This window comes from Streptomyces sp. NPDC005533 (assembly GCF_042871845.1).
In the GTDB taxonomy this organism is placed as follows: Bacteria; Actinomycetota; Actinomycetes; order Streptomycetales; family Streptomycetaceae; genus Streptomyces.
The window spans coordinates 1-57259 of record NZ_JBIAJH010000030.1 but is presented as its reverse complement, the minus strand read 5'-3'; the positions used below and the strand labels follow the sequence as shown (position 1 = coordinate 57259).

Sequence of the window (57259 nt, the reverse complement as noted above, 5' to 3'; positions counted from 1 at the left end):
CGCCGTGTACTGGGTGACCCCGTGGGTCAGCTCGTGCCCGATGACGTCCACCGACACGGTGAAGTCGAGGAACAGGTCCCCGTCGCCGTCCCCGAAGACCATCTGCTGCCCGTCCCAGAATGCGTTGTTGTAGTCCTCGTCGTAGTGGACGGTCGCGTCCAGCGGCAGCCCGGCATCGTCGATCGAGCGCCGCCCGAAGCCCTTCAGGAACAGCTCGTACGTCGCCCCGAGCCCCGCGTAGGCGCGGTTCACGGTGGCGTCCTTGCTCAGCGGGTCGCCCTCCCCACGGACCTTCTTCCCGGGCAGCCGCGTGCGGTGCTCGGCGTCGTAGAGCGTCCGGTCCGGTGCGTCGGAGACCGGGGCCCCGAGCGTCGGCACGATCCCGCGGACGGCGGTGACCCGGCGCCGGGTGCGCAGCAGGGAGTCGCGTTCGAGGGTGCGCTGGGCGAGTTCGGCGCGCCGGGAGTTCCCGGACAGGGCGGCCTTGTCGAGGAGGTGGGGCGGCACCACGGTGCAGAAGACGGGGTGGCGGGCGTGGGAGGCATCCATGCCCGGCAATGTGGCAGTGGGTCATGGCGGTGTCACTACCTGCGACCATGATTCATTCGCTTGTCTGAAAGCGGGGGCGCCGGATTGACGGTTCACCCTGAACCCGTCGCTTCGAAAGAGGCTTAGCTCACATTTGGTATAAATCGGACACCCGGGTCTTGCATACTGAAACAGGTCCTCGCGTCACCGCGCGGCTCGGCTAGGCTCGGCCCATCATGCGTTTCGGGCTGCTTCTCCTTAGCTGCCGCGGCGAGGGTCTGTAGTCGTAGGCCGGCCCCCTCCCCGCGGAGTTTGGTGTTGCGGTTTATACGACCGCCGTCGGCCGTCCCAGCGAACTACACGCGGACACGCGAGGAGCCCAACGCCATGAGCCAGCAGCCTTTTGTCGGTCGCCCCACGCCCATCACCAACGCGACCCACACCCAGCAGCCCTCCGGGATGCCGATCCACAAGTACGGCTTCTACGAGCAGGTGGAGATCCCGGACCGCACCTGGCCGGACGCCCGCGTCACCAAGGCGCCCCGCTGGCTGTCCACCGACCTGCGTGACGGCAACCAGTCGCTGATCGACCCGATGACCCCCGCCCGCAAGCGCGAGATGTTCGACCTGCTGGTGCGCATGGGCTACAAGGAGATCGAGGTCGGCTTCCCGTCCTCCGGCGAGACCGACTTCGCCTTCGTGCGCTCCATCATCGAAGAGGGCGCGATCCCCGACGACGTGACGATCTCCGTCCTGACCCAGGCCCGCGAGGACCTGATCGAGCGGACCGTGGAGTCCCTGGTCGGCGCCAAGCGCGCCACCGTGCACCTGTACAACGCGACCGCCCCCACCTTCCGCCGCGTGGTCTTCCGCGGCACGAAGGAGCAGATCAAGCAGATCGCCGTCGACGGCACCCGCCTGGTCATGGAGTACGCGGACAAGCTGCTGGGCCCCGAGACCACCTTCGGCTACCAGTACAGCCCGGAGATCTTCACCGACACCGAGCTGGACTTCGCCCTGGAGGTCTGCGAGGCCGTCTGCGACGTCTGGCAGCCGGCCGAGGGCCGCGAGATCATCCTGAACCTGCCCGCGACCGTGGAGCGCTCCACGCCCTCCACCCACGCGGACCGCTTCGAATGGATGGCCCGCAACCTGACCCGCCGCGAGCACATCTGCATCTCCGTACACCCGCACAACGACCGCGGCACCGCCGTCGCCGCCGCCGAGCTGGCCCTGATGGCCGGCGCCGACCGCATCGAGGGCTGCCTGTTCGGGCAGGGCGAGCGCACCGGCAACGTCGACCTGATCACGCTGGGCATGAACCTGTTCTCCCAGGGCATCGACCCGCAGATCGACTTCTCGCAGATCGACGAGATCCGTCGCACCAGCGAGTACTGCAACCAGATGGAGGTCCACCCGCGCCACCCCTACGCGGGCGACCTGGTCTACACCGCCTTCTCCGGCTCCCACCAGGACGCCATCAAGAAGGGCTTCGACGCCATGGAGGCCGACGCGGCCGCCCAGGGCAAGACCGTCGACGACATCGAGTGGGCGGTCCCGTACCTGCCCATCGACCCGAAGGACGTCGGCCGCTCCTACGAGGCCGTCATCCGGGTCAACTCGCAGTCCGGCAAGGGCGGCATCGCGTACGTCCTGAAGAACGACCACAAGCTGGACCTGCCGCGCCGCATGCAGATCGAGTTCTCCCGGATCATCCAGGCCAAGACCGACGCCGAGGGCGGCGAGGTCACGCCCAAGGCGATCTGGTCGATCTTCGAGGACGAGTACCTGCCCAACCCCGAGAACCCGTGGGGCCGCATCCAGCTGCGCTCCGGCTCGACGGCCACCGACAAGGACGGCACGGACACCCTGACCGTCGAGGCGGTCGTGGACGGGGTGGAGACCGTACTGAACGGCACCGGCAACGGTCCGATCTCGGCCTTCTTCGACGCGCTGGCCGGCATCGGCATCGACGCCCGCCTGCTGGACTACACCGAGCACACCATGAGCGAGGGCGCCTCCGCCGTGGCCGCCTCGTACATCGAGTGCGTGATCGACGGTCGCGTCCTGTGGGGCATCGGCATCGACGCCAACACCACCCGCGCCTCCCTGAAGGCGGTCATCTCCGCCGTCAACCGCGCGGGCCGCTGACCCCCCGGCAGCCCTTCGCCCGTACGTGTGCCCCGCCCCTCCTCCCGGAGGCGCGGGGCCGCGTCGTTCCCCGCCTCAGCGGGCCAGGTAGCCGCCGTCCACCGGCAGCACCACGCCCGTCACGAACGAGGCCGCGTCGGAGGCCAGGAAGGCGATGACCCGGGCCACCTCCTCCGGCTCGCCGAGCCGGCCCATCGGGTGCGCACCGGCGATCTCCTCCAGGTACTCCGGGCCGCCCGGCTCGTCCTTCAACGCGATCACCCGCTCCGTACGGATGGTGCCCGGCGCCACCGCGTTGACCCGGATACCGCGCGCGGCCCACTCCACCGCGAGGTGCTTGGTCAGCCCCGACGCCACGAACTTCGCCGGTCCGTACGCCGCCTGGCGCGCCTGCCCGGCCACCCCAGAGATCGAGGACACACAGACCAGCGCCCCGCCGGGCCGAGGCTGCGCCGTCATCGCCTCGATGGCGTACTTGCAGGTCAGGAACATCCCCCGGCCGTCCACCGCCATGACGTGGTCCCAGTCCTCCGGGGTGGTCTCCCGTACGTCCGAAAGGGGGAGCACCCCGGCGTTCGCCACGGCCACGTCGAGGCGTCCGTACGCCCGGACGGCGGCGGCGACCATCGCGTGATTGGCCTCCGGATCGGCGACGTCACCGGCGACCGCGGTGACCTCGTACCCCTCGGCGGCCAGTTCCGTACGCAGGGACTCCACCCCGGGCCGGTCGATATCGGCCGCGGTGACCCGGGCCCCCGAGCGGGCCAGCAGCAGTGCGGTGGCCCGGCCGATCCCGCTCGCGGCGCCGGTCACCAGACACGACTTCTCTTCCATGCGGCCGACCTTAGGGGGAGCGCGGCAGGGGCGCGGGGAGGACAGGGGCGGACGAGGGGGCGCAGATCGGCCAAGTGCGCGCCCCGGCACATGTTGTCTTGTCACACGACTGACGCATCCTCACCGATGTGGCTAACATCACGCCAACCCGGCGATGCTGCCGTGGGGGTCCCTCCCGTGCCCGCAGGGCGACGGGGGAGTTACGGAGGTGCGACGTGCTGCCAGTTCGGGGTGGGGACGGCCGGAAGCTGACGGTCTGGGGCATCCGTACCACCTGGAGCACCGTGGGCGACGGGGAGTTCTTCTGCCCGGCCTGCGGTGGAGACCGCAACTACCGCAGGCGTACCGGGCGACGCCGGTTCACCGTCGTCGGCGTGCCGGTGCTGCCGCGCGGACAGGAGGGGCCCGTCGTCGAGTGCCAGGGCTGCCGCGCCCGCTTCGACACCGACGTCCTGGACCACCTCACCACCACCCGCTTCACGGCGCTGCTGCGCGACGCCGTGCACACCGTCGCGCTGGCCGTGCTGACCGCGGGCGGGACGGCCTCGCGCAGCGCGCTGGAGGCCGCCGTGGGCGCCGTACGGGCCGCCGGCTTCCCGGACTGCACCGAGGAACAGCTGGAGTCCCTCGTGGAGGCGCTCTCCACCGACGAGGGCCGGCTCGGCCTGTACTCCGTCCCGGAGTGCTGCGGGGCCGCGCTGTCGATAGAGCTCCACGAGGCCCTGGAGCCGCTCGCCCCGCACCTGGCGGGTCCGGGCCGCGAGTCGATCCTGCTGCAGGGCGCCCGGATCGCGCTCGCGGACGGCCCGTACATCCCGGCCGAGCGCGAGGTGCTCGCCACCGTCGGCGCGGCGCTGCGGATCGACGCGGACGAGGTGGCGCGGCTGCTGTCGGCGGTACGCGCCCCCTAGGTCGTCCTTCCGGATCCTGCCCGGCCCACTGCGGCGGGCGGCGCATGCGCGCGACGAAACGGCGCAGCGCCGCCCAGCGCCGCGCGGGGCCCCGGCGGCGGCCCCGGCGGCGGTCGCGATCGTGTCGGCGGCGCTCCGGAATTGGCCCCTTCTTCTCTCCCGGGGCGCGCGTGCCCCGGAAAACGTACACGTCACACCGGAATGCGCACGAAATACGGCGAATTCACGTAACGATCCGGCCTCGCGCACGTGAACCGCGCTCCCACTGCGGCCGTGCAAAGGGTGGAGCCGCACCCTCCGCGTTCGGGGGATCACCGCATCCGGTGGCCGGAATCATGCGCTCAGGTTTGCGCCACGGAATGGGGTGAACCCTGCCCCCGCTGGTCGCCGCGGGTGGTATTCGCAGTCGCGCAGCAGGAACGGACATCTCGGCGAAACCTGCCCTTACTCCGCCGCTGCGCTGGGCGCCATGGGAGAACCCTCCAAAGTGGAGATCGCCAAGCCTCAACACTTTGTGGAAGTCGACGATATCTGTGAGCGGCCCCACAGGCGTTCAATTCCGGTCACACGGGGAGACGCGGCCGGTAACACAGGCGGGCTTCGATTCACGTGAACGCACTGACAACCCTGGCGGAAAACGGGATAGCGACCCACTCCGGCCAGGGATAACCAGAGATTCCTCTCAGTTACCTACCTTTTGAAGGGCAAGGCAGAGATGGCACGTGTCGCCGCCCGGCTTTCCGAAAACGGAAAGCAGAGCACGCACCCGGTCGACGAGGTGCTCCCCCTCCCCAAGCTCGCGCTGTACGGCTTCCAGCACGTACTCGCCTTCTACGCCGGTGCGGTGATCGTCCCGATCATCGTCGGCAACGCGCTGAAGCTGAGCCCTGAACAGCTGGTCTACCTGATCAACGCGGACCTCTTCACCTGCGGTATCGCGTCGATCATCCAGGCCTTGGGCATCGGCCGGATCGGTGCCCGACTGCCGCTGATCCAGGGCGTGACCTTCACCGCCGTGTCCCCGATGATCGCCATCGGCCTCGGCGCGGGCGGTGGAACCGCCGCCCTGCTGGTCATCTACGGCGCGGTCATCACCGCCGGCATCGCGACCTTCGCCTTCGCCTGGCTGCCGGCCAAGGCGTTCCGGGCGGTCATGCGGCTGTTCCCGCCGGTCGTCACCGGCACGGTGATCACGGTGCTGGGCATCGTCCTGATCCCGGTCGGTCTCAACGACGCGGCCGGCGGCCTCGGCAGCCCCGACTTCGGTGACCCGAAGAACTTCGCCTACGCCGGCGGCACGATGCTCTTCATCCTCGTCCTGATGAAGATCGGCAAGCCGTTCCTCTCCAGCATCTCGATCCTCCTGGGCCTGGTCGTCGGCACCACCACCGCCTTCCTCCTCGGGGACGCGAAGTTCGGCGACGTGAGCAAGTCCGACTGGGTCGGTGTCAGCACGCCGTTCCACTTCGGCGTCCCGAAGTTCGAGTGGTTCCCGATCGTCCTGATGCTCATCGTCATGCTGATCACCATGGTCGAGACGACCGGTGACACGTACGCCGTCGGCGACATCGTGGGCAAGGAGGTCGACAGCGAGACCGTGGCCCGCGCCCTGCGTGCCGACGGCGCCGCGACCGCCCTCGGCGGTGTCCTCAACTCCTTCCCGTACGTCGCCTTCGCCGAGAACGTCGGCCTGGTGCGGATGACGAAGGTGAAGAGCCGGTTCGTGGTCGTCGCCGCGGGTGTGTTCATGATCATCCTGGGGCTGCTGCCCAAGGCCGCCGCGATCGTCGCGGCCGTCCCGCACGGAGTCCTCGGCGGCGCCGCGACCGTCATGTTCGCCATGGTCGCCCTGGCGGGCATCCAGACCCTGGCCAAGGTGGACCTCAAGGAGGAGAAGAACGCGCTGATCGTCGGCGTCTCCCTCGCCTTCGCCCTGCTCCCTGCGACCGTCCCGGTCTTCTTCACCAAGCACATGGACGCGGACCTGTCCTCGCTCCTCAACAGCGGTGTCACCCTCGGTGCCACGGCCGCCATCGTCCTCAACCTCGTCTTCAACGGCCCGGCCAAGGACGGCGCCCACGACGTCCCGGAGGCGGGGGCCCAGGCCCTCGCCGCTGCCGAGGTCGACACGGCGCCCGGCTCCGCCGTCACCGCCCCCGACACCGCCGCCACCGACGCCACGGCCCCCGACGCCGCCAAGCCCGAGCTGCCCGCCCAGCCGGTGGCCGCACCGGCCGGCGCCGAGAAGGCGGACGACGCGGAGACGTCCTCCGCCGGCTGATCCTCCCAAGGGGTGCTGGCCCCTCGCCCGGACCGACGTCCGGGCGAGGGGCCATCGCTGTCCGCGGGCGGATCCCCGTACGGGACAATGGGCGCATGAGTCTGTTCCGCGACGACGGCATCGTGCTGCGCACCCAGAAGCTGGGTGAGGCGGACCGCATCATCACGCTGCTGACCCGGGGCCACGGCCGGGTGCGGGCCGTCGCCCGCGGGGTCCGGCGTACCAAGTCCAAGTTCGGCGCCGGGCTGGAACCTTTCTCCCACGCCGACGTGCAGTTCTTCGCCCGCGGCAGCGAACTGATCGGCCGCAGCCTGCCGCTCTGCACCCAGACCCAGATCATCGCCCCGTACGGCAACGGCATCGTCACCGACTACGCCCGCTACACCGCCGGCACCGCCATGCTGGAGACCGCCGAGCGGTTCACCGAGAACGAGGGCGAGCCCTCCGTCCAGCAGTACCTGCTGCTCGTCGGCGCCCTGCGCACCCTCTCGCGCGGCGAACACGAACCCCACCTCATCCTCGACGCCTTCCTGCTGCGCTCCCTCGCCGTCAACGGGTACGCCCCCAGCTTCGAGGACTGCGCGAAGTGCGGGATCCACGGCCCCAACCGGCACTTCTCCGTCGCCGCGGGCGGAGTGATATGCGGCGACTGCCGGGTGCCCGGCAGCGTCGTACCCTCGTCTGAGGCCATCGCCCTGCTCAGCGCCCTGCTGACGGGCGACTGGGGGCATGCCGACGCCTGCGAGGCGCGTCACGTGCGGGAGGGCAGCGGGCTGGTCTCCGCCTATCTGCACTGGCATCTGGAGCGCGGGCTACGCTCCCTGCGATACGTCGAGAAATAGGAGCTGGACACATGGCACGACGCGGGATTCTGGGGCGCTCTCGCCGCGAGTACAAGGTTCCCGAGCCGCACCCGTCCGGCGCGGTCCCGCCGAAGATCCCCGGCGAGCTCGTCCCGAACCACGTCGCGGTCGTCATGGACGGCAACGGCCGCTGGGCCAAGGAGCGCGGCCTGCCGCGCACCGAGGGCCACAAGGTCGGCGAGGGCGTCGTGCTCGACGTGCTCAAGGGCTGCCTGGAGATGGGCGTCAAGAACCTCTCCCTGTACGCCTTCTCGACGGAGAACTGGAAGCGCTCGCCCGACGAGGTCCGCTTCCTCATGAACTTCAACCGTGACGTCATCCGCCGCCGCCGCGACGAGATGAACGAGCTGGGCATCCGCATCCGGTGGGTCGGCCGCATGCCGAAGATGTGGAAGTCGGTCGTCCAGGAGCTCCAGGTCGCCCAGGAGCAGACCGTCGACAACGACGCCATGACCCTGTACTTCTGCGTGAACTACGGCGGCCGCGCGGAGATCGCCGACGCGGCGCAGGCCATCGCCCGCGACGTGGCGGCCGGCCGGCTCGACCCGTCGAAGGTCAACGAGAAGACCTTCGCGAAGTACATGTACTACCCGGACATGCCGGACGTGGACCTCTTCCTGCGCCCGAGCGGGGAGCAGCGCACCTCCAACTACCTGCTCTGGCAGAGCGCGTACGCCGAGATGGTCTTCCAGGACGTCCTGTGGCCGGACTTCGACCGCCGCAACCTGTGGGCGGCCTGCCTGGAGTACGCGCAGCGCGACCGCCGCTTCGGCGGCGCCGTCCCGAACCAGCCGGAGCCGGGCACCTCCGCCTGAGCGCCCGCGCGGTCCGCCGGAAGGCGGGCCCCCGGTAGGGTCCGCTGTCATGAACACGAATGACCAGGCGGTTCGGCCGGACGAGCGGACGGTCGAGCTCGTCTACCGGACCACCACGGCGGACATGGCACAGGCGCTGCGCGCCCGGGACGCGCACACGGCCGCGGGGCGGCGCAGGAGATGGGCGTTCCCCGCCGCCGGGACCTTCGGGATCGGCGTCGGCCTGCTGGTGATGGTGAGCGACGGGACCGTGTCCGGAGCGCCGGTGGGCCTGGTGGCCGCCGGCGTGCTGCTGTGGGTGATCGCCCTGTTCGGCCCGCGGCTCCAGGCGCGGGCCTTCCGCGGACTGCTGGAGAAGTCGGGGGAGACCCGGGCCGTCATCGACGGCACGGGCGCCCTGCTGACGGCGGCGTCCTGCGAGTCGCGCATCGGCTGGGCCGCGCAGCCGAGGTACGTGGAGACGGCCGACGCGTTCGTCATGCTGAGCGACGACAAGCAGGCGGTGGCCATGACGGTCCTGCCCAAGCGGGGGATCCGGGAACCGGCCGACGTCGCCGGGCTGCGGGCGATCCTGGACGCGCACCTGCGGCGGCTCTAGGGCCGAGCGGGGCCGGCGTCCTACCCGGGGGCGGCCGGCCCGGTCAGCCCGCGGCGGCGCAGTCGGCGCAGGTGCCGAAGATCTCCACCGTGTGGGCCACGTTCACGTAGCCGTGCTCGGCCGCGATGGACTCCGCCCACTTCTCCACGGCCGGGCCCTCCACCTCGACCGCCTTGCCGCACTTGCGGCAGACCAGGTGGTGGTGGTGATCGCCGGTGGAGCAGCGGCGGTAGACGGACTCGCCGTCGCTGGTGCGCAGGACGTCGACCTCACCGGCGTCCGCGAGCGACTGGAGGGTGCGGTAGACGGTGGTCAGGCCCACGGAATCGCCGCGGTGCTTGAGCATGTCGTGGAGTTCCTGGGCGCTGCGGAACTCGTCCACCTCGTCCAGCGCCGCCGCCACGGCCGCCCGCTGCCGGGTGGATCGCCCTCGTACTGGCGCGGTATTCATCTCGCCAGGCGCAGTCGCCACCGGTTCCTCCTCGTATCGGCCTGCCGCCATTGTGCCAGGCGGGCGAGGACTCTAGACCTTTACGTCGTCCCGTGTGCACACCTCTTCGGCGGTGCTGGCCGCCTTCGCCCGGCGCCTGGCCAGGGGGGCGGACAGGGCCGTCAGCACCATGAAGACGCCGATGGCCAGCAGGACGATCGTCGCGCCCGAGGGCACGTCCAGGTAGTAGGTGGCCGCCGTGCCGGTCAGGGAGACGGTCAGGCTGATGGCCATGGCCAGGCCCAGCGTGGTGGCGAAGCTGCGGGTGAGCCGCTGGGCGGCCGCGACCGGGATCACCAGCATCGCGCTGACCAGCAGCAGGCCGACGATGCGCATGGCGACGGTGACGGTGACCGCCGCGGTCACCGCGATCAGCAGGTTCAGCGCGCGCACGGGCAGGCCGGTGACGCGGGCGAACTCCTCGTCCTGGCAGACGGCGAAGAGCTGGCGGCGCAGGCCGATGGCGACGGCGAGGACGAACGCGGCGAGGATCGCCATCGCGGTCACGTCCTCGGTGGCGACCGTGGTGATCGAGCCGAACATGGAGCCGAGGAGGCTGGCCGTCTGACCGCCCCCGAGGTTGATGATCATGACGCCGCCGGCGAGGCCGCCGTAGAAGAGCATGGCGAGGGCGACGTCCCCGCTGGTCCTGCCGCGGGCGCGGATCAGTTCCATGCCGACGGCGCCGAGGACGGAGACGAGGGTGGCCATCCAGACCGGGCTGGTGTGGAGCACGAGCCCGAGGGCGACGCCGGTCATGGCGACGTGGCCGAGACCGTCGCCCATGAGCGCCTGGCGACGCTGGACGAGGTACGTGCCGATGGCGGGGGCCGTGATGCCGACCAGGGCGGCCGCGATCAGGGCCCGCTGCATGAAGGCGTAGTCGAGGATGTCCATCAGCTCAGCAGTCCCGTCCGCAGGGGCTCGGCGTCGTGCGCCGCGTGGGGGTGTACGTGGTCGTGGCCGGGCAGGGCGTGCTGGCCGACGGCCTCCGGCGGCGGGCCGTCGTGGACGACGCAGCCGTCGCGCAGGACGACGGCGCGGTCGATCAGGGGCTCCAGCGGGCCCAGTTCGTGCAGCACGAGCAGGACGGTGGAACCGGCGGCGACCTGCGCGCGCAGGGCGCCGGCCAGGACCTCCTGGTTGGCGAGGTCCACACCCGCCATCGGCTCGTCCATGATCAGCAGTTCGGGTTCGACGGCGAGTGCCCGGGCTATGAGGACGCGCTGGTGCTGGCCGCCGGAGAGGGCGTCCACCGAGACGTCGGCGTGCCCGTCCATGCCGACCAGGGCCAGGGCGTGCTCGATCGCGGCCCGGTCGGTCTTGCGCAGGAGTCCGAAGCGGGAGCGGGCGAGGCGGCCGGAGGAGACGACCTCCCGGACGGTGGCCGGGACGCCGCCGGCGGCGGTGGTGCGCTGCGGGACGTACCCGATGCGCGACCAGTCGCGGAAGCGCTTGAAGTCCGTGCCGAAGAGGCTGAGGGAGCCGTCGGTCAGCGGGACCTGGCCGACCACGGCGCGGACGGCCGTGGACTTGCCGGAGCCGTTGGCGCCGAGGAGGGCGACGACCTCCCCGCGGTGGACGGTGAGGTCGATCCCGCGCAGCACGGGGCGCGAGCCGAGCGAGGCCGTGGCCCCGCGCAGGGATATGACGGGCTGGTCGTCCGCTGGGCGGGGCGTTGACTGCATGGCTCGCGCCTCCGTTGCTGCTGCTGCCATCACTTGCTACCGAGTGCCTTCTGGAGGTTCTTCAGGTTGGACCGCATGACCTCGAAGTAGTCAGCGCCCTGGGACTTGTCGGTGATTCCCTCGAGCGGGTCGAGGACGTCGGTCTTCAGGCCGGTGTCCGACGCGAGGACCTTGGCGGTCTTCTCGCTCGCCAGGGTCTCGAAGAACACGGTGGAGACGTTCTCCTTCTTCGCGACCTCCTGGAGCTCCTTCATCCGGGCCGGGCTCGGCTCGGACTCGGGGTCCACGCCGGAGATGCCCTCCTGGTCCAGGCCGTAGCGCTCGGCGAGGTACCCGAAGGCGGAGTGGGTGGTGATGAAGGTCCTGGAGGCCGTGTTCCTCAGGCCGTCCTTGAACTCCGTGTCCAGCGCGGTCAGCCTGCCGACCAGCTCGTCGGTGTTCGCCTTGTAGTCCGCCGCGTGGGCGGGGTCGGCCTTCTCCAGGGCGGCGCCGACGCCCTTGGCGATCTCCGCGTACTTGGCGGGGTCGAGCCAGACGTGGGGGTCCGCGCCGGCCTCGCCGTGGCCGTGGTCGTGCCCCTCGCCCTCGGAGTGCCCCTCCTCGGCGCCGTGGTCGTGGCCGGAGGAGGCGTGCGTCTCCAGGCTGGTGAGGGTCGCCGCGTCGACGACGTTCTTCACGCCGGACTGGGCGACGGCCTTGTCGACGGCGGGCTGCAGGCTCTTGAGGTAGAGGACCACGTCGGCCTCGCCGAGCTGCGCGGTCTGCCGCGGGGTGATCTCCAGGTCGTGCGGTTCGACGCCCGGCTTGGTCAGGCCGTGGACCTTCACGTGGTCCTTGCCGATCTGCTCGGCGAGGAACTGCATCGGATAGAACGACGCCGTCACGCCGAGCTTGCCGTCCTTGCCGCCGGTGGCGCCCGCTCCGGAGCAGGCGGTGAGGGCCGTGGCGCCGAGGGCGACGGCTCCGGCGAGGACGGCGGTGGGTATGAGGCGTCGTACGTTCATGACATCCATTTTCATCAAAAATGGAAACGATTGTCAAAAACCCTGGTGGGGAGGCCGGGCGGGCGGCCGTGGAGGAGGATCCGATTTGAAAGGGGGGGTGCGGGCGCCGGTAACCTAAAGACTTCGCCGTTCGTCCTCGTAATGAAGAGAGCACCGTGGCCGCCGACAAGATCGACACCATCGTCAGCCTGAGCAAGCGCCGTGGCTTCGTTTTCCCGTGCAGTGAGATCTACGGCGGCTCCCGGGCTGCCTGGGATTACGGCCCGCTGGGTGTCGAGCTCAAGGAGAACATCAAGCGCCAGTGGTGGAAGGCGATGGTCACCGGGCGTGAGGACGTCGTCGGCATCGACTCGTCCGTGATCCTGGCCCCCGAGGTCTGGGTGGCCTCCGGTCACGTCGCGACCTTCTCGGACCCGCTGACCGAGTGCACCGCCTGTCACAAGCGCCACCGCGCGGACCACCTTGAAGAGGCGTACGAGGCCAAGCACGGCCGCCCGCCGGCCAACGGCCTCGCCGACATCAACTGCCCCCACTGTGGCGTGAAGGGCCAGTTCACCGAGCCGAAGCAGTTCTCCGGCATGCTGGAGACGCACCTCGGCCCCACCCAGGACACCGGCTCCAAGGCGTACCTGCGCCCCGAGACCGCCCAGGGCATCTTCACCAACTTCGCCACCGTGCAGGTCACCTCGCGCAAGAAGCCGCCGTTCGGCATCGCGCAGATGGGCAAGTCCTTCCGCAACGAGATCACTCCCGGCAACTTCATCTTCCGCACGCGCGAGTTCGAGCAGATGGAGATGGAGTTCTTCGTCAAGCCGGGCGAGGACGAGCAGTGGCAGGAGTACTGGATGCAGGAGCGGTGGAACTGGTACCGCGACCTCGGCATCCGCGAGGAGAACATCCGCTGGTACGAGCACCCGAAGGAGAAGCTGTCCCACTACTCGAAGCGCACCGCCGACATCGAGTACCGCTTCAACTTCGGTGGCAACGAGTTCTCCGAGCTCGAAGGCGTCGCCAACCGCACCGACTTCGACCTCAAGGCCCACTCCGCCGCCTCCGGCCAGGACCTCGTGTACTTCGACCAGGAGTCCAAGGAGAAGTACACCCCGTACGTCATCGAGCCGGCGGCCGGTGTCAACCGCGCCATGCTCGCCTTCATGCTCGACGCGTACGTCGAGGACGAGGCCCCGAACGCCAAGGGCGTCATGGAGAAGCGCACCGTGATGCGCCTCGACCCGCGCCTGGCCCCGATCAAGGTCGCCGTCCTGCCGCTGTCCCGCAACGCGCAGCTGTCGCCGAAGGCCAAGGGCCTCGCCGCGGACCTGCGCAAGTTCTGGAACATCGAGTTCGACGACGCGGGCGCCATCGGCCGCCGCTACCGCCGCCAGGACGAGATCGGTACGCCGTTCTGCGTCACCGTCGACTTCGACACCCTGGACGACAACGCGGTGACCGTGCGCGAGCGCGACACCATGAAGCAGGAGCGCGTCTCCCTGGACCAGATCCAGACCTACCTCGGCAGCCGCCTGCTCGGCTGCTAGGCCGCACGAAGACCGGTGGCCCGGTGCGCTCCTCGCGCACCGGGCCACCGGTCTTTTCGTCTTGCGCGGCGGATCAGGCCGGGGAGCCCCCGGCCGCCCCGGCCGCCTCGGCTTCGGCCGCCTGGGCCACGGCGGCGGCGCGGCGCTCGCCCTCCGCCTGGGAGCGCTTGCCGTACAGGGCGGTCCACACGCCCAGCGCGCCGAGCACCGTGTAGATCATGATCGGGCTGAGGACCACCATGGTCTTGGTGCTCAGCGTGTACGCCAGGATGATGCGGACGACGGCCTCGACGACGTAGGCGACGCCCCAGACCAGGGTCATCCGGGTCAGCGAAGTCCGGAAGCCCTCGTACTGCCACAGGCCGTTCCACCAGGCCGTGCTCTCGGGCGTGCCGTCGGTGGCGAACTTGCGGCCGAAGTAGAACATCAGCGGGCGCTTCGCCAGCAGCGTGGACAGGCACAGCAGCCCGAACAGCCCGGTCACGGCGGAGTCCTTGACCAGCAGGGCCCGCGCCGAGGGGTCACCGACGAGCGTGACCGCCGCCGTGATCACTATGAACACCAGGGTGACCATGGCGAATTCGTCGAGCTTGCGGTGCCAGGCCACGACGATGACGCTGTCGAGCACGGGCCACACGCTGCTGAGGAGCAGCGCCGAGAACTCGCTCCAGCCGTGGTCGTCCACGAGCATGTTGTACGTGATGATCGGCGCGACCACGTTGAGGCCGATGGTCAGGATCCAGCCGATGGCGGTCGCGGCCCCCGAGCGGGCGGGAGGTGCGGGTCGTGCTAGGTGGGTGGACAAGGTTCCCCCTGGAACGTGCCTGATGGTGTGCGGTAGGGCGACCGTACGGAGGGGGGAATGGCATGTACAAGACGAGCGCACCCAAAATGATCATCAAGTTCTCCGGACCGACAGGTTCCGGACGGGCCTCGCCGACCCGGGTCAGGCGCGCAGACCCCTGATGATCAGCGTGGTGACCGCCTCGAACTCCGTGAAGATCGTGGGGGAGAGCCAGTCCGCCGCGTACTGCGGGTCGTGGAAGCGGCCGGTGGCGTCGAAGACCGCCCGGGCGGCGGCCGGCACGTCCTCGGCGGCGAGCGTCCCGGCAGCGACGCCCTCCGCGATGATCCGGGCCAGCTGGTCGATCAGCTCGGCCAGATGCGCGTCCACCACGCCGCTGTTCTCGGCGAGCAGCACGGTGTAGGTGGCGAACAGTTCCGGATCCGCGCCCGCCTTGTGGCGCTTGGCCTCGAAGAGAGCCCCGAGCCACGCCTCCAGCTTGGTGGGGGCGCTCCCGGTGGGGGCCGAGGCGATCTCCTCCAGCCGGACCACGCTCTTGGCCAGCCAGCGGTCCGTGACGGCCTCGCGCAGCGCCGCCTTGGACGGGAAGTGGCGGTACACACTGCCGTGGCTGACACCGAGGGCGCGCGCCACGTCCACCACGGTCGCCTTGGTGGGGCCGAAGCGGCGCAGCACCTCCTCGGTGGTCTCGAGGATGCGCTCGGGGGTCAGGGGCTCGGCGGCAGCGGGGGGCATGGGTACGACCGTACCGTCAGCTCAGTGCTCGCTGTCGAGGTGGGCCATCTGGGCCTCCGGGTACCTCTCGCCGGCCGCCGCGCCGGCGGGCACGGCCTCCTCGATGGCCGCCAGGTCCGCGGCGCTGAACCTGATGTCCATGGCACCCAGTGCCTCGGCGAGCCGGTCCCGGCGCCGCGCGCCCACCAGGGGCACGAGGTCCACGCCCTGCCGGGGGCCCTGCGCGAGCACCCAGGCGATCGCGGTCTGGGCGACGCTGACCCCCTTGTCGTCGGCCACCTTGCGCAGGGCCTCGACCAGATCGAGGTTCCGGTCGAGGTTGCCGCCCTGGAAGCGCGGGCTCATCCCGCGGAAGTCCCCCGGGGCCAGGGCGCGGTCGCGGGTGAAGTGGCCGCTGATCAGGCCGCGGGACAGCACTCCGTATGCCGTGATCCCGATCCCGAGCTCGCGGGCGGCCGGCAGGATCTCCTCCTCGATGCCGCGGGATATCAGCGAGTACTCGATCTGGAGGTCGGAGATCGGGGCCACGGCGGCGGCGCGGCGCATGGTGTCCGCGCCGACCTCGGACAGGCCGATGTGGCGCACGTGTCCGGCCTGGACCGCCTCGGCGATGGCCCCCACCGTCTCCTCGATCGGCACGTCCGGGTCCACGCGGGCGATCCGGTAGATGTCGATGTGGTCCCGGTCGAGCCGCTGGAGCGAGTAGGCCAGGAAGTTCCTGACGGCCGCGGGCCGCCCGTCATAGCCGGTGAACCCGCCCTCGACCGTGCGCAGCGCGCCGAACTTGACGCTGGTCAGCGCCCGGTCGCGGGCCGCGGCGGGTGCCGTCCGCAGGGCTTCGTTGATCAGCAGCTCGTTGTGGCCCATGCCGTAGAAGTCGCCGGTGTCGAGCAGCGTGACGCCCGCGTCCAGGGCGGCGTGGATGGTCGCGAGGGACTCCGCGCGGTCGGCCTCGCCGTAGAGGGCGGACATCCCCATGCAGCCCAGCCCCAGCGGGAAGACGGAGGGGCCGGTGCTGCCGAGGGTGGTCGTCTGGGTGGTCTTCTGGGTGATCTCATTCGTCGTCATGCAACGAGAATGGCATGACGGCTGACAGATTTCAACATCTGTCACTCGTCAGTGTCAGGCGGGGATCCGCAGGCCCGGGCCGCCGCCTCGGGAGGCCGTCCCGGGCACGACGAACGCCGCCCTCGACGAGGTCGAAGGCGGCGTGTTCGGCGTTGGAGCAGGAGTTCGAAGGCTGTCGGAGCAGCAGTGGGTACGCCCGCGCGGCTTCCGCGGTCAGCCGCGCGGTGAACCCGCGGTCGCGGACGGACTGACGGGCTCCTCCAGGCTGCGGGCCGTGCGCTCCGCCGTCGCCCGGGCCCAGCTGCCGCTCGTCACCGCCCCCACGACCAGCACCGACAGCCCGCACAGCGTGATGATCCACCAGGCCGGCTGGGCCGCCCCGGAGAAGTCGGAGCCGCCGGCCAGCCCCGCCGCCAGGACCGAGCCGATGACCGCGACGCCCAGCGTGCCGCCGGTCTGGCGGCTGGTCGAGGCGATGGCGGCCGCGACGCCCGCCTGGGAGCGCGGCATGCCGGACACCGCCGTATTGGTGATCGGCGCGTTCACCATGCCGAAGCCGAGCCCGAAGAGCACGTACCCGGTGAACAGCAGCGGGTTGGAGGTCTCGGCCTCGAACAGGGCGAACAGCAGCCCGCTCGACGCCATCGCCACGCCCGCGATCAGCAGGCAGATCCGCGGCCCCCGGCTGCCCACCAGCCGCCCCGCCAGCGGCGCGAAGAGGACGGTCAGGGCCGCCATCGGCAGCATGTAGAGCCCGGCGTGCAGGGCGCTGAGCCCCCGTACGTCCTGGAGGTAGAGCGTGTTCAGGAAGAGGAAGCCGGCCAGACCGGCGAAGGCGCTGATCGCGATCACGGTCGACCCGCTGAAGGGCGCGCTCCGGAAGAACCGCAGGTCGATCAGCGGCTCCTCGCGCCGGGGCTCGTAGACCAGCAGCCCCACGAGCGAGGCCACGGCCACGACCGCGCACCCCATGATCAGCGGCGAGCGCCACCCGGCGGCCGGGGCCTCGATGATCCCGTACGTCAGGCTGCCGAGCAGGGCGATGACCAGCACCTGGCCCACCGGGTCCGGACGCCGGGGCCGGGCGGCCCGGGACTCCGGGATGTGGCGCAGGGTCAGCGCGAGCGCCGCCAGACCGATCGGCAGGTTGATCAGGAAGATCGAGCGCCAGCCGACCGAATCCACCAGCACCCCGCCGATCAGGGGCCCCGCGGCCATGGAGACGCCGCCGACCGCGCCCCACACACCGATGGCCCGGGCCCGCTCGGCCGGATCGGTGAAGGTGTTGGTGATGATCGACATCGCCACCGGGTTGAGCATCGCGCCCCCGACCGCCTGCACCATCCGGAAGACGATGAGCCAGCCGAGGCTGGGGGCGAGCGAGCACAGCAGGGAGCCCAGGCCGAAGGCCAGCAGGCCGGCCACGAACACCTTGCGGCGGCCGATCCGGTCGGCCGTGGAGCCCGCGAGCATCAGCAGCGAGGCCAGGACCAGGGTGTACGCGTCGATGGTCCACTGCAGCCCCGCGACCGAGGCGTCGAGTTCTCGGCGCATGGACGGCAGCGCGACGTTGAGCACGGTGTTGTCGAGGCTGACGATCAGCAGGCTCATGCAGCAGATCGCCAGGACGAGCATGCGCTGCCGGGGACTCGGCTCGATCATGCCGCCGATGCTACGTCCGCCACACCCCCTCGGCATGCGGGACAATGGGCGGATGACCACGCTCCCCCCGCCTCTCGCGATCGGCCCGCACACCGTGCAGCCCCCGGTGGTGCTCGCGCCCATGGCCGGCATCACCAACGCCCCGTTCCGTACCCTCTGCCGCGAGTTCTCGGGCGGCAAGGGGCTGTTCGTGAGCGAGATGATCACGACCCGCGCCCTGGTCGAGCGCAACGAGAAGACCATGCAGCTGATCCACTTCGACGAGACCGAGAAGCCCCGCTCGATTCAGCTGTACGGGGTCGACCCGGCGACGGTCGGCAAGGCCGTCCGGATGATCGTCGAAGAGGACCGCGCCGACCACATCGACCTCAACTTCGGCTGCCCGGTCCCCAAGGTCACCCGCAAGGGTGGCGGCTCGGCCCTCCCGTACAAGCGCCACCTGCTCCGCGCGATCCTCCGCGAGGCCGTCGCGGGCGCCGGCGACCTGCCGGTCACCATGAAGATGCGCAAGGGCATCAACGACGACCACCTCACCTACCTCGACGCCGGCCGGATCGCCGTCGAGGAGGGGGTCACCGCGATAGCCCTGCACGGACGGACCACGGCCCAGCACTACGGCGGCACCGCCGACTGGGACGCCATCGCGCGGCTCAAGGAGCACGTGCCGGAGATCCCCGTGCTCGGCAACGGCGACATCTGGTGCGCCGAGGACGCCCTGCGCATGGTCCGCGAGACCGGCTGCGACGGCGTGGTGGTGGGCCGCGGCTGCCTGGGGCGGCCGTGGCTGTTCAACGACCTGGTGGCGGCCTTCGAGGGCCGTCCTGAGGACTTCCACAAGCCGACCCTGCGCGAGGTCGCGGCCACCATGCACCGGCACGCACAGCTGCTGGGGGAGTGGATCGGCGACGAGGCCCGCGGGGTGATCGACTTCCGTAAGCACGTGGCCTGGTACCTGAAGGGCTTCTCGGTCGGGTCCGAGATGCGCCAGAAGCTCGCGGTCACCTCCTCCCTGGCCGAGCTGGACGCTCATCTGAGCGAGCTGGACCTGGACCAGGCGTGGCCCGAGAGTGCGGACGGCCCGCGCGGTCGGACGTCCGGAAACAACCGAGTTGTCCTGCCGGACGGCTGGCTGAAGGACCCGTACGACTGCGCGGGTGTGAGCGAGGACGCTGAACTGGACACCTCCGGAGGCTGACAAATCGCCCTCCGTGGTGCGTGATATACGCCACGCATGGGAAGGGTTTCGCTCAGATGAGCACTGAAGTCACGGGTAAGACTTTCAAAGGGTGGCACTGGGTGCCACCCTTTGTGCGTTCAACTCTTGAACGCAAATGGATCGATGATCGCTCATCCGAGCGTGATCTAGCCTCAGAGGCCCCCTCTTCCTTCGAGAGGTGAACGCTCTTGGTACTTTCTGATTACCCATGAGTTACTTTCGATCTGCTGGCGCACGGGTGGTTACAGCCGCATGACGACCAAGTGGACGTACCCAGAAGCCTTCGATCTGGGTATGTTCCTGGCCGTCAGGGCAGCCACCGAGCCTCGAGGAGTCGAGACCCGTGTCGGAAAACAAAGATCAGAAGTTCGTCTACGACTTCACCGAGGGAAACCGCGACCTCAAGGACCTTCTCGGCGGCAAGGGAGCCAACCTCGCCGAGATGACCAACCTGGGTCTGCCGGTCCCTCCCGGCTTCACCATCACCACCGAGGCCTGCAAGGTCTACCTCGAGAGCGGCACGGCCCCGGCCGCGCTGCGCGAAGAGGTCAGCGCCCACCTTGCGGCCCTCGAGGCGAAGATGGGCAAGAAGCTCGGACAGTCGGACGACCCGCTGCTGGTCTCCGTCCGATCCGGAGCCAAGTTCTCGATGCCCGGCATGATGGACACCGTCCTGAACATCGGTCTCTCCGACGAGTCCGTGACCGGCCTCGCCTCCCAGGCCGGTGACGAGCGCTTCGCGTGGGACTCGTACCGCCGCCTCATCCAGATGTTCGGCAAGACCGTCCTCGGCGTCGACGGCGAGCTCTTCGAGGACGCCCTCGACGAGGCCAAGGCCGCCAAGAAGGTCACCGTCGACACCGACCTCGACGCCGCCGACCTGAAGAAGCTGGTCAAGCACTTCAAGAAGATCGTGGCGAAGGAAGCCGGCCGCGAGTTCCCGCAGGACGCCCGCGAGCAGATGGACCTCGCCGTCGAGGCCGTCTTCAACTCGTGGAACACCGACCGCGCCAAGCTCTACCGCCGCCAGGAGCGCATCCCGAGCGACCTGGGCACCGCGGTCAACATCTGCTCCATGGTCTTCGGCAACCTGGGCCCCGACTCCGGCACCGGCGTCGCCTTCACCCGCGACCCCGCCAGCGGCCACGCGGGCGTCTACGGCGACTACCTCCAGAACGCCCAGGGCGAGGACGTGGTGGCGGGCATCCGCAACACCGTGCCGCTCGCGGACCTGGAGACCATCGACAAGGCCTCGTACGACCAGCTCATGACGATCATGACGACGCTGGAGACCCACTACAAGGATCTCTGCGACATCGAGTTCACCATCGAGCGCGGCCAGCTGTGGATGCTCCAGACCCGTGTCGGCAAGCGCACCGCCGGCGCCGCCTTCCGCATCGCCACCCAGCTCGTGGACCAGGGCCTGATCGACGAGGCCGAGGCCCTCCAGCGCGTCAGCGGCCACCAGCTCGCGCAGCTGATGTTCCCGCGCTTCGACGAGGGCGCCAAGACGACCCTGCTCGGCCGCGGCATCGCCGCCTCCCCGGGCGCGGCCGTCGGCAAGGCCGTCTTCGACTCGTACACGGCCGTCAAGTGGTCCCGCTCCGGCGAGAAGGTCATCCTGATCCGCCGCGAGACCAACCCGGACGACCTGGACGGCATGATCGCCTCCGAGGGCATCCTGACCTCGCGCGGCGGCAAGACCTCGCACGCCGCCGTCGTCGCCCGCGGCATGGGCAAGACCTGCGTCTGCGGCGCCGAGGAGCTCGACGTCGACACCAAGCGCCGCCGCATGACGGTCGGCGAGACGGTCATCGAAGAGGGCGACGTCGTCTCCATCGACGGCTCCACGGGCAAGGTGTACCTCGGTGAGGTACCCGTCGTACCCTCCCCGGTCGTCGAGTACTTCGAGGGCCGCATGCACGCCGGCGCCGACGACGCCGACGAGCTCGTCGCCGCCGTGCACCGGATCATGGCCTACGCGGACCGCGTCCGCCGCCTGCGGGTGCGCGCCAACGCCGACAACGCCGAGGACGCGGCGCGCGCCCGCCGCTTCGGCGCCCAGGGCATCGGCCTGTGCCGCACCGAGCACATGTTCCTCGGCGAGCGCCGCGAACTGGTGGAGCGACTGATCCTCGCGGACACCGACGGCGAGCGCGAGGAGGCGCTCAACGCCCTCCTGCCGCTGCAGAAGAAGGACTTCGTCGAGCTGTTCGAGGCGATGGACGGCCTGCCCGTCACCGTCCGCCTGCTCGACCCGCCGCTGCACGAGTTCCTGCCCGACATCACCGAGCTGTCGGTGCGCGTCGCCCTCGCCGAGTCCCGCCAGGACGCCAACGAGAACGACCTGCGCCTGCTCCAGGCCGTGCACAAGCTGCACGAGCAGAACCCGATGCTGGGTCTGCGCGGTGTCCGCCTCGGCCTGGTCATCCCCGGCCTGTTCAAGATGCAGGTCCGGGCGATCGCCGAGGCCGCGGCCGAGCGCAAGAACGCCAAGGGCGACCCGCGCGCCGAGATCATGGTCCCGCTCGTGGGCACCGTCCAGGAGCTGGAGATCGTCCGCGAGGAGGCCGACCAGGTCATCGCCGAGGTCGAGGCCGCCACCGGCACCAGCCTCAAGCTGTCCATCGGCACCATGATCGAGCTGCCGCGCGCCGCGCTGACCGCCGCCCAGATCGCCGAGGCCGCGCAGTTCTTCTCGTTCGGTACGAACGACCTGACCCAGACGGTGTGGGGCTTCTCCCGCGACGACGTCGAGGCCAGCTTCTTCACCGCGTACCTGGAGAAGGGCATCTTCGGGGTCTCGCCCTTCGAGACCATCGACAAGGACGGCGTCGGCTCGCTCGTGCGCCACGCGGTCGAGCAGGGCCGGGCCACCCGCCCCGACCTCAAGCTCGGCGTCTGCGGTGAGCACGGCGGCGACCCCGAGTCCGTCCACTTCTTCCACGAGGTCGGCCTCGACTACGTCTCCTGCTCGCCCTTCCGGATTCCGGTGGCGCGCCTGGAGGCCGGTCGTGCGGCCGCCGAGTCGAAGGGCAGCGACAGCCGCTGACCCCCCGGCCCTGCCAAGGGCTCCCATAGACCGCGCCTGCCCCCGGGTTCCCTGACTGCCCGGTGGCGGGCGCGCCTATTTCCGTTGTTCAACAAATCTTTACGCCAGCAGGCGGTGGACGGATCCCCACCCGTCCACCGCCGCTGTCATTCTGCCGGGCACGTCGGCGCTTCCCGGTGCGACCGACCGCCAGGCCCCGCAAAGCCCCCCACGGCCTTCGCGGAGCGTTTCGGTCGCATCGGAGTGTGCCCGGCGGAGTACAGGATTTCGGTTGTCACGCCCCTGCCGAAAGGGGTTTCAACTGTGGCTGAAAGGGCGTGGTGACCACGTGTGACGGCGTGCATACTCATGGGGCGGGGGGATTGCGGTTGCACAGGTGGGGGTTCGGTGCTGCGTATCCATTTCACTGGAGTGGACCTGGCACGCGTACGGATGGCAGGGCGTCCCGATGCGTTGTGGGAAACGATTCTCAGCTTTCACCGCTTAAGAGACCGGCGTGACGCCCGGTTGTTCGGTGAATGGCGTACGGAAACCCGGAGCAGGTTGAATAGTGAAACACGCACGCTCGGTATGCTCATACCGAGTCGTGGTTATTTCCCCGATTTCCTGACCCCTGTGGAGGGGCAGTACGGGTGGGACGTGGGCCTCGACGCGCTGCGCGGGATCCGTCCCGAGCGCATGCGGCGCGAGCTCCAGCTGCTGGCCGCCGGTGCGCCGATGACGCCGCGGCTACGGGAGTTCACGGACGGCGGCGCCAAGCAGCTGCCGCGGCTCCTGGGCGAGCTCCGCGCGTACCACCGGGCCGCCGTGGAGCCGTACTGGACGCACATCCAGGCGCAGATCGAGGCCGAGCGCGCCGCCCGCGGCCGGGCCCTGCTGGACGGGGGCGCGGACGAGCTGCTGGACTCGCTGCCGCCGATGCTGCGCTGGCGGGCGCCGGTGCTGGAGTGCGACTACCCGGTGGACCGGGACGTACGACTGCGGGGGCGCGGGCTGCTGCTCCAGCCGTCCTTCTTCTGCCGGCGCACCGCGGTGACCCTGCACGATCCGGAGCTGCCTCCGGTGCTGGTCTATCCGGCGGCGGCGCAGTTGGCCTCGGCGCCGGCGGGGGGTGAGGCGGCGCGGCCCGTGGAGGAGCAGCGCCAGCGCACCCTGGGCAAGCTGGTGGGGCACACCCGGTCGGTGGTGCTGCGGGCCATAGGGGACGGGGCGACCACCAGTGAGCTGGCGCGCCGGGCCGGGGTCTCGCTGGCGTCCGCGAGCCAGCACGCGTGTGTGATGCGGGAGGCGGGGCTGGTCACCACGTTGCGGCGGGGGAACGCCGTGCTGCACACCGTGACGCCGCTGGGGGCCGCGCTGCTGAAGGGTGGGGCGGTGGCGTCGTGAACGCGGCCGCCGGGCCCCGACGGGGTTCGGCCCGTCGGGGCGGTCGTGCGTTCGGGCGCGGCGCCGTTGCGGGGGCGCTGCCCCCGAGCCCCCGCGCCTCAAACGCCGGCGGGGCTGGAAGATCGGGGCTCCGCCCCGGACCCCGTCGCCTCAAACGCCGGCGGGGCTGGATGGTGCGGCGGGGCTGGAGGGTGTGCCGGGTTGGAGGGTGTGCCGGGTTGGAGGGTGCGGCGGGGCTGGAGGTGTGCGGGGCTGGAGGGTGGGGTCAGACGCGGAAGGGGCCCGTGACCTCGTACGTGATGCCGGCGGAGGAGCTGCCGGTGGTGCCGCGCTGGCTGGAGAAGTAGAGGCGGTTGCCGGCCGGGGAGAAGGCCGGGCCGGTGATCTCCGAGGAGGACTGGCCGGTGATCCGCAGGAAGGGCGCCACCACGTCGTCCGGGGTGATCACGCAGATCTCCATGTTGCCGCCGTCCTCGGCGACGTACAGGTCGCCGAAGGAGGACCCCGTGACGTTGTCGACGCCCGTCAGCGGGGCCGCGCCGCCGGGCACGAGGGAGTCGTCGTAGGCCAGTTCGTACGTGCTGTCGGTGAGGTTGAGCTGCCAGACGCGGTTGTCGCCCTTGGTGGTGAACCAGACGGTGTTGTTGGCGTAGTGGCAGCCCTCGCCGCCGTTGAACTTCTTCGAGCCGGACACCTGGCTGCGGGTCGCGGTCGGGGAGCCGTCCGGGTCGGGGACGTTGGCCCAGGTGAAGGAGCCCGAGGCGGCGGTGCCGGCCTTGAGGACCTGGAGGGTGCCGGAGGAGAGGTCGCCCCAGGTGGTCGGGATGAACCGGTAGAAGCAGCCGCTCGTCTCGTCCTCGGTCAGGTAGATCACCTGGCGCACCGGGTCGGCGGCGGCCGCCTCGTGCTTGAAGCGGCCCATCGCGGGACGCTGCACGGCCGCGTTCACGCCGTACGGGTCGGTCTCGTAGACGAAGCCGCGGTCGACCTCCTCGCAGGACAGCCAGGTGTTCCACGGGGTCTTGCCGCCCGCGCAGTTCTGCCGGGTGTCGGAGAGGATCCGGTAGGCGCCGGTGACGGTGCCGGAGGAGTTGAACTTCACGGCGCTCGTCCCGCCGGAGGGGTTGATCTCCGAGTTGGAGACGTAGATCCAGCCCGAGCCGTCGGCGAAACACGCACCGCCGTCGGGGGCGCTGTGCCACGTGTACGAGGTGCCGCCGACCGGCTGGCCCGAGCGGGCGATCACCCGGCTGCTGAAGCCGCTGGGCAGCATGATGCCGTTGGCGTCCGCCGCGCCGAGGGCCCCGTAGGGTCCGGGGCCGGGCTGGGCGGGCGCCGCGTAGGCGGCCCCGTGCATCAACGTGCCGCCGAAGGCGGCGGCCGACGAGCCGATGACGGCGCCGCGCAGGAAGGTACGACGTTCCACGGTCACTCCTGTGGGAGGAAGGCCCCCGCACCCGGTCGAGCGCGGGGTCGCACGCGTGGAGGAACCTAGGAGGCGCCAGTTGCCGGGGCGCCAACTCCTCATGACGCACGAGCGACCGCTCGACGTTCAATCCTCGGCGCAGGGCGGGATCCGCCGTCCCGAAAACAATTCGCGGGGCAGCGATGAGTTTCTCCCGGCCCCGCGGTCTACCTCTCGAAAACACCGAACGGCACGCACCGCGTGCCGCACCCGAGAGATGAGGGACCCGATGTCCGCCACCATGATCTTCGTCAACCTGCCGGTCAAGGACCTGGAGGCCAGCAAGACCTTCTGGGGCAAGCTGGGCTACACCTTCAACGCCCAGTTCACCGACGAGAACTGCGCCTCGATGGTCATCAGCGACACCATCGTCGCGATGCTACTGACCGAGGACCGCTACAAGGACTTCACCCACAAGGAGATCGCGGACGCGACGAAGACCTCCGAGGTGCTGCTCTGTCTGAGCGCCCCCAGCCGCACCGCCGTCGACGAGCTGGTGGACGGGGCCCTGGCGGCCGGCGCCACCGAGCCCCGCCCCGCCCAGGACCACGGCGTCATGTACGGCCGCGCCTTCGACGACCTCGACGGCCACACCTGGGAGATCATGTGGATGGACCCGGCCGTGATCCAGGACCAGGGCTGACCGTCCACCCGATGATCACGAGGTCGCGGCGGTCCGCACTGGGTAGGTCCGGACCGCCACCTCCTCGTCGTCCAGGCAGCGCCCCGACTCCAGGTCGAAGCGCTGCTTCAGCAGCGGCGAGGCCACGAAGGGCCGGCCCGCCACGGCCCCCACCAGCCCGCGCGAGAGCACGTGCGCCCCGGTGAAGGGGTCCTGGTTGCCGATGGCGTACGGGCGCCCCGCGCGGTCCACGAACACCGCGGCCTGGCTCCCGTCGGGCAGCAGGGCCGCGACCCCGCGCCCGGGGACCAGCGAGGACAGTTCGCACACCGTCAGCCAGCCCTGGGCCACTTGCAGTTCCACGGTCATCGGACGGCACCTCCTATGGTCAGGACGGCCAGGTCGGGCTTGACCTGGTCGCGCTCGGGGACGAACCTCACGGTCGGGTCGGGGGCACCGGGCGCGTTCACGAAGGACACGAACCGGCGCAGCCGCTCCGGGTCCTGGAGCGTCTCGGCCCACTCGTCCCGGTAGTGCGCCACGTGGTCGGCCATCAGGGACTCCAGCTCCGCGCACAGCCCGAGCGAGTCGTGCACGATGACGTCCCGCAGGTGCGCCAGGCCCCCCTCCAGCCGCTCCAGCCAGGTGGACGTCCGCTCCAGCCGGTCGGCGGTGCGGATGTAGAACATCAGGAACCGGTCGATCAGCCGCACCAGTTCCGCGTCCGAGAGGTCCTGGGCCAGGAGGTCGGCGTGGCGCGGGGTGGCCCCGCCGTTGCCGCCGACGTACAGGTTCCAGCCACTCGCCGTGGCGATGACCCCGAAGTCCTTGCTCTGCGCCTCCGCGCACTCGCGGGCGCAGCCGGACACCGCCGACTTCAGTTTGTGCGGGGCGCGCAGCCCGCGGTAGCGCAGCTCCAGGTCGATGGCCATCCGGACGCTGTCCTGGACCCCGTAGCGGCACCAGGTCTGCCCCACACAGGACTTCACCGTCCGCAGGGCCTTCCCGTAGGCGTGCCCGGACTCGAAACCGGCGTCGACGAGCCGGGCCCAGATGCGGGGGAGCTGGTCCACGCTCGCCCCGAAGAGGTCGATCCGCTGACCGCCGGTGATCTTCGTGTAGAGGCCGAAGTCGCGGGCCACCTCGCCGATCACGATCAGCTTGTCGGGGGTGATCTCGCCGCCCGGGATGCGCGGGACGACCGAGTACGAGCCGTTGCGCTGCATGTTCGCCAGGAAGTGGTCGTTGGTGTCCTGGAGGGCGGCCTGCTCGCCGTCCAGGACGTAGCCGCTGGCGCCGAGGGTCGGGGCGAGCGAGGCGATGATCGAACCGACGGTGGGCTTGCAGACCTCGCAGCCGTCGCCGCCCCGCGCCTCGGGGCGGCCGTGCCCGTCCAGGATCTCCTGGTACGAGGTCAGCCGGCGGGTGCGGACGATCTCGTACAGCTCGGAGCGGGTGTACGGGAAGCAGCCGCACAGCCCCTGGTCGGCGGCGGCCGGCAGCAGCTGGCCGATCACCTTGACGCAACTGCCGCAGCCGGTGCCCGCCTTGGTGCACTTCTTGACCTCGGCGAGGCTCGCGCAGGCGGCGATGGCCTTCTTCGTGACGTTGTGGCAGGAGCAGATCACGGCGTGGTCGGGGAGCGAGGACGGGCCGAGCGCGACCGGCGCGCCCACCCCGGCGGGCAGTACCAGCTGTTCGGGGGCGACGGGCGGGACGCTGCCGGTGAGTGGGCGCAGCAGGCCGTAGGAGTCCGCGTCGCCGACCAGCACCCCGCCGAGCAGGACCCCGTCGGGGGAGACGACCAGCTTCTTGTAGACGCCGGAACGGGAGTCCGACCAGACGACGTCGAGGCTGCCGGGGGCGGCGCCGTGGGCGTCGCCGAAGGAGGCCACGTCCACGCCGAGCAGCTTGAGCTTGGTGGAGAGGTCGGCCCCGGTGAACTCCTTCTCCCGGCCCAGCAGGTCCTCGGCGGCCGTCTCGGCCATCTCGTAGCCGGGGGCGACCAGGCCGTAGACCCGGCCGTCCACGGCGAGGGCGCACTCGCCGATGGCGTAGACGTGCGGATCGGAGGTGCGGCAGCGGGCGTCGACCGCGACGCCGCCGCGCTCGCCGACGTCCAGTCCGGCGTCACGGGCCAGCTGGTCGCGGGGGCGGACGCCCGCGGAGAAGACGACGAGGTCGGTGTCGACGGTCGAGCCGTCGGACAGGCGCATGCCGCTGACGCGGCCGTCCTCGCCGGTCACCACCTCCTGCGTGCCGACCCCGGTGTGGACGGTCAGGCCCATCGACTCGATGGTGCGCAGCAGGGCCGCGCCGCCGCCCTCGTCGACCTGGACGGGCATCAGGCGCGGGGCGAACTCGACGATGCGGGTGGTGAGGCCGAGGCCCTGGAGGGCTCCGGCGGCCTCCAGCCCGAGCAGGCCGCCGCCGACGACCGCGCCGCTGGTCCGGGTCCTGGCGTACTCCTCGATCGCGAGCAGGTCCTCGATCGTGCGGTAGACGAAGCAGCCGGGGGCGTCCTTGCCGGGGACGGGCGGCACGAAGGGGTAGCTGCCGGTGGCCAGGACCAGGACGTCGTACGGGAACACCCGCCCGGAGCGGGCGGTGACGGTACGGCCGGCACGGTCGATGTGCTCGGCGGGGTCGTCGAGGTGGAGGGCGATGCCGTGCTCCTCCATGAACCCGGCGGGGGTCATGGACAGGTCCTCGGCGGTGCTGCCGGAGAAGTACGAGGTCAGGTGCACGCGGTCGTAGGCGGGCCGGGGCTCTTCGCAGAGCACGGTGATCCGGTGCGTGGCGGTGACCCCGCGCTCGGCGAGCGCTTCGAGGTAGCGCTGGCCGACCATGCCGTGCCCGATGAGCACGATCGTGGGCAGGGGCTCGGTCATCTCAGTGGCCTCCGTCGTCGGTGAGCAGGTGGAACAGGTCGTGCGGGGACTCGTCGCCCTCCCAGGTGCGGGCGAGGGCGCCCACGGTGGAGAGCTCGCCGAGCAGTACCCCGCCGACGAGCCGGTCGTCGCGCAGGACGACCTTGCGGTAGGTCCGGCGGGTGGCGTCGGCGAGGCGGACCACGTCGTCGCCGGGGCGGGGGGTGGTCTCGCCGAAGGCGGCGAGGTCCAGGGAGCCGTTCTCGGTTCCGCCGAGGGTGAGGCGGGTGAGGGCGCGGGTGCCGGTGTAGCGCGCGGGGGTTCCGGTGAGGACCGCGGCGAGGGCGTCGGCTTGCTCCAGGGCGGCGCCCGCCAGGCCGTACACCTGGCCGGCGTGCTCGGCGCAGTCGCCGATCGCGTGGATGCGGGGGTCGCTGGTGCGCAGGTGGTCGTCGACCACGACGCCGGTGCGGACGTCCAGCCCGGCGGCCCGGGCGAGGCCGACGCGGGGGCGTACGCCGCAGGCGAGGACGACGAGGTCGGCGTCGAGGCGGTAGCCGTCGGCGAGTTCGACCCCGGTGACCTCGCGATGTCCCCGCGGCGCCGCGGACGTGATCAGGCCGCGGACCCGGCATTCGGTGTGGATCTCCACGCCGAGGCCGGTCAGGTGCGCGGCCAGCAGGGCCGAGGCCTCGGTGTCCAGGTGGCGTTCCATCAGGCGCTCGCCCTGCTGGGCGAGGACCACCACCGCCCCCCGCGCGGCGAGCGCGCGGGCCGCGGAGACGCCCAGCAGGCCCCCGCCGATCACCACGGCCCGCGCCCCGGGGCGTACGGCCGCCGAGAGGGCCAGGCAGTCGTCCATCGTGCGGAAGGCGTGGACCCCGTCCGGGAGGTCCCGTCCCTCGGGCTCGAACAGAGCGCGCAGCGGCGGGAGCACCGCGTTCGAGCCCGTGGCCAGCACCAGCGTGTCGTACTCCGCCACCGTGCCGTCGTCGCACCGCACGGTCCGGTCCGCGCGGTCGATCCGTACCGCGCGGACCCCCCGGCGCAGCGCCGGGCCGGGCGTCGGGAGGGCGGTGACCTCCGGTGCGTAGCGGCCGGCGAGGACCTCCGCGAGCAGGACGCGGTTGTAGGGGACGTGCGGTTCCTCGCCGAGGACGGTCACCGCCGCCGCACCGGTCAGGCGCGCGGCCAGTCGCAGTCCCGCGAGGCCGCCGCCGATCACCACCACACGCTGGTCCGAGGTCATGGCACGAGCGTGCGCGGCCGCTGTTTCCCCTCCGCATCGCCCCTGTTACCCGGACGGAACGCCGACCTCAGCGGCGGGGTTAAGGGTCGGTGAGGCCTTCCTCAAGGCCGCCTTAAAGATCATCGGGGCCGCTGCCGGGGCCCTTAGCGTGCTCCGTATGCGAGATGCGGTGGTGCGGGTCAGGGGCGGGATGCTGGGCGGGGCGGGGGTGGTGACCCTGCTCTGGGCGGCGCAGGTGCGGCCCTCGGCCCGGCCCGACGCGCTGTTCGCCACCGCCGCGCACCTGACCGGCCTGCTCGCCGGGTACGGGGTGCTCGTGCTGCTGTTCCTGATGGCCCGGGTGCCCGCCGTCGAGCACGGGGTCGGCGCCGACCGGCTCGCCCGCTGGCACGCCTTCGGCGGCCGGTACGTGCTCCTGCTCTGCTTCGGGCACGCGCTCTTCGCCCTGCTCGGCTACGCCGTGCACGAGGGCGTCGACGTGGTCCGCGCCGTCCGGGAGCTGCTCGGCTACCCCGCGCTCGCCGCCGCCGGGGCCGCGGCCGTCCTCCTGGCCGCGGTCGGCGTGACCTCCGCCCGGGCGGTACGCCGCCGGGTCCCGCACGAGACCTGGCGCGGGGTGCACCTCCTGGTCTACCTCGCGGCCGCCCTCGCCTTCGGCCACCAGCTCGCCGGACCGGATCTCGCCGCGGCCGCCTGGTTCTGGGCGCTCGCGCACACCGTCGTCGCCGTCCTGCTGGTCTGGTACCGCGCGGTGGTCCCTGTACGGCAGGCCCTGCGGCACGCGCTGCGGGTCGCGGACGTCCGCGTGGAGGGGCCCGGGGTGGTCTCCGTCGTCATGTACGGGGAGCGCCTCGCGGAACTGCGGGCGGAGCCGGGCCAGTTCCTGCGCTGGCGGTTCCTCCAGCGGAGGCTGTGGCACACCGCCCTGCCGTTCTCGCTGTCCGCGCCGGTTCGCGGGAACGCCCTGCGGATCACCGTCAAGGGGCTCGGCGGCCACTCCCGCCGGATCCGCCGGCTGCGTCCCGGCACGCGGGTGCTGGCCACCGGGCCGTTCGGCGCGCTCACCGCCGCCCGGCGGACGCGGCCCAAGGTGCTGCTGATCGCGGGCGGAGTCGGGATCACCCCGATGCGGGCCCTGTTCGAGACGCTGCCCGGCGGCCCCGGGGACATCACGCTGCTCTACCGGGCCGGGGCCGAGGAGCACCTCGTCCTGCGCGGCGAGCTGGAGACCATCGCCGCCGAGCGGCAGGCCGGGCTGCACTACCTGCTGGGGCGGTCGGGCGCCGCCTACGATCCGCTGGCGCCGCAGGCGTTGACCGAGCTGGTGCCGGACCTGACCGAGCACGACGTGTACCTGTGCGGGCCGCCGGGGATGGCCGAGGCGACCCGGGCGGCGCTGCTGCGGGCCGGGGTGCCGGCCGGACGCGTCCATTCCGAGTGCTTCGGCTTCTGACCGCTCCGGCTTCCGGGCCGGGGTCTCCCCGCCCGTCCGGCCTTCCCCGAGGAGTCACCGCCCATGCGTCACCCGCTGCACGTCGCCCTGTCCGTACCCGTCGGGGGCCGGGCTCCGGCCGCCGCGGCCCGGCACCGCAAGCCGCGCGGGCCCTCGGTGGTGCGGGCCGGGCTGGCCGCGCTGGCCGCCGTACCGCCGGCGCGGCGCCTGGCCGCGGGGCTGGGGGCGGCCAGTGTGCTGGCCGCGAGCGTGCTCACGGCGGTGCTGGACCCGGCGGCCCCGGTGGCTCCGGACCGGGCGCCGGCCCGGCAAAGCTCAACCTTTGCGCAAGTTTCCGAGGATTGATGGTGCCTGCACCTGACAGCTCCATAGGGTCATGTCGTGCCTGACATATCAACGACCATGATCATTATCCTGTGCGTGGCAGCGGCGGCGGCCGGCTGGATCGACGCCGTGGTGGGCGGCGGCGGCCTGCTGCTCCTGCCCGCACTCCTGCTCGGCCTGCCGAACGCCCACCCCGCCACCGTCCTCGGCACCAACAAGGCCGTGGCCATCGTCGGCACGGCGGGCGCCGCGGTCACCTACGTCCGCAAGGCGCCCGTGGACGTGAAGCTCGCTGTCCGCATCGGCCTGGCCGCGCTCGCCGGCTCGATGGGCGGCGCCGCGCTCGCCGGCGGCATCAGCAAGGACGCCCTCCGCCCGCTGATCATGGGCGTGCTCGTGATCGTCGCCGGCGTCGTGATCTTCAAGCCGGGCTTCGGCACCGCCCCCTCGACCACGCCCGTCAGCCGGCAACGGGTGCTCCTCGCCATCGCGCTCGCCGGCCTCGGCATCGGCTTCTACGACGGCCTCATCGGGCCCGGCACCGGCACCTTCCTGGTGCTCGCGCTCACGGCGCTGCTCCACCTGGACCTCGTCACCGCCTCCGCCACCGCCAAGATCGTCAACTGCTGCACCAACGCGGGAGCGCTCGCGATGTTCGCCTACCAGGGCATGGTGCTCTGGCAGCTCGCCGCGCTCATGGCGGTCTTCAACCTCGCCGGCGGCATGATCGGCGCCCGCATGGCGCTCAAGAAGGGCAGCGGCTTCGTCCGCGGCGTGCTGCTCACCGTCGTGGGCGCGCTGGTGGTCAAGCTCGGCTTCGAGCAGTGGGGCTAGGCTCTTGCGCCCCCGAGGTCAGTACGTCCCGGTGAGGTGCGCGAAGACGACCACGTTGCCGCGGTAACCGGTGCGCGGAGAGAAACCGCCGCCGCAGGTGATCACCCGCAGCTCGGCCCGCGCCGAAGGGCCGTACACCCGGGTGTCCGGGAAGGCCTTCGCGTCGTAGACCTCGACCGCGTGGACCGTGAACACCGCCGTACGGCCGTCCGCGCGCGGGATCTCGATCGTGGCCCCCCGGCGCAGCGCACCCAGGTGGTAGAAGACCCCCGGCCCGGCGGCGTCGTCCACGTGCCCGGCGATGACGGCCGTGCCGGTGGCGCCCGGGGTGGTGCCCTCGCGGTACCAGCCGGCCAGGTCGCGCCGCTCCGGTGGGGGCACTTCGAGGCTGCCGTCCCGCTCCAGACCCAGTCCGGTCAGCGGCGCGTCCACGCGGATGGAGGGGATCCGGATCCTGTCGGGCGGGGAGCCGGGGAGCGGGGCGATGCCCGGGCCCATGATGCCGGCGGCGGTCAGGGCCTCGGCGGGGGAGGGCAGCGGCGGGCCCACCGGCTCCCGGGAACCGCTGGTGACGAGCCAGATGCCGATGCAGGCGGCGAGCGCGACGAGTCCCCCGTGACGGGCGGTCGGGCGGATGCCCCGGGACGGGAGGCGCGCGGTGGATCCGGGGCGGCCGCCGGGCGGGGGCCAGGGCTGCCGGTCGGGGCCCCGGACCCCACCGAATTCGCCACCCATGCGTACCCCCTCGGCTTCCGTTTCGGGGTGACTGGCCGTCGCCCGGCCCCGCGAACGGGGGGACCTCGCGGGGCGGGCGACGGGGGACGGTACCGGTCGGACCGCGGCCGGAGCCGCGGTGGGCGTCCGTCAGCTCCGCGTGCCGCTCGCCCGGCGACGCAGGAGCCAGGTACCGCCGACGGCGGCAGCGGCCAGTACGGCAGCTCCCGCCGCGATCTTGGCGGGGTCGGTGGTGGTGGTCGTGCCACCGCCCACCCCGGTGTGGACGTGGCCTTGCGGGCCGCGTTCGGTGACGACCAGGTCGCCGGTGGCGAACTTGCCGTTCGCGCAGGTCGCGCCGATGCCGTAGGTGCCGGGCCGGGTGCCGTGGGCCACCTGGAACTGCCCCACGACCACCTCCTTGTGGGTGCCCGGGACCAGCTTGAACCGGCCGCCGCCGACCGTGGTGGCATCGCCCTCCGCGTGACTGCCGGACCCGCACGCGGTGGTGTTCACGGTCACGGTGGTTGCGGGGGCGGCGGACTTGGGCCACACCTCCAGCCGGGCGAAGTCCCCGGGCGCGAAGGCCACCATGCCCAGGTCCACGGCGGCGACCGCGCCGGCGACCGGCCCGGTGAACGCGGCGGCGGTCAGCGCGGTCGCGGTCAGCACGTGTGCGGTACGTCGGCGCATGGGAGCTCTCCTGAAGACACGGGGTCGTGCTTCCGAGATAACCCGGCCGGGCCGCCGCCCGCCTGCTGATGTCCCGTCAGGTATGCCCGTACGCGGCCCACGCGCGAGCCCTCTCCGCAGGTCAGGGCCGCTCATACCGCCATCCGGGCCGTCCGCGCGGTCCGCGCCGTCCGGGTGACGCCCACCCGGCGGGAGCGCCACCGGCACGGTCGTCCCCGGCGCCGGACGGCCCCGGGTCACGGGCGCCGGGAGGTGGGGTGACAGCGGTGCGTACGGTGGTGGGGCGCAGGGAAGTCGGGACCTTCGGCCCGGCCGGCGGACGCTGCGCCCCAACCCGAGGGAGGGCCCCGTGACATCGGTCGAACGGCCACAAGACCCGACCGCCCCGCTCCCGTTCTTCGTCTACGGCACCCTGCGTCCCGGCGAGGTCAACCACGCCCTCTTCCTACGCGGCCGCACCGCCTCGGAGGAGCCCGCCACCCTCCCGGACGCGGTGCTCTACGACGGCCCCGGATACCCGTACGCGGTGCACCGGCCCGGCTCGGCCGTCGTCGGCGAGCTGATCACGGCGGCGCCGGGCGCGTACGGGGAGCTGCTGGCCGCGCTGGACGTACTGGAGGAGTACGGGGGCCCGGACCGCCCGGGCAACGTCTACGACAGGATCGCCCGCCGCGCCCTGCGCCCCGACGGCAGCCCGGTCCGGGCCTGGGTCTACCTGGCGGCCCCGCTGCTCGCCCGCGACCTGCGGGAATCGGGGACCGAGATACCGGGCGGCGACTGGTTCGGGCGCCGGGGCCGGGCCGGGACGCAGTAGCGGCGGTCAGAGGCCCTCGGCGCCGCGGTTGCGCAGGCGCTGGCCGTACTGCTGGAGCACCCACAGCTCTTCCTGGACCGCCGCGTGCTGCTCCGGCGGGGCCTGCGGGCTCAGGCGGGTCATGGCGCCCTGGATCTCCAGGACCCGGCGGTCGACGGCGCGCAGGCGGACCTGGACCAGCTGGACCCCGGCGTAGACCTCGTCCACCGTCTTGGTGTGGATGGCCTCCACCGCCAGCTCCGTGACCATCGCGCGGACGGTGTCGTTCGGGGCGGCGTCGCGGACGCGGGCCAGGTAGTCGTCGGTGGCCTGCGCGGCGCCGCCCGCGTCCTGGATGGCCTGGCGGACCGCGGCGTAGGGCGGGGCGGTGAACTCGTCGATCCCGTACGCGTCGAAGGCGGGGGAGACCAGCGCGGGCCGCTGGAGCGCCAGCTTGAGCAGCTCCCGCTCGGTGCGGTGGGCGGGACTGCGCAGGTTCAGTGCGGGTCCGCCACCGACCGGCGACGGCGCGGCGGGGGCCGGCGCCTGGGGGCGGCCCCGGCCCTGCTGCTGGGGCTGGTTGCCGCGCTCGCGCGCCCACCGGGCCAGCTGTGCGACCCGCTTGACGACGAACTGCTCGTCGAGGATGCCCAGCATCCCGGCCAGCTGCACCGCGGACTCGTGCTGGATCGAGAGGTCCTTGATGCTCGCGACGACCGGCGCGGCCTCGGCCAGCGCGGCGGCGCGGCCCGCCGGGTTCTCCAGGTTGTGCCGGGAGACGATGTGCCGCAGCGCGAACTCGAACAGCGGGGTGCGGGATTCCACCAGCCCCGAGACGGCCGCGTCGCCCTGGGCGAGCCGCAGGTCACAGGGGTCCATCCCGCCCGGGGCGATGGTGATGGAGGTCTCGGCGGCGAACTTCTGGTCGTCCTCGAAGGCGCGCAGCGCCGCCTTCTGGCCCGCCGCGTCGCCGTCGAAGGTGAAGATCACCTCGGCGGTCGCGTTGTCCATGAGCAGCCGGCGCAGGATCTTGATGTGGTCCCCGCCGAAAGCGGTGCCGCAGGTGGCGATGGCGGTGGTGACGCCGGCGAGGTGGCAGGCCATGACGTCGGTGTAGCCCTCGACCACGACCGCCCGGGAGGTCTTCGCGATCTCCTTCTTGGCCAGGTCGATGCCGTAGAGCACCTGGGACTTCTTGTAGATCGCGGTCTCGGGGGTGTTCAGGTACTTGGGGCCGTTGTCGTCGTCGCGCAGCTTGCGCGCGCCGAAGCCGACGACCTCGCCGCTGATGTCGCGGATCGGCCACATCAGCCGGCCGCGGAAGCGGTCGATGGGCTTGCCGCTGCGGCTGTCCTGGGCGAGCCCGGAGGTGATCAGTTCCTTGTCGGTGAAGCCCTTGCCGCGCAGGAAGCGGGTCAGGTGGTCCCAGCCGGCCGGACTGTAGCCCACGCTGAAGTGGGCGGCCGCGGCCTGGTCGAAGCCGCGCTCCGCCAGGAACTTGCGGCCGATCTCCGCTTCGGGGCTGCCGAGCTGGTCGACGTAGAACTGGGCGGCGGCCTTGTGGGCCTCGACCAGCCGGATGCGGTCACCGCGGCCGCTGGTGCCGGAGGTGTAGCCGCCCTCCTCGTACCGCAGGGTGATGCCGGCCAGGCCGGCCAGGCGCTCGACCGCCTCCGAGAACGAGAGGTGGTCGATCTTCATGACGAAGTCGAGGGTGTCCCCGCCCGCCTGGCAGCCGAAGCAGTGGTACAGGCCCTTGGCGGGACTGACCTGGAAGGACGGGGACTTCTCGTCGTGGAAGGGGCACAGGCCCTTGAGGTTGCCGCCGCCGGCGTTGCGCAGCTGGAGGTATTCGGAGACGACGGCGTCGATCGGGACCGCGTCCCGTACCGCCTTCACGTCGTCGTCATTGATCCGTCCAGCCACCCGTGAAGTCTACGGCCGGGCGCGGGCAAACCTGTCAGGCACCCTCCGCCGTGACCAGCGACTCAAGCGGAACCGACGGATCCGCGAGGGCCTCCCGGTCCACCGGCGTCTTCGACCTGATCAGGGACTGGATCTGGTCGGTGACGTCCCACACGTTCACGTTCATCCCGGCCAGCACCCGCCCCTCGGAGAGCCAGAAGGCGATGAACTCCCGCTTGCCCGCGTCCCCGCGGATCAGCACCTGGTCGTAGCCCCCCGGAGGCGCGTACCCCGAGTACTCCAGGCCCACGTCGTACTGGTCGGAGAAGAAGTACGGCACCCGGTCGTAGCTGACCTCCCGGCCCAGCATCGCCCGCGCGGCGGCCGGACCGCCGTTCAGCGCGTTGGCCCAGTGCTCGACCCGCAGCCGGGTCCCGAGCACCGGGTGGTGGGCGGCGGCCACGTCCCCGACCGCGTAGACGTCCGGGTCGGAGGTGCGCAGGGAGTCGTCCACGGCGATCCCGCCGCCGTGCTCCCGGTCGACCAGGGCCAGCCCGGAGGTCTCGGCGAGCGCGGTCCGCGGCGCGGCCCCGATCGCGGCGAGCACCGCGTGGGCCGGGTGCTCCTCCCCGTCGTCCGTGCGGGCGGCCAGCACCATGCCGTCCTGACCCACGATCTCGGTCAGCCGCGCCCCGAAGTGGAAGCGCACCCCGTGATCGGTGTGCAGGTCGCTAAAGAGCCGGCCGATCTCCGGGCCGAGCACCGCGTGCAGGGGCGTGGCCTCCGGTTCGACGACGGTGACCTCCGCGCCGTACCCGCGGGCCGCGGCGGCGACCTCCAGGCCGATCCATCCGGCGCCCGCGATGAGCAGGTGGCCGTTGTCCCGGCCGAGACCGGCGAGGACCCCCTTCAGCCGCTCGGCGTGCGCGAGGCGCCGCAGGTGGTGCACCCCGGCGAGCCCCGTGCCGGGGATGTCCAGGCGGCGCGGTTCGGCGCCGGTGGCCAGCAGCAGCTTGTCGTAGTGCAGGGCCGTGCCGTCGCCGAGGACCACCTTCTTGGCGTCCCGGTCGAGCTGCACCGCCGGCTGGCCGAGGTGCAGCTCGATGTCGGAGGCCGCGTACCAGGACGGCTCGTGGACGAAGACGCTGTCGCGGTCCTCCTTGCCCATCAGGTAGCCCTTGGACAGCGGGGGCCGCTCGTACGGGTGGTCGCGCTCGTCGCCGATCAGGATCACCCGCCCCGTGAACCCCTCGGACCTCAGCGTTTCGGCCGCCTTCGCCCCGGCGAGCCCTGCGCCGACAATGACGAACGTCCGGTGTGCGTCGACCACCTGATGCCTCCTCATTACCTCTCCGCCACATGCGACCACATGCGAGCGTCCCGCACTGAGCCTGCCGCGTGAAGGGGGAGTGGCGCGATCGGCTCACCCATCGGCGCGTCGGGTGCGCCGCGTGAGACGTGCGTGCAGGGAACGGGCGGCTGCGTCGGTGAGACACGCGATCTGGTCGATGACCGCCCGTTTCCTGGCCCGGTCGTCCGGCGCGGCGTCGAAGATCGCCCGGAACTGCGGGTCCAGCCCCTCGGGTGCCCGGGCGCTCAGCGCCTCCGCGAGTTCGGCCAGGACGATGCGCTGGTCGGCGCGGATCCGCTCCTGCTCGTCGCGCTGCATGACGTACAGGTCGGCGACCGCCTTGAGCACGGCGCACTCGTTGCGCGCCTCGCGGGGGACCACCAGTTCGGCACCGTAGCGGGTGAGGCGGCCGGAACCGTACGCCTCACGGGTGGCGCCCTCGGCGGCCAGGCAGAAACGGCCGATCAGCTGGCTCGTCGCGTCCTTCAGCCGGGCCTGGGCGACGGCCGAACCGTCGTACCCGTGCGGCCACCACTCCTCCTCCATCAGCCGGTCCAGGGCGGCCCGCAGCTCCTCCGGCTCGGTGTCGGCGGGCACGTACCGGCCGATGGCGACCCGCCAGATCGCGGTGCGCTCGGGCTCGGCGAAGAGGAGGTTGGGATCGAGGTGGCCGGCGTGCAGGCCGTCCTCGAAGTCGTGGACGGAGTACGCGACGTCGTCCGCCCAGTCCATGACCTGCGCCTCGAAGCACTTGCGGTCCGCGGGCGCGCCGCGGCGCAGCCAGGCGAAGACGGGCAGGTCGTCCTCGTACGCCCCGAACTTCACCGAGCCGGGGTCGGTCGGGTGGTCCCCGCGGGCCCACGGGTACTTGGTGGCGGCGTCCAGGCAGGCCCGGGTGAGGTTGAGGCCGACGCTGACGAGCTCGCCGCTCGCCGGGTCGGGCACGAACCGCTTGGGCTCCAGCCGGGTCAGCAGGCGCAGCGACTGGGCGTTGCCCTCGAAGCCCCCGCAGTCCTTGGCGAACTCGTTGAGCGCCTCCTCGCCGTTGTGGCCGAAGGGCGGGTGGCCCATGTCGTGCGACAGGCACGCGGCTTCGACCAGGTCGGGGTCGCAGCCGAGCGCGGCGCCGAGCTCCCGCCCGACCTGGGCGCACTCCAGGGAGTGGGTGAGGCGGGTACGGGGACTCGCGTCCCAGTCGTACGAGCGGGTGCCCGGCGTGACGACCTGGGTCTTCCCGGCGAGGCGGCGCAGCGCGGCGGAGTGCAGCACACGGGCGCGGTCGCGCTGGAAGGCGGTCCGGCCGGGCCGTTTGTCGGGTTCGGCGGCCCAACGCTCGGTGTCCGCTGCGTCGTAGAGGTCGTCGTGGTCGTCTGCCGGGGCCTGCGCGGTGCCTTCCATGGAAGAGACGGTAACCGGAATGACTGACAAACCGGGATCAGGCGGAGACGAGTTCCGGCCGCACGGGTCGGGAGGGGTGGGCGAGGGCCTCGTCGTAGCGGTGCAGCAGCAGGCGGGCCAGGGCCGGGTGATCGCCCAGCGGGGCGGCGGCGAGCGCGGGCGCCGCCGCGGCGCTCTGCGCGGCGAACCGGCCGGGAGCGGCGAAGTACGAGGCCACCGCGATCCGGTGGTGGCCGCGGGCGGCCAGGGCGCGGACCGCCTCGGGGGCGCTCGGCGCGACGGCCGAGGCGTAGGCCGGGACCACCGGGACACCACCGAGGCGCTCGGCGAGCAGGGCCGCGGTGCGGCGGGTGTCGGCCGCCGCGTCGGGGTCGCGGGAACCGGCCGCGGCGAGCACGACCGCGGTGCCGGCGCTCCAGCCGGCCTCCACGAGCCGCTCGTACAGGGCCTCGACGAGCAGCGGGTGCGGGCCCAGCGGGGCGGCGACGCGGGTGCGCAGGTGCGCGGCCCGGCCGGCGGCCGCGGGCAGGTCGCGCTTGACGTGGTACCCGCGGCCGAGCAGCAGCGGGACGAGCACCGCCGCACCGCGCAGCTCCCCGAGGACGGAGTCGAGCAGCGGCTCGTTCAGCTCGATGTGGCCGAGCCGGACGTCGAGCCGGGGACGGAGCTCGCGGACCCGTTCGAGGAGGGCGAGGGCGGTGTGCGGGGCGCGCGGGTCGCGACTGCCGTGGGCCACGGCGACGAGGGTGGGCTGCATGGGCGGACTCCGGGTCGGCGCAGGCCGCTGAGCTGGGTGCCCAGCTGGAGGGTGATGCGGCCGAGGAGTTCGGCCGCGCTGTCGAAGGGGAGGGCGGGAAACTCGGGAGGGTGCACCGGCTCCGTCATGAACCGATCCTGCGCGCCGGACGTTGCCGGTGCGTTGCGCGGGGGTGACGGGTCTTTGCCGGGTGCTCACAGGGCCGTCCGCCCGGATGTCGGCGGCCCGCGCCCGCTCCTGGCGCCCCCACCGGGATCCGTGCGCGGCCCGGCCGGGAGGGCCGGCGAACCAAGCGGCCCCCGGCGACGTCCTGACCAGGGGAAGAGCAGTCGAGACACCAGGGGATGGATCATGCGCGGACCGCACCTGCCGAGAGTCACGTGGAGCCGGACGGCGGCCGCGCTGCGCACCGTACGGGCCCGGAGGATCGCGGTGCAGACCGTCATGGCGGGCTGCGTGCTGGCGCTGCTGCCCTCGGCGTGGATGCACGCGGCGGCCGCCGACCGGCTGCGGACCACGGCGGACGCGCCGGCCTCCCAGGTGGCCGTGGTGTTCGGGGCGGGCCTGCTGGGGAGCCGACCCACCCCCTACCTGGCCGACCGGCTCGACGCCGCCGCCGAGCTGTACCGCACCGGCAAGGTCAAGGTCGTGCTGGTCACCGGCGACAACAGCCGCACCGACTACGACGAGCCGAACGCGATGCGCGCCTACCTCACGCGGAAGGGGGTGCCGGACACGCAGATCGTCAGCGACTACGCCGGCTTCGACACCTGGGACTCCTGCGTGCGGGCCAAGAAGGTCTTCGGGGTCGAGCGGGCCGTGCTGGTCACCCAGGGCTTCCACATCCGCCGGGCCGTCGCCCTCTGCCAGGCGGCGGGCCTGGACTCGTACGGCGTCGGGGTCGCCGACGTGCACGACGCCACCTGGTACTACGGCGAGACCCGCGAGGTCTTCGCGGCCGGCAAGGCGGCGCTGGACGCGGCCTTCAAGCCGGCCCCGCGGTTCCTCGGACCGAAGGAGCAGGGGGTGTCGCGGGCCCTGGCCGCTCTGGCAGACTGACGCCCGCACCGGCTATTTCGAATAGTCATATGGGGGAGCCGGTCCGGGCCGTCCGTTCGAGCGTCAGGGGTGTGGAACCGTGGCTGGTGTGGATCTCAGCGACAAGGTCGTCGTCATCACCGGCGGCGCCCGCGGCCTGGGCTCCGCGGCCGCGCAGGCCGTCGTCGACGGCGGCGGCAGGGTGCTGATCACCGACATCCTGGAGGCGGAGGGCGCCGAGACCGCCGCCGAGCTGGGCGACGCCGCCCGCTTCCTGCGGCACGACGTGACCAGCGAGGAGGACTGGCGGGCGGCGCTGGAGTACGCGGTCGCCGAGTTCGGCCGCGTGGACGGCCTGGTGAACAACGCCGGCATAGCCACCGGCCGGTTCCTGGAACACGAGAGCGTCGAGCACTTCCGCCAGGTCGTCGAGATCAACCTGGTCGGCGTGTTCATCGGCATCAAGACCGCCATCCCGCTGCTGCGCGCGAACGGCGGCGGCTCCATCGTCAACATCTCCTCCGCCGCCGGCCTGACCGGCCTCGCCCTCACCGCCGGGTACGGGGCCTCCAAGTGGGGCGTGCGCGGCCTGTCGAAGATCGGCGCGGTCGAGCTCGCCGAGGCCGGGATCCGCGTGAACTCCGTCCACCCCGGCATGACGCTGACCCCGATGACCGCCCCCGTCGGCATCCGGGCGGGCGAGGGCAACTACCCCGGCACCCCGCTGGGCCGCGTCGGCGTCCCCGAGGAGATCGCCGCCGCGATCGCCTTCCTCCTCTCGGACGCCGCCGGCTACGTGACCGGCGCCGAGCTGGCGGTGGACGGCGGCTGGACCGCGGGCCTGACGGTGAAGTACCTGACGGGCCAATAGCCCCCGCCCCGCAGGCCCGCCCCCCCCGCCGCCGCGGCTTCCTCACCGGCGCCACCGGGCCGCGCTGAGGCGGAGCATCCCGGCCCGTAACGCGGCGCTGCGGTCCGCGTAACACCGGCGGCGCAGCCTGGTCGCATGCACACCCCGGAGCCGGTCACCGCCACGCACTGCCCGTACTGCGCGCTGCAGTGCGGCATGAACCTGCGCCCCGCGGACGGCGGCGCGGGCGTGACGGTGGAGGAACGGGCCGACTTCCCCGTGAACCGGGGCGCGCTGTGCGGCAAGGGCCGCACCGCCCCCGCCGTGCTCTCCTCCCGGGTGCGCCTGACCGGCCCGCTCGTCCGCACCCACGCCGGGCGGCTGGAGCCGGCCACCTGGGAGGAGGCCCTCGACGCCGTCGCCGAGGGCCTCGCCCGCACGGGCCGCGCGCACGGTCCGGACGCGGTCGGGGTCTTCGGCGGCGGCGGGCTCACCAACGAGAAGGCCTACGCGCTCGGCAAGTTCGCCCGCGTCGCCCTGCGCACCTCGCAGATCGACTACAACGGCCGCTTCTGCATGTCCTCGGCCGCCGCCGCGCACCAGCGGGCCTTCGGGCTCGACCGCGGACTGCCCTTCCCGCTGGAGGACGTCCCGCGCACCGGCTGCGTCATCCTCGTCGGCTCGAACCTGGCCGAGACCATGCCGCCCGCCCTGCGCTACCTCACCGAGCTCAAGGCCAACGGCGGCACCCTGATCGTCATCGACCCGCGCCGCACCCGCACCGCCGAACAGGCCGACCTGCACCTCGCGCCCCGCCCGGGCACCGACCTCGCGCTCGCCCTCGGCCTGCTGCACCTGATCGTCGCCCAAGGGCGCACGGACGAGGAGTTCATCGCCGCCCGCACCACCGGCTGGGCAGAGGCCCGGGCGGCCGCCATGGCCCACTGGCCCGAGCTGGTGGAACGCATCACCGGCGTCCCCGTGCCCAGGCTCCGCGAGGCCGTCGCCCTGTTCTGCGCCCCCGAATCCGCCATGGTCCTCACCGCCCGCGGCCCCGAGCAGCAGTCCAAGGGCACCGACACCGTCGGCGCCTGGATCAACCTCTGCCTCGCCACCGGCCGGGCCGGCCGCCCGCTCTCCGGCTACGGCTGCCTCACCGGGCAGGGCAACGGCCAGGGCGGCCGCGAGCACGGCCAGAAGGCCGACCAGCTCCCCGGCTACCGCAAGCTCACCGACCCCGCGGCCCGCGCGCACGTGGCGCAGGTCTGGGGCGTCGACCCCGACGACCTCCCCGGCCCCGGCCGCAGCGCGTACGAACTCCTCGACGCCCTCGGCACGGACGTCCGCGCCCTGCTCCTGATGGGCTCCAACCCGGTGGTGTCCGCCCCCCGCGCCGCCCACGTCGAGGACCGCATCCGCTCGCTGGACTTCCTCGCGGTCGCCGACGTCGTCCTGTCCGAGACGGCGGCCCTCGCCGACGTGGTCCTCCCGGTCACCCAGTGGGCCGAGGAGACCGGCACCACCACCAACCTCGAAGGCCGCGTCCTGCTCCGCCGCCGCGCCCTGACCCCGCCCCCGGGCGTCCGCTCCGACCTGGACGTCCTCCACGGACTCGCCGCCCGGATGGGCATCGAGAAGGGCTTCCCGACCGCGCCGGAGGAGGTCTTCGAGGAACTGCGCCGCGCCTCCGCCGGCGGCCCGGCGGACTACTCCGGCATCACCTACGCCCGCATCGAGGCCGAACAGGGCGTGTTCTGGCCCTGCCCCGAGGGCTCCGCGGGCACCCGGCGCCTCTTCCTGGACCGCTTCGCCACCGACGACGGCCGGGCCCGCTTCGTCCCCGTCTCCCACCGCGACGCCGACGAGGTCCCCGACGCCGAGTACCCGGTGCTGCTCACCACCGGGCGCGTGGTCGCCCAGTACCAGTCCGGCGCCCAGACCCGGCGGGTGGAGGAGCTCAACACGGCGGCCCCCGGCCCCTTCGTGGAACTCCACCCGCGCCTCGCCGCCCGCATCGGCGCGGTCGACGGCAGCCCCCTCGCCGTGACCTCCCGGCGCGGCCGCGCGGTGGCCCCGGCCCGGATCACCGACACCATCCGCGCGGACACCGTCTTCATGCCCTTCCACTGGCCGGGCGAGGGCCGCGCCAACACCCTGACCAACCCGGCCCTCGACCCGGTCTCCCGGATGCCGGAGTTCAAGGTCTGCGCGGTCCGCGTGGAGCCGGCCTGATCAGGCGCCGTCGGGCCCGCGTCTCCTCGGGCTGACACGGCGAGGCGGTCCGGGGGCGCCGCGGCCGCGCGGCGGGCACCTCACGGGGGGTGCGTCCGCAGACCGGGAGCCGATCGTCTCGGACATGCGTCCGATCCGCATCGGGGTTCCCGGCGGGGGGTAACCATCCGGTCACGCACCGGACGCAGAAAGTGCTCGCACGCCCCTCGTGGCCGCGATGTGTCGTACCCCACACTGAGGGCGGTGCCCCCGTCCTCGGAGCCCTGGAGGTCGCCCCCGTGCAGACCCGGACCCTGACCGTGAACGTGAGCGAGTCCTCGGAGGCCAAGGCCGTGGACGAAGAGCCCGAGGTACCGGAGCTGATCGATCCGGTGCCCGCGCCGCGCAGGCGCGGCAACAGCGACGGCGGGGGCGGAGCGGGTCCCTCCGCCGATCTGTTCCGGCAGTACCTCCGTGAGATAGGCAGGATCCCCCTGCTGACCGCCGCCGAGGAGGTCGACCTCGCGCGACGCGTCGAAGCCGGGCTGTTCGCCGAGGAGAAGCTCGGCAACACCCCCGATCTCGACTCCCGGCTCGCCCTGGACCTCGACAAGCTCGTCGTCATGGGGCGGATGGCCAAACGCCGCCTCATCGAGTCGAACCTGCGGCTCGTCGTCTCCGTCGCGAAGCGCTACGTGGGCCGCGGACTCACCATGCTCGACCTCGTGCAGGAGGGGAACCTCGGACTCATCCGGGCCGTCGAGAAGTTCGACTACGCCCGCGGGTACAAGTTCTCGACCTACGCCACCTGGTGGATCCGGCAGGCGATGTCCCGGGCCCTCGCCGACCAGGCCCGGACGATCCGGGTGCCCGTCCACGTCGTCGAGCTGATCAACCGCGTCGTGCGCGTCCAGCGCCGCATGCTCCAGGAGCGCGGGTACGAGCCCACCGCCGAAGAGGTCGCCGTCCACCTGGAGTTGACCCCCGAGCGGGTCATGGAGGTGCTCCGCCTCGCCCAGGAACCGGTCTCGCTGCACGCGCCGGTCGGCGAGGAGGACGACGTGGCCCTCGGCGACCTCATCGAGGACGGGGACGCCGCCTCCCCCGTGGAGTCGGCCGCGTTCTTCCTGCTGCGCGAGCACCTGGAAGCGGTCCTGTCGACCCTCGGCGAACGCGAACGCAAGGTCGTGCAGCTGCGCTACGGGCTCGCCGACGGGCGCCCGCGCACCCTGGAGGAGATCGGCCGGATCTTCGGCGTGACCCGCGAGCGGATCCGCCAGATCGAGTCCAAGACCCTCAACAAGCTCCGCGACCACGCCTTCGCCGACCAGCTCAGGGGCTACCTGGACTGACGGCCGACGGGAAAGGGGGGCGTCCCGCCAGGCGCCCCCACCCCGTTCCCGGCTACGGGTGCGCGGCCCCGTCGCGGTCGGACAGGCTCCGGCTCATCCAGACGTCGTCGACATAGGCCCCGTCCAGCAGGAACTCCTCGGGCAGCACGCCGACCACCGCGAAGCCGCACCGCCGGTAGAGCCGCTGCGCCGGCCCGTTGTGGCCGAGCACGCGCAGGGTCATGCGACGGGCCCCACCGGCCCGGGCGGCGGCACAGGCGGCCTCGACGAGGGCCTGCCCGATCCCGCTGCCGCGGGCCGCATCGAGGACGGCCAGCCCCTGGATGTGCCGGACGTGCCGATTGGACGCGAGGGGACTGGCCGGGGCGTGGGCGATGTACCCGACGACCCCGCGCCCGTGTTCCGCGACGAGGAAGCCCTCCACGGGGTGGCGCTCGTCGAAGAGGGCCGCGTCGGGCGGACGCTTCGGCCCGGGCTCGCTCACGCGCGACCACGTCGAGCGGTGCAGCTCCAGGATCTCGTGCTCGTCCGCCGCCCGGGCCGGGCGTATCACCACGTCCAATGCCATGCCGTCATGCTAGCCACGCCCTCGCGCCGCCGACCCCGCCGTGTCGGGGCGCCCGGGCCCGTCAACGCACCCGAGCGCCCCCGCGCCCCGCGCCGCACGGCGGGCCGCCCCGGTCGACTACTCGACCTCGACGACCGCCTGCGCGAACTGCGCCGCGTACAGCCGCGCGTACGCGCCGTCCGAGGCCAGCAGCTCCTCGTGCGTGCCCTGTTCCACGATCGAGCCGCTCTCCATCACCAGGATCACGTCCGCGTCGCGGATCGTGGAGAGCCGGTGCGCGATCACGAAGGACGTACGGCCGTGCGCGAGGCGCGCCATCGCCTTCTGGATCAGCACCTCGGTACGGGTGTCCACCGAGCTCGTCGCCTCGTCGAGCACCAGGATCACCGGATCCGACAGGAACGCCCGGGCGATGGTGATCAGCTGCTTCTCGCCCGCGCTGACGCCCGCGCCCTCGTCGTCCAGGACGGTGTCGTAGCCGTCCGGCAGGGTGCGGATGAAACGGTCCGCGTGCGCGGCCCGCGCCGCCTCCTCGATCTCGGCGCGCGTGACCTCGCCCGCCCGTCGCCCGCCACCACCCTGACCGAGTGCGCTTCGCGCACCCCCTCCTACTCCGGCACCGTAGGCGATGTTCTCCGCGATGGTGCCGCCGAACAGCCAGGTGTCCTGGAGCACCATCCCGATGCCCGCGCGCAGTTCCTCGCGCGTCATCTTCGCGATGTCCACCCCGTCGAGCGCGATCTCCCCGCCCGTGACCTCGTAGAACCTCATCAGCAGGTTCACGAGCGTCGTCTTGCCGGCGCCCGTCGGGCCGACGATCGCGACCGTCTGGCCCGGCTCGACCGACAGGGAGAGGTTGTCGATCAGCGGCTTGTCCGGCTCGTAGCGGAAGGCCACCTTGTCGAAGGTGACCTGGCCGCGCAGCTCTTCCGGACGCTCCGGAACCTCGGCGTCCGCCTCCTGCTCCGACGCGTCCAGCAGCTCGTAGACCCGCTCCGCCGAGGCGACCCCGGACTGCACGAGGTTGGCCATCGAGGCGACCTGCGTCAACGGCATCGAGAACTGCCGCGAGTACTGGATGAAGGCCTGCACGTCACCGATCGACAGGGTGCCGGAGGCGACCCGCAGCCCGCCGACGACGGCTATCAGCACGTAGTTGATGTTCGAGATGAAGAACATCACCGGCTGCATGATGCCGCTGACCAGCTGCGCCTTGAAGGAGGCCCGGTAGAGCGCCTCGTTCTGCTCGGCGAAGACGGCCGCGGACTCCCGCTGCCGGCCGAAGACCTTCACCAGGTTGTGCCCCGAGTACATCTCCTCGATGTGGGCGTTGAGCGTCCCGGTCGTCTTCCACTGCGCCACGAACTGCGGCTGCGACCTCTTGCCGATCTTCGCCGCGACGAAGACCGACAGCGGCACGGTCAGCAGCGCGACCAGGGCCAGCAGCGGCGAGATCCAGAACATCATCGCGAGCACGCCGACGATCGTCAGCAGCGAGTTCAGCAGCTGACCCATCGTCTGCTGGATCGTCTGGCCGATGTTGTCGATGTCGTTGGTGGCCCGGCTCAGCACCTCGCCGCGCTTCTGCTGGTCGAAGTACGACAGCGGCAGCCGCGACAGCTTCGCCTGGAGCTCCTCGCGCATCCGGTAGACGGTGCCGTTCATGACGTGGTTCGACAGCCGGGTCGCGACCAGCATCAGCAGGCCGGCCAGGGTGAAGACCACCAGCGCCCAGATCGCCACGACCCCGACGGCGCCGAAGTCGATGCCCTGCCCCGGGGTGAAGTCGGTGCCGGAGAGCATGTCCGCCATGCCGTCCTGGCCCTTGGCGCGCAGGCCGTCCAGGGCCTGCTGCTTCGTGAGCCCGGCCGGCATCTCGCGGCCCACGATCCCGGCGAAGACCAGGTCGGTGGCCTCGCCGAGGATCTTCGGGCCGACCACCGCGCAGCCGACGCTGCCGACGACGGCCGCGACCATGCCCCAGATCTTGGCGCGGTCGTGCGCGAGCTGGCCGAGCAGCCGCTTGCCCGAGCCCTTGAAGTCCATGGACCGAGCGGCCGGCCCCATCATCATTCGTCCTCCGGGCCCGCTCATGCGGCCTCCGCCTCCGTCAGCTGGGAGAGCACGATCTCCCGATAGGTCTCATTGCCGGCCATCAGCTCGTGGTGGCGCCCCTCGCCCACGACCTGGCCCTCGTCCAGGACGATGATCCGGTCGGCGTCACGGATCGTGGAGACCCGCTGGGCGACGATGACCACGGTCGCGTCCTCGGTCTCGCGGGCGAGCGCCGCGCGCAGCGCCGCGTCCGTCGCGTAGTCCAGGGCCGAGAAGGAGTCGTCGAACAGGTAGATCTCCGGACGCTGCACGAGGGTGCGGGCGATGGCCAGACGCTGGCGCTGGCCGCCGGAGACATTGGTTCCGCCCTGGGTGACGGGGGCCTCCAGGCCACCCTCCAGCGCGGACACGAACTCCTTGGCCTGGGCCACCTCCAGCGCCTGCCACAGCTCTTCGTCACTCGCGTCCGGGCGCCCGTAGCGCAGGTTGGACGCGATCGTGCCGGAGAACAGGTAGGGCTTCTGCGGGACCATGCCGACCGTCCGGGCCAACAGCTCCGGATCCAGCCGGCGTACGTCCTCCCCGTCGACCAGCACCTCACCGCCGGTCGCGTCGAACAGCCGCGGGACCAGGCCCAGCAGCGTGGACTTGCCGCTTCCGGTGGAGCCGATCACCGCCGTGGTCTCGCCGGGGCGGGCCACCAGGCTCACCCCGCGCAGCACCGGGGACTCGGCACCCGGATAGCCGAAGTCCGCGCCGCGCAGCTCCAGCACGCCCCGGCGCAGCAGCTTGCGCACCGGGTCGGTGGGCGGGACCACGCTCGACTCGGTGTCCAGGACCTCCTGGATGCGCTCGGCGCAGACCTCGGCCCGCGGCACCATCATGAACATGAAGGTGGCCATCATCACGGACATGACGATCTGCATCAGGTAGGCGAGGAAGGCCGTCAGCTGGCCGATCTCCATGCCGCCGCTGTCGACGCGCATCGCGCCGAACCAGATGACGGCGACGCTGGAGATGTTCACGACCACGATGACCGTGGGGAACATGTACGCCAGGAGCTTGCCCGAGGCCAGCGAGACGCCGGTCAGGTCGGCGTTGGCCTCGCGGAAACGGTCCTTCTCGTAGTCGTCGCGCACGAAGGCCCGGATCACCCGGTTGCCGGTGATCTGCTCGCGCAGCACCCGGTTCACGGTGTCCAGGCGGTCCTGCATCTGGCGGAACAGCGGCCGCGTCTTGTAGACGATGGTGCCGACCGCGATCCCGAGCACCGGGACCACGGCGAGCAGCACGCCCGACAGCCGCACGTCCAGCGAGAGCGCCATGGCGATGCCACCGACGCACATGATCGGGGCCGAGACCATCAGGGTGAAGGTCATCAGCACCAGCATCTGGACCTGCTGCACGTCGTTCGTCGTACGGGTGATCAGCGACGGCGCGCCGAACTGGCCGAGCTCCCGTGCGGAGAAGCTCTGCACGCGGTCGAAGACGGCCGCGCGGACGTCCCGCCCGAAGGCCGCCGCCGTCCGGGCGCCGTAGTAGACGGCTCCGACGTTGCAGACGAGCTGGACGAGGGAGACGCCGAGCATCAGGGCGCCGAAGCGGAGGATGTAGCCGGTGTCACCGTTGACTACACCCGTGTCGATGATGTCGGCGTTGAGGGTGGGGAGGTAGAGGCTGGCGCTGGTCTGCAGCAGCTGCAGCAGGACCAGCACCGCGATGGGTTTCCGGTACAGACCCAGATGGGTCCGCAGAAGTCGTATGAGCACGCGCAGGCTCCGGTCGGCATGATCGAGGGGGTTCACCCCATCTTGGGCCAACCGGCCCATCGATCCCCAGCGGATTTCGCAAAGGCCGGTCAAAAGGAGTAGGCCACCGCGCGCGGCCCTGGGCCGGCCGACCCGGCCGACCCGAGCCCCCTCACGCCCCCGGGAAAGCCCCGGGGTGGATCTGCTCGCGCGTCGCGACGTACTGCTGGCGCACCCCCTGCCACGCGGGGAACTCCTCGCCCGGCTCGAAGACCTGCGCCGCGGGGGCCGGCCAGAGCGGCGGGGTGTGCGGCGACAGCGTGCCCTGCGCCACGCCGAGCGCCCAGGCCGCCTGCCGCGCCGCGCCCAGCGCCGCGTAGTCCGCCGGCGCCGGTACCACGACCTGCGTCCCGAACAGCCCCGGAGCCGCGGCCTGTACGGCGGGCAGCTCGGCCGCCGCGCCCAGCAGGAAGACCCGGCGGATCTCGACGCCGCGCGAGCGCAGCACGTCGAGCGCGTCCACCAGCCCGCAGAGCATGCCCTCGAACGCGGCCCGGGCCAGGTGCTCCGGCTTCATCGAGTCCCGGCGCAGCCCGGACAGGGTCCCGGCGGCGTGCGGCAGGTTCGGCGTCCGCTCACCCTCCAGGTACGGCAGGAGTACGAGGCCGTGCGCGCCCGGCGTCGACTTCAGCGCGAGCTCGGACAGCCCCTCCAGATCGGTGCCCAGCAGCTCGGCGGTGCCGCGCAGGGCCCGTACCGCATTGGAGGTGTTCACCACGGGCAGGTGCATGCCGGTGGCGTCGGCCAGCGAGGTGATCAGTCCGCCCGGCTCCGACAGCGCCTCGTGGTGCACCGCCATCACCGAACCGGAGGCGCCGAGCGAGACCACCGCGTCGCCGGGGCCCAGCCCCAGCCCGAGCGCGGCGGCCATCGTCTCGCCGGTGCCGGCGGATATGAGGAGCCCCTCGGGCGTGGTCCCGGCGGTGTCGGCCGGGCCGAGCACCTCGGGCAGCAGCGCCCGGTGCCCGAGCGCCAGCTCCACCAGGTCGGGCCGCCAGGCTCCGGAAGCCGCCGACCAGTACCCGGTGCCGGAGGCGCCGCCCCGGTCGGTGGTCCGCCGGGCCGGCCGGCCCAGCAGCTGCCAGACCAGCCAGTCGTGCGGGGACATCAGCACGGCCACCCTGCGGGCCGCGTCGGGTTCGTTGCGGGCCAGCCAGGCGAGCTTCGCGACCGGCTGCGCGGCGTGCGGGACCGAGCCCACGGCCTCGGTCCAGGCCTGCCGGCCGCCGAGTGCCTCGGTGAGGTCGACGGCGGCGACCTGGGGGCGCTTGTCGTTGCCGACGAGGGCGGGGCGGACCAGCCCGCCCTGCGGGTCCAGCGGCAGCAGGCCGTGCTGCTGCGCGGAGACCCCTATCGCCTGGACTCCTTCGAGGAGCCCGCCGCCGGCGGCCTCGCCGAGGGAGAGCAGCCAGGCCTGTGGATCGGTCTCGTGGGGGCTGGCGCCGTCGGGTTCGCCCGTGGGCTGCGGATGGGGCGCGTACCCCTGGCGCAGCACGGCGCCGGTCTCGGTGTCACAGACGACGATGCGTGTGAAGGCGGAAGAGCTGTCCAGCCCGGCGACTATCCCCATGTGGAGGATTCTGCCGCACGCGGGGCCGGTCTCGACCGCTGCGGAGCCCCCGGAACCTCACCGGTCCCGGGAACCCCACCCGGCGGACGCCTGACGCCTCAGGTGTTGCTCGTGCCCCAGTCGTCCTCGCCGCCGCCGGACCGGTCGCGCAGTCCCCGTACCCGCCCGGCCAGCGAGGCGGGCACGGCGTCGCCGACCTTCTCGCTCACCGCGGCGAAGGCCTTGCCGGCGTACTCGCGCCCGGTGTGGCCCGCGGTCTCGGCGGCGTTGCGCACCGCCGGGTTCTGCGCGACCTCGCGTGCGGACTTCTTCAGCTGCTCGTAGCGCTCGCGCCCGGCCCGGGTCCCGAGCACGTACCCGAGGGCCAGTCCGACCACGAACGTGACCTTGTACCGCATGCCTGTCACCCTTCGTCGTGTGGTGCCCGGCCTGCTGCCGATACCGATTGGCGGAGCACCCCCCTGCTTGCGCTAATCTATGACTCGCAACGGGCACTCGCCCCCCGGCAAGGCCGGAGGTGGGCTGTTCGATGCACCGCAGCAATCCCCTGTAGCTCAATTGGCAGAGCAGCCGGCTGTTAACCGGCAGGTTACTGGTTCGAGTCCAGTCGGGGGAGCGCGGTCCCCTGTAGCTCAATTGGCAGAGCATTCGGCTGTTAACCGGAGGGTTGCTGGTTCGAGTCCAGCCGGGGGAGCAAGGAAGAAGAAGAGGGCCCCACGGGGTCCTCTTCTTTTCTTTGTCACCCCGTCCGGGGAACCGGGCAGCCCTCAGCGCGGTCTCTCTGAACAGGCGAAGCCGATCATGCGAGGCATCCGAGGCAGGAGATCGTATGAGCGGCTATGCTGCGGCAGACGGCGCGCACACGTGTACGCGCCACGCCGTGAAGGGGCGGTAGCTCAGCCGGTTAGAGCAGCGGACTCATAATCCGTCGGCCGTGGGTTCGAGTCCCACCCGCCCCACTGCGAGCCGCAGGTGCAGAAACGATCGCACCTGCGGCTTCGGCGTTTTCAGGAACGGCCGGTGCGGGAACCGGCGCGCGCGGGCACCGGCTACGGCTCCGGCGAGCGCGGCTGGGCCGACGGGATCCGGTGGGTGAAGAACAGGGCGATGAGCGCGGCGAAGGCCAGGATGGCGAGCGCCGCGCGCAGACCGTCGAGCCTGGCGTCGGCGTTCGCGTCCAGTGCCGCCCGGGACACCTCCGGGCTCGTGCCGGCTGCGTCGAGGGCGGTCTCCAACTGGGCGTCGGACAGGAACGGTGCGCCGCTCATGAGCTGGACGGACGCCTGGTTCGTGACGCTGTCCGGGACCGCCGGATTCGCCGCGATGGTGCTCAGGAAGGAGGTGGTGAGCGCGGCGATCATGATCGATCCGGCGAGTGCCGTGCCGATCGAGGCGCCGAGGTTCGTGACGGCGTTCTGCACGCCGCCGACTTCAGCGCTCTGCTCCTGCGGCACCGCGGACACGGTGACCGACCCCAGCTGGGACGCCAGCGCCCCCATGCCGAGCCCGATCAGCAGCAGGGGGACCGTGACGACTTCCGCCCCGGCGTCCAGGTCGAGCGCGGCCATCAGCACCACCGCGCCCGCGAGCAGTGCGAGGATCCCGAGCCGCACCACGCGCCGCGGCGAGACGTCCGGGAGCAGGCGTGGGATCAGGACCGCGGCCGCCAGCAGGCTCACCGAGAGCGGCAGGAGGCGGGCCCCGGTTTCCAGCGCCGACAGGCCCAGGGCGACGGACAGGTAGAGCGGGACGAGGAAGAACACGCCCATCTGCACGAGGTACTGGAAGAAGAACATCGTCAGGCCGCCGGTGAGCTGCCTGTTCTGCAGCATCCCGGGATCGACGAGGGGATCCCCGCCCCGCTCCACGACCCGGGCCTCCCAGCGGAGGAAGAGCCAGAGCAGGGCCAGGCCCAGCAGCATCAGCCACGTCGTCAGGGACACGCCGATCCACGCGGGCGCGTCGGGCTTCGGCTGGAACCAGCCCCATTCGTCCGAGCGGAGCACGCCGAAGACGAAGATCCCGAGCCCGAGCGCGGAGAGGACGGCGCCGACGAAGTCGATGCCCCGACGTTCACCGGGCGGGGCGTCCGCGACGCGGCGCGCGAGCACGAGGATGGCGAGCACCACCAGAACCTCCGCGGCGAAGACCCACCGCCAGGAGAAGTACGTCGTCGCGATGCCGCCGACGAGGGGCCCCACCGCGATCGCGATCGCCCCTGCCGCCACGACCAGCCCGTAGGCGGCGGGGCGGCGTTCGACGGCGAAGTTGCCGGCGACGAGTGCGACGATCGCGGGCAGGATGAGCGAGGCGCCGACTCCCTCCAGGAACGCCCAGCCCAGCAGCAGCACGGGGAGGTTCGGCGCGAGCGCCGTGGTGAGGGAGCCGGCCCCGTAGATGCAGCAGCCGATCATGAACGCGCGTCTGCGGCCGATCAGCGCCCCGACCTTCCCACCGGGGATCATGAACATCGCCATCACGAGGGTGTAGGCGGTGATCGCGCCCTGGATCCCCGTCACCGTCGTGCCCACGTCCTCGGCGACGGTGGCGATGGAGACGTTCATGACGGAGCTGTCGAGCGCCATCAGGAACTGACCGGACGCGAGCGTCAACAGGACGGTGCCCGCCTTCGCCGAACTCTCGGTGGTGCCTGCCCGGGATGACATGGACGCATGCTCCCAGTCGCCCGAGGGCGCGCAGGACCGACCCGCCGCACTGTCGACCGGACAGCGGCTGCGCCGTGGCGGGCGCCGCGCCCGGGCCGGCGGGCCCGGCCCGTCCTCCTGCGCGCCGCAGCCGCGGAAGCGGACCGCACCCGCGGCTCGGGCCACTCCGGGGCTTGTGGTACCGGCTAGAAGTCCTCCGTCTCGTCCGCGAGGTGGCGCAGTACGTCCGTCAGGTCCTGGCGGCGGGCGAAGGCCGCGCGTTGGCGGTGGGCGCCCGAGCCGTCGCGCAGCAGGCCCGCCAGGGCCTTGGCCGCGTGGTCGAGGTCGCCGGCGGCGGCCAGGTCCGGTGCGACCAGGTCCAGCAGGGCCTCCGCGAGGTCGGCCGCGGGGAGTTCCGTGCCCGTGTACGGGTCGAGCCCGAAGCCCTCCAGTCCGTCGTGCGCCGCCCGCCAGCGGGCGAGGCGCAGTACGTCGTCCCGTACGGCCGGCTCCGGACGCCGCTCCTCGATCTCGCGCAGGGCCGTGGAGACCAGCGCACGGGCCAGTTCGGCCTGGAGGATCGCCGAGTCGATGTTCGGGGACATGTCGGGCGCCCGGATCTCCAGCGTCGGCCAGTGCCCCGACGGGCGGAGGTCCCAATAGACCATCTTGATGTCCAGGGCCGCCCCGGAGCCGAGCAGCGTCTGCACCGAACGCCGGAAGTGGGCGGTCGACGTGAAGTGCGGCGGCAGCCCCGCCGAGGGCCAGCCGGACCAGGCCATCGCCCGCCAGCTGGCATGCCCCGTGTCACGGCCGCCCCAGAACGGCGAATTGGCCGCCAGGGCGATCAGCGTGGGCAACCACGGTCTGATCCGGTTGGACACCGCCACGGCGGTGTCCACGTCGAGCGTGCCGATGTGGATGTGCCGGCCGCAGCTGACCAGGGTGTCGGTGAGCGCGCCGAAGCGGCGGTGCTGCTCGCGCTGGCGCGGCTCGTCGTCGGTCAGGTGCAGCGGCCCCTCCACGGCGACCACCGGCGAGGGCGCGGCCAGCAGCCGGCAGCCGTGGGCGCGGGCCGCCCGGCCGAGGGTGCGCCGCAGGGCGGCCAGTTCGGTGCGCAGCGCGGCCGCGGAATGGGCTATCGGGGTGGAGATCTCCACCTGGTAGCGGGTGCCCTCGGGGTGCAGCTCGCCCGGCAGCCCGCCGGCCGTCGCGAGGACCAGCGGGGCGGCGGGGACCACCCGGAACGTGCGGGCGTCGACGAGCAGGAACTCCTCCTCGACGCCGACGGTGAGGGGGACGGCGGGGCGCACCGTTTTCTGCGTCGTGCCCGTGCTCGTGGTGCTGTTGCCAGGTTCGATCACTACGCCTCCCTGGACATACGAGTCTTTTCATCATGAGCTGAACACGAGGTGAGGAGCGCACGCCGATTCAGTCAAATGTCCGGTGATAGTGGCGAGTTACCGGCAAGACGCCATCCGCGGCGGGACCGCCGGGCCGCATGGGGCGACTGTTGCCCGTGTGTGAAGCCACGCAATAACCGCTCGGGACGCCGAAGGGCCGGCGGTTAGGATCCCCTGTGCCTCCGACGACCGCTCCCACCCGCCCCCGGCGGCGAATATTCGCCGACCTCACCCCGCTGCGCACGTCCGCGGACTACCGCCGGCTGTGGGTCGGCGGCACGATCTCCTGGGTCGGCCAGGCCATGACGGCCCTCGCGATCTCGCTCCAGGTCTACGACATCACCCGGTCCAGCTTCTCCGTCGGGCTCGTCGGGCTCTTCTCGCTCGTCCCCCTCGTCGTCTTCGGGCTCTACGGCGGCGCCATCGCCGACACCGTGGACCGGCGCAAGCTCGGCCTCTACAGCTCCCTCGGCGCCGCCGCCCTGTCGGTCGCCCTCGCCGGGGCCGCGCTGCTCGACTACCACCGGGTCTGGTTCCTGTACGGGGTCGTCGCCCTCCAGGCGGTGTGCGGGGCGCTCACCGGACCGGCGAGGTCCGCGATGATCCCGAGGCTGCTGCCGGCCGAGCAGCTGCCCGCCGCCAACGCCCTGAACTCCGTGACCATGACCTTCGGCACGATGGTCGGCCCCGCACTGGGCGGGCTGATCGTCGCCGTCGGCGGCTACGAGACGGCGTACCTGATCGACGCCGTGACCTTCACGGCCGCGCTCTACGCGATGTGGCGGCTGCCGTCGATGAGGCCCGACCGCGCCGAGGAGGCCCGGGGCCGGGCCTCCGTGGTCGACGGACTGCGCTTCCTCGGGACCCGGCCCAACATCCGGATGACCTTCTTCACCGACATGTCCGCCATGGTGCTGGCGCAGCCGAAGGCGCTGTTCCCGGCCGCCGCCGTGCTCTGGTACGGCGGCGACGCGAAGACCGTCGGCCTGATGGTGGCCGCGATCGCCGCCGGGGCGCTGCTGGGCGGGCTGTTCTCCGGCTGGCAGGGCCGCATCCGGCGGCACGGGCTGGCGATCCTGCTCTCCGTCGCCGGCTGGGGACTGGCCATCGCCGCGTTCGGACTCACCCGGAACCTGTGGCTCGGGCTGTTCTTCCTGGCCCTCGCCGGGGCCGCGGACACCGTCTCGATGGTGTTCCGCAGCACGATGCTCCAGGCCGCCACGCCCGACGAGATGCGGGGCCGGCTCCAGGGCGTCTTCATCGTGGTCGTCGCGGGCGGGCCCCGGCTCGGTGACTTCATCGCCGGCAGCACCGCCGACCTCACCTCCCCGGCCCTCGCCGTGACGGGCGGGGGTCTGGCGTGCGTGCTCGTACTGGGGCTGCTGGCCCTGCGGTGGCGGAACTTCGCGCCGTACGACGCGAGGACGCCCGAGGCGTAGTCGCTGGGACCGCTGGGCCGTACCGGTCGGCTGCGCCGCGCTTGCGGGGTCGGGGGGGGCGGGGGTCGGTTGTGGTTGGCTGCGCCGCTTGGGCGGGGTCGGGGTGGGGGTCGGTTGTGGTGGGGGCGGGCGCCGGTTGGCTGCGCCGCTCGGGCGGGGTCGGCGGGGGGGCCGGGGGGGGGGGGGGGGGGGGGGGGGGGGGGGGGGGGGGGGGGGGGGGGGGGGGGGGGGGGGGGGGGGGGGGGGGGGGGGGGGGGGGGGGGGGGG

47 protein-coding genes and 3 tRNA genes (1 of these 50 cut by a window edge) are annotated in these 57259 nt (G+C 72.1%); 23 read left to right on the top strand and 27 right to left on the bottom strand.

Annotated elements, in window-relative coordinates:
- On the bottom strand, positions 1-549 hold the 5' portion of the coding sequence (locus ACFYP3_RS26565) for a M4 family metallopeptidase (protein ID WP_388837334.1). 522 nt of this gene lie to the left of the window's left edge; the window shows 549 of its 1071 coding nt (coding positions 1-549); its start codon is at positions 547-549; its stop codon lies beyond the left edge, outside the window.
- A 366-nt stretch (positions 550-915) separates the two neighbouring features.
- Here ACFYP3_RS26565 and leuA point away from each other — a divergent pair, with 366 nt between their 5' ends.
- Positions 916-2679: a 2-isopropylmalate synthase gene (gene leuA / locus ACFYP3_RS26560; RefSeq protein WP_388837331.1), complete on the top strand. Its 1764-nt coding sequence runs from the start codon at positions 916-918 to the stop codon at positions 2677-2679.
- Between the two features lie 75 nt (positions 2680-2754).
- Here leuA and ACFYP3_RS26555 read toward each other — a convergent pair whose 3' ends face one another.
- Positions 2755-3513, bottom strand: coding sequence for an SDR family NAD(P)-dependent oxidoreductase (locus tag ACFYP3_RS26555; RefSeq protein ID WP_388837328.1), 759 nt, complete (start codon positions 3511-3513; stop codon positions 2755-2757).
- Positions 3514-3728: 215 nt separating this feature from the next.
- Between ACFYP3_RS26555 and ACFYP3_RS26550 the strand changes: the two genes are divergently transcribed.
- The 5 genes from ACFYP3_RS26550 to ACFYP3_RS26530 all read left to right on the top strand — a co-directional run bounded on the left by ACFYP3_RS26550 (position 3729) and on the right by ACFYP3_RS26530 (position 8981).
- Positions 3729-4424, top strand: a complete 696-nt coding sequence (locus ACFYP3_RS26550; RefSeq protein WP_388837325.1) for a TerB family tellurite resistance protein — start codon at positions 3729-3731, stop codon at positions 4422-4424.
- 715 nt (positions 4425-5139) lie between these two features.
- The gene (locus ACFYP3_RS26545; protein ID WP_388837322.1) at positions 5140-6705 is read left to right on the top strand and encodes a nucleobase:cation symporter-2 family protein; all 1566 of its coding nucleotides are present in this window, start codon (positions 5140-5142) and stop codon (positions 6703-6705) included.
- A 95-nt stretch (positions 6706-6800) separates the two neighbouring features.
- Positions 6801-7547 (top strand): DNA repair protein RecO, encoded by a 747-nt coding sequence (recO, locus tag ACFYP3_RS26540; protein WP_388837319.1) that lies wholly within the window; start codon positions 6801-6803, stop codon positions 7545-7547.
- Positions 7548-7558: 11 nt separating this feature from the next.
- A complete protein-coding gene (locus tag ACFYP3_RS26535; RefSeq protein WP_052871710.1) occupies positions 7559-8383 on the top strand; it encodes an isoprenyl transferase in 825 nt (274 codons plus the stop codon).
- A 49-nt stretch (positions 8384-8432) separates the two neighbouring features.
- Positions 8433-8981: a YcxB family protein gene (locus tag ACFYP3_RS26530; RefSeq protein WP_388837316.1), complete on the top strand. Its 549-nt coding sequence runs from the start codon at positions 8433-8435 to the stop codon at positions 8979-8981.
- Positions 8982-9024: 43 nt separating this feature from the next.
- On the opposite strand, the gene ACFYP3_RS26525 is transcribed toward ACFYP3_RS26530, so the two are convergent.
- Genes ACFYP3_RS26525 through ACFYP3_RS26510 form a run of 4 tightly spaced genes read right to left on the bottom strand, consistent with a single transcriptional unit; the run spans position 9025 to position 12163 of the window.
- Entirely contained in the window at positions 9025-9453 is a 429-nt protein-coding gene (locus ACFYP3_RS26525; RefSeq protein WP_078626133.1) for a Fur family transcriptional regulator, read from the bottom strand.
- A 51-nt stretch (positions 9454-9504) separates the two neighbouring features.
- Entirely contained in the window at positions 9505-10368 is an 864-nt protein-coding gene (locus ACFYP3_RS26520) for a metal ABC transporter permease (protein WP_388837313.1), read from the bottom strand.
- Positions 10368-11159: a metal ABC transporter ATP-binding protein gene (locus ACFYP3_RS26515; protein WP_388837310.1), complete on the bottom strand. Its 792-nt coding sequence runs from the start codon at positions 11157-11159 to the stop codon at positions 10368-10370. The genes ACFYP3_RS26520 and ACFYP3_RS26515 overlap by 1 nt, the downstream gene beginning before the upstream one ends.
- A 29-nt stretch (positions 11160-11188) precedes the next feature.
- Positions 11189-12163, bottom strand: a complete 975-nt coding sequence (locus ACFYP3_RS26510) for a metal ABC transporter substrate-binding protein (RefSeq protein ID WP_388837307.1) — start codon at positions 12161-12163, stop codon at positions 11189-11191.
- Positions 12164-12318: 155 nt separating this feature from the next.
- On the opposite strand from ACFYP3_RS26510, the gene ACFYP3_RS26505 reads away from it, so the two are divergent.
- The gene (locus ACFYP3_RS26505; RefSeq protein WP_388837304.1) at positions 12319-13701 is read left to right on the top strand and encodes a glycine--tRNA ligase; all 1383 of its coding nucleotides are present in this window, start codon (positions 12319-12321) and stop codon (positions 13699-13701) included.
- Between the two features lie 73 nt (positions 13702-13774).
- On the opposite strand, the gene ACFYP3_RS26500 is transcribed toward ACFYP3_RS26505, so the two are convergent.
- From ACFYP3_RS26500 to ACFYP3_RS26485, 4 genes are all read right to left on the bottom strand, one after another.
- Positions 13775-14506 (bottom strand): VC0807 family protein, encoded by a 732-nt coding sequence (locus ACFYP3_RS26500; protein WP_388837301.1) that lies wholly within the window; start codon positions 14504-14506, stop codon positions 13775-13777.
- Between the two features lie 141 nt (positions 14507-14647).
- On the bottom strand, positions 14648-15241 hold the full coding sequence (locus tag ACFYP3_RS26495; protein WP_388837298.1) for a TetR family transcriptional regulator: 594 nt from the start codon (positions 15239-15241) through the stop codon (positions 14648-14650).
- Between the two features lie 21 nt (positions 15242-15262).
- Positions 15263-16309, bottom strand: coding sequence for an aldo/keto reductase (locus ACFYP3_RS26490; RefSeq protein WP_388837295.1), 1047 nt, complete (start codon positions 16307-16309; stop codon positions 15263-15265).
- 213 nt (positions 16310-16522) lie between these two features.
- Positions 16523-17971, bottom strand: coding sequence for an MFS transporter (locus ACFYP3_RS26485; RefSeq protein ID WP_388837293.1), 1449 nt, complete (start codon positions 17969-17971; stop codon positions 16523-16525).
- Positions 17972-18005: 34 nt separating this feature from the next.
- On the opposite strand from ACFYP3_RS26485, the gene dusB reads away from it, so the two are divergent.
- From dusB to ACFYP3_RS26470, 3 genes are all read left to right on the top strand, one after another.
- Positions 18006-19166 carry a tRNA dihydrouridine synthase DusB gene (gene dusB / locus ACFYP3_RS26480; protein ID WP_388837290.1) on the top strand — a complete coding sequence of 387 codons (1161 nt, stop codon included), beginning with the start codon at positions 18006-18008 and terminating at the stop codon, positions 19164-19166.
- 364 nt (positions 19167-19530) lie between these two features.
- Positions 19531-22239 (top strand): pyruvate, phosphate dikinase, encoded by a 2709-nt coding sequence (gene ppdK / locus ACFYP3_RS26475; protein WP_388837288.1) that lies wholly within the window; start codon positions 19531-19533, stop codon positions 22237-22239.
- Between the two features lie 387 nt (positions 22240-22626).
- Positions 22627-23625, top strand: coding sequence for an ArsR/SmtB family transcription factor (locus ACFYP3_RS26470; protein WP_388837285.1), 999 nt, complete (start codon positions 22627-22629; stop codon positions 23623-23625).
- Positions 23626-23890: 265 nt separating this feature from the next.
- On the opposite strand, the gene ACFYP3_RS26465 is transcribed toward ACFYP3_RS26470, so the two are convergent.
- Positions 23891-25051, bottom strand: a complete 1161-nt coding sequence (locus ACFYP3_RS26465; protein ID WP_388837282.1) for an alkaline phosphatase PhoX — start codon at positions 25049-25051, stop codon at positions 23891-23893.
- 268 nt (positions 25052-25319) lie between these two features.
- Between ACFYP3_RS26465 and ACFYP3_RS26460 the strand changes: the two genes are divergently transcribed.
- The gene (locus tag ACFYP3_RS26460; RefSeq protein ID WP_388837280.1) at positions 25320-25733 is read left to right on the top strand and encodes a VOC family protein; all 414 of its coding nucleotides are present in this window, start codon (positions 25320-25322) and stop codon (positions 25731-25733) included.
- 15 nt (positions 25734-25748) lie between these two features.
- Here ACFYP3_RS26460 and nirD read toward each other — a convergent pair whose 3' ends face one another.
- From nirD to ACFYP3_RS26445, 3 genes are read right to left on the bottom strand one after another with little or no spacing between them, the layout of a single operon-like run.
- The gene (gene nirD, locus ACFYP3_RS26455) at positions 25749-26081 is read right to left on the bottom strand and encodes a nitrite reductase small subunit NirD (RefSeq protein WP_030711012.1); all 333 of its coding nucleotides are present in this window, start codon (positions 26079-26081) and stop codon (positions 25749-25751) included.
- Positions 26078-28603, bottom strand: coding sequence for a nitrite reductase large subunit NirB (gene nirB, locus ACFYP3_RS26450; protein ID WP_388837277.1), 2526 nt, complete (start codon positions 28601-28603; stop codon positions 26078-26080). The genes nirD and nirB overlap by 4 nt, the downstream gene beginning before the upstream one ends.
- 1 nt (position 28604) lies before the next feature.
- Entirely contained in the window at positions 28605-29831 is a 1227-nt protein-coding gene (locus ACFYP3_RS26445) for an NAD(P)/FAD-dependent oxidoreductase (protein ID WP_388837274.1), read from the bottom strand.
- Between the two features lie 157 nt (positions 29832-29988).
- Here ACFYP3_RS26445 and ACFYP3_RS26440 point away from each other — a divergent pair, with 157 nt between their 5' ends.
- The 3 genes from ACFYP3_RS26440 to ACFYP3_RS26430 all read left to right on the top strand — a co-directional run bounded on the left by ACFYP3_RS26440 (position 29989) and on the right by ACFYP3_RS26430 (position 32442).
- Positions 29989-31284 carry a ferric reductase-like transmembrane domain-containing protein gene (locus tag ACFYP3_RS26440; protein WP_388837271.1) on the top strand — a complete coding sequence of 432 codons (1296 nt, stop codon included), beginning with the start codon at positions 29989-29991 and terminating at the stop codon, positions 31282-31284.
- A gap of 63 nt (positions 31285-31347) precedes the next feature.
- Positions 31348-31629: a hypothetical protein gene (locus ACFYP3_RS26435; RefSeq protein WP_388837268.1), complete on the top strand. Its 282-nt coding sequence runs from the start codon at positions 31348-31350 to the stop codon at positions 31627-31629.
- A 36-nt stretch (positions 31630-31665) separates the two neighbouring features.
- Positions 31666-32442 (top strand): sulfite exporter TauE/SafE family protein, encoded by a 777-nt coding sequence (locus ACFYP3_RS26430; RefSeq protein ID WP_388837265.1) that lies wholly within the window; start codon positions 31666-31668, stop codon positions 32440-32442.
- An 18-nt stretch (positions 32443-32460) separates the two neighbouring features.
- Here the strand turns inward: ACFYP3_RS26430 and ACFYP3_RS26425 are convergent, their stop codons facing one another.
- Both ACFYP3_RS26425 and ACFYP3_RS26420 read right to left on the bottom strand, forming a co-directional pair.
- Positions 32461-33177: a class F sortase gene (locus ACFYP3_RS26425; RefSeq protein WP_388837262.1), complete on the bottom strand. Its 717-nt coding sequence runs from the start codon at positions 33175-33177 to the stop codon at positions 32461-32463.
- A gap of 129 nt (positions 33178-33306) precedes the next feature.
- On the bottom strand, positions 33307-33849 hold the full coding sequence (locus ACFYP3_RS26420) for a hypothetical protein (protein WP_388837259.1): 543 nt from the start codon (positions 33847-33849) through the stop codon (positions 33307-33309).
- 349 nt (positions 33850-34198) lie between these two features.
- Between ACFYP3_RS26420 and ACFYP3_RS26415 the strand changes: the two genes are divergently transcribed.
- Complete coding sequence (locus ACFYP3_RS26415) at positions 34199-34663, top strand: gamma-glutamylcyclotransferase family protein (protein ID WP_388837256.1); 465 nt, start codon at positions 34199-34201, stop codon at positions 34661-34663.
- Positions 34664-34669: 6 nt separating this feature from the next.
- Here the strand turns inward: ACFYP3_RS26415 and dnaG are convergent, their stop codons facing one another.
- From dnaG to ACFYP3_RS26395, 4 genes are all read right to left on the bottom strand, one after another.
- Complete coding sequence (gene dnaG / locus ACFYP3_RS26410; protein ID WP_388837253.1) at positions 34670-36568, bottom strand: DNA primase; 1899 nt, start codon at positions 36566-36568, stop codon at positions 34670-34672.
- Positions 36569-36602: 34 nt separating this feature from the next.
- Complete coding sequence (locus ACFYP3_RS26405) at positions 36603-37877, bottom strand: NAD(P)/FAD-dependent oxidoreductase (RefSeq protein ID WP_388837250.1); 1275 nt, start codon at positions 37875-37877, stop codon at positions 36603-36605.
- Positions 37878-37970: 93 nt separating this feature from the next.
- Positions 37971-39296 carry a deoxyguanosinetriphosphate triphosphohydrolase gene (locus ACFYP3_RS26400; RefSeq protein ID WP_388837247.1) on the bottom strand — a complete coding sequence of 442 codons (1326 nt, stop codon included), beginning with the start codon at positions 39294-39296 and terminating at the stop codon, positions 37971-37973.
- A gap of 37 nt (positions 39297-39333) precedes the next feature.
- Positions 39334-40053 carry a sirohydrochlorin chelatase gene (locus ACFYP3_RS26395; protein WP_388837244.1) on the bottom strand — a complete coding sequence of 240 codons (720 nt, stop codon included), beginning with the start codon at positions 40051-40053 and terminating at the stop codon, positions 39334-39336.
- A 351-nt stretch (positions 40054-40404) separates the two neighbouring features.
- Between ACFYP3_RS26395 and ACFYP3_RS26390 the strand changes: the two genes are divergently transcribed.
- The 4 genes from ACFYP3_RS26390 to ACFYP3_RS26375 all read left to right on the top strand — a co-directional run bounded on the left by ACFYP3_RS26390 (position 40405) and on the right by ACFYP3_RS26375 (position 45504).
- Entirely contained in the window at positions 40405-41112 is a 708-nt protein-coding gene (locus tag ACFYP3_RS26390; RefSeq protein WP_388837242.1) for a vancomycin high temperature exclusion protein, read from the top strand.
- 88 nt (positions 41113-41200) lie between these two features.
- Positions 41201-41962 (top strand): glucose 1-dehydrogenase, encoded by a 762-nt coding sequence (locus ACFYP3_RS26385; RefSeq protein WP_388837239.1) that lies wholly within the window; start codon positions 41201-41203, stop codon positions 41960-41962.
- Between the two features lie 135 nt (positions 41963-42097).
- Positions 42098-44173, top strand: coding sequence for a molybdopterin oxidoreductase family protein (locus ACFYP3_RS26380; RefSeq protein ID WP_388837236.1), 2076 nt, complete (start codon positions 42098-42100; stop codon positions 44171-44173).
- Between the two features lie 278 nt (positions 44174-44451).
- Entirely contained in the window at positions 44452-45504 is a 1053-nt protein-coding gene (locus ACFYP3_RS26375) for an RNA polymerase sigma factor (protein WP_365476945.1), read from the top strand.
- 52 nt (positions 45505-45556) lie between these two features.
- On the opposite strand, the gene ACFYP3_RS26370 is transcribed toward ACFYP3_RS26375, so the two are convergent.
- The 5 genes from ACFYP3_RS26370 to ACFYP3_RS26350 form a co-directional block, all read right to left on the bottom strand.
- Complete coding sequence (locus ACFYP3_RS26370) at positions 45557-46072, bottom strand: GNAT family N-acetyltransferase (protein WP_388837233.1); 516 nt, start codon at positions 46070-46072, stop codon at positions 45557-45559.
- A gap of 117 nt (positions 46073-46189) precedes the next feature.
- Positions 46190-48166: an ABC transporter ATP-binding protein gene (locus tag ACFYP3_RS26365; RefSeq protein ID WP_388837230.1), complete on the bottom strand. Its 1977-nt coding sequence runs from the start codon at positions 48164-48166 to the stop codon at positions 46190-46192.
- Positions 48163-49896, bottom strand: coding sequence for an ABC transporter ATP-binding protein (locus tag ACFYP3_RS26360; RefSeq protein WP_388837227.1), 1734 nt, complete (start codon positions 49894-49896; stop codon positions 48163-48165). The genes ACFYP3_RS26365 and ACFYP3_RS26360 overlap by 4 nt, the downstream gene beginning before the upstream one ends.
- A 151-nt stretch (positions 49897-50047) precedes the next feature.
- Positions 50048-51505 carry an FGGY family carbohydrate kinase gene (locus ACFYP3_RS26355; protein WP_388837224.1) on the bottom strand — a complete coding sequence of 486 codons (1458 nt, stop codon included), beginning with the start codon at positions 51503-51505 and terminating at the stop codon, positions 50048-50050.
- Between the two features lie 98 nt (positions 51506-51603).
- Positions 51604-51903, bottom strand: coding sequence for a hypothetical protein (locus tag ACFYP3_RS26350; RefSeq protein WP_030711052.1), 300 nt, complete (start codon positions 51901-51903; stop codon positions 51604-51606).
- A 145-nt stretch (positions 51904-52048) separates the two neighbouring features.
- Here ACFYP3_RS26350 and ACFYP3_RS26345 point away from each other — a divergent pair.
- The 3 genes from ACFYP3_RS26345 to ACFYP3_RS26335 all read left to right on the top strand — a co-directional run bounded on the left by ACFYP3_RS26345 (position 52049) and on the right by ACFYP3_RS26335 (position 52464).
- Positions 52049-52121, top strand: a tRNA-Asn gene (locus tag ACFYP3_RS26345).
- A gap of 5 nt (positions 52122-52126) precedes the next feature.
- Positions 52127-52199 (top strand) — tRNA-Asn (locus tag ACFYP3_RS26340).
- Between the two features lie 191 nt (positions 52200-52390).
- Positions 52391-52464 (top strand) — tRNA-Ile (locus tag ACFYP3_RS26335).
- 90 nt (positions 52465-52554) lie between these two features.
- Here ACFYP3_RS26335 and ACFYP3_RS26330 read toward each other — a convergent pair.
- Positions 52555-54171 (bottom strand): MFS transporter, encoded by a 1617-nt coding sequence (locus ACFYP3_RS26330; protein ID WP_388837221.1) that lies wholly within the window; start codon positions 54169-54171, stop codon positions 52555-52557.
- A 185-nt stretch (positions 54172-54356) separates the two neighbouring features.
- The gene (locus ACFYP3_RS26325; RefSeq protein ID WP_388837218.1) at positions 54357-55514 is read right to left on the bottom strand and encodes a glutamate--cysteine ligase; all 1158 of its coding nucleotides are present in this window, start codon (positions 55512-55514) and stop codon (positions 54357-54359) included.
- A gap of 215 nt (positions 55515-55729) precedes the next feature.
- Between ACFYP3_RS26325 and ACFYP3_RS26320 the strand changes: the two genes are divergently transcribed.
- Complete coding sequence (locus ACFYP3_RS26320) at positions 55730-56992, top strand: MFS transporter (RefSeq protein WP_388837215.1); 1263 nt, start codon at positions 55730-55732, stop codon at positions 56990-56992.
- Positions 56993-57259 lie beyond the last annotated feature (267 nt).

Bases quoted from the DNA above. Each gene is read 5' to 3' on its own strand.
- leuA (WP_388837331.1), top strand. From the start codon at position 916: ATGAGCCAGCAGCCTTTTGTCGGTCGCCCCACGCCCATCACCAACGCG.
- ACFYP3_RS26555 (WP_388837328.1), bottom strand. From the start codon at position 3,513: ATGGAAGAGAAGTCGTGTCTGGTGACCGGCGCCGCGAGCGGGATCGGC.
- ACFYP3_RS26545 (WP_388837322.1), top strand. From the start codon at position 5,140: ATGGCACGTGTCGCCGCCCGGCTTTCCGAAAACGGAAAGCAGAGCACG.
- recO (WP_388837319.1), top strand. From the start codon at position 6,801: ATGAGTCTGTTCCGCGACGACGGCATCGTGCTGCGCACCCAGAAGCTG.
- ACFYP3_RS26535 (WP_052871710.1), top strand. From the start codon at position 7,559: ATGGCACGACGCGGGATTCTGGGGCGCTCTCGCCGCGAGTACAAGGTT.
- ACFYP3_RS26530 (WP_388837316.1), top strand. From the start codon at position 8,433: ATGAACACGAATGACCAGGCGGTTCGGCCGGACGAGCGGACGGTCGAG.
- ACFYP3_RS26520 (WP_388837313.1), bottom strand. From the start codon at position 10,368: ATGGACATCCTCGACTACGCCTTCATGCAGCGGGCCCTGATCGCGGCC.
- ACFYP3_RS26515 (WP_388837310.1), bottom strand. From the start codon at position 11,159: ATGCAGTCAACGCCCCGCCCAGCGGACGACCAGCCCGTCATATCCCTG.
- ACFYP3_RS26510 (WP_388837307.1), bottom strand. From the start codon at position 12,163: ATGAACGTACGACGCCTCATACCCACCGCCGTCCTCGCCGGAGCCGTC.
- ACFYP3_RS26495 (WP_388837298.1), bottom strand. From the start codon at position 15,241: ATGCCCCCCGCTGCCGCCGAGCCCCTGACCCCCGAGCGCATCCTCGAG.
- ACFYP3_RS26490 (WP_388837295.1), bottom strand. From the start codon at position 16,309: ATGACGACGAATGAGATCACCCAGAAGACCACCCAGACGACCACCCTC.
- ACFYP3_RS26485 (WP_388837293.1), bottom strand. From the start codon at position 17,971: ATGATCGAGCCGAGTCCCCGGCAGCGCATGCTCGTCCTGGCGATCTGC.
- dusB (WP_388837290.1), top strand. From the start codon at position 18,006: ATGCGGGACAATGGGCGGATGACCACGCTCCCCCCGCCTCTCGCGATC.
- ACFYP3_RS26460 (WP_388837280.1), top strand. From the start codon at position 25,320: ATGTCCGCCACCATGATCTTCGTCAACCTGCCGGTCAAGGACCTGGAG.
- nirD (WP_030711012.1), bottom strand. From the start codon at position 26,081: ATGACCGTGGAACTGCAAGTGGCCCAGGGCTGGCTGACGGTGTGCGAA.
- nirB (WP_388837277.1), bottom strand. From the start codon at position 28,603: ATGACCGAGCCCCTGCCCACGATCGTGCTCATCGGGCACGGCATGGTC.
- ACFYP3_RS26445 (WP_388837274.1), bottom strand. From the start codon at position 29,831: ATGACCTCGGACCAGCGTGTGGTGGTGATCGGCGGCGGCCTCGCGGGA.
- ACFYP3_RS26440 (WP_388837271.1), top strand. From the start codon at position 29,989: ATGCGAGATGCGGTGGTGCGGGTCAGGGGCGGGATGCTGGGCGGGGCG.
- ACFYP3_RS26435 (WP_388837268.1), top strand. From the start codon at position 31,348: ATGCGTCACCCGCTGCACGTCGCCCTGTCCGTACCCGTCGGGGGCCGG.
- ACFYP3_RS26425 (WP_388837262.1), bottom strand. From the start codon at position 33,177: ATGGGTGGCGAATTCGGTGGGGTCCGGGGCCCCGACCGGCAGCCCTGG.
- ACFYP3_RS26420 (WP_388837259.1), bottom strand. From the start codon at position 33,849: ATGCGCCGACGTACCGCACACGTGCTGACCGCGACCGCGCTGACCGCC.
- ACFYP3_RS26400 (WP_388837247.1), bottom strand. From the start codon at position 39,296: ATGGAAGGCACCGCGCAGGCCCCGGCAGACGACCACGACGACCTCTAC.
- ACFYP3_RS26395 (WP_388837244.1), bottom strand. From the start codon at position 40,053: ATGCAGCCCACCCTCGTCGCCGTGGCCCACGGCAGTCGCGACCCGCGC.
- ACFYP3_RS26390 (WP_388837242.1), top strand. From the start codon at position 40,405: ATGCGCGGACCGCACCTGCCGAGAGTCACGTGGAGCCGGACGGCGGCC.
- ACFYP3_RS26380 (WP_388837236.1), top strand. From the start codon at position 42,098: ATGCACACCCCGGAGCCGGTCACCGCCACGCACTGCCCGTACTGCGCG.
- ACFYP3_RS26370 (WP_388837233.1), bottom strand. From the start codon at position 46,072: ATGGCATTGGACGTGGTGATACGCCCGGCCCGGGCGGCGGACGAGCAC.
- ACFYP3_RS26365 (WP_388837230.1), bottom strand. From the start codon at position 48,166: ATGAGCGGGCCCGGAGGACGAATGATGATGGGGCCGGCCGCTCGGTCC.
- ACFYP3_RS26355 (WP_388837224.1), bottom strand. From the start codon at position 51,505: ATGGGGATAGTCGCCGGGCTGGACAGCTCTTCCGCCTTCACACGCATC.
- ACFYP3_RS26350 (WP_030711052.1), bottom strand. From the start codon at position 51,903: ATGCGGTACAAGGTCACGTTCGTGGTCGGACTGGCCCTCGGGTACGTG.
- ACFYP3_RS26330 (WP_388837221.1), bottom strand. From the start codon at position 54,171: ATGTCATCCCGGGCAGGCACCACCGAGAGTTCGGCGAAGGCGGGCACC.